Below are 57,329 nucleotides of genomic sequence, written 5' to 3' on the forward strand. Positions count from 1 at the left end.
AAGCTTGTTCAGCCGCCACGTTCCGTCGTAAGGAAAAATGATCGGGTACCGGATCCACGCCGCCCCGCACAAACGGGTGACACCGTAGAATCCGCGCGATACCCATCAAACCGCCCTTGAACGCACCGTGTTGTGCCAACGCCTGCAACATGTAATTGGAACAGGTCGGATAATACCGGCAGGTTGGCGGAAAGAGCGGTGAAATCCACCGTTGGTATCCGCGAACCAGCCAAGTTAAAATGTGGCGCAACGCCAGGCCCCCTTTTTCTAACGCGTCCTAGTTGTTTTCTTTAGCCGTCTTGGTATCCATGTGTTCCAAGAGCACACCAGCACCCTTAGCCACGTTGTCCAGTGGGTCTTCAGAAATGATGACTGGCACCGTCAACCGTTCGGAGAAGAGCTTGTCGATACCATCGAGCAAGGCCCCTCCACCAGTCAGCATGATACCCCGATCAATGATGTCGGCAGCCAATTCTGGTGGTGTCGTTTCCAACACGGCCATGGCTGCGGCAACAATTTGATCCACGGAGTCATGGATAGCAATTTCAACTTCGGCAGCGTTGATGGTCGTCGTGGTTGGCATCCCGCTAACGGAGTCCCGGCCACGAACGTCCATCGTCTTTTCTTCGTTGCCAGGTTCTGGGTAAGCTGTCCCAATCTTAATCTTGATGGTTTCAGCCGTTCGTTCCCCAATAATCAAGTTGTGATTGTGCTTTAGGTAATTAACAATCTCAGCGTTCATCCGGTCACCAGCAACCCGAATAGAACGACTAGAAACAATGTCTCCTAACGAAAGGATGGCAATGTCACTGGTCCCACCACCCATGTCGATAACCATGTTACCGCTAGGCTTAAAGATGTCCATGCCAGCACCCAACGCAGCCACTTTAGGTTCTGCTTCGAGGTAAACCTTGGCACCACCGGATTTTTCGGCAGCCTGAATAATGGCCTTCCGTTCAATCTCGGTGATGTTCGTTGGCGCACAGATCATGATGTTTGGCTTAGATAAGAAGCCCTTCACACTTAATTTGTTGATGAAATAGGAGAGCATGGCTTCGGTAATGTCGAAATCAGAAATGACCCCATCCTTCAACGGACGAATCGCCCGGATATTACCAGGTGTCCGACCCACCATTCGGTAGGCTTCGGAGCCCACTGCTAATACCTTATCAGTCTTTGTGTCGATTGCTACGACTGATGGTTCATTTAATACGATTCCCTTGCCGACAACGTAGATTAAAACGTTCGCCGTACCTAGGTCAATGCCAATATCTTTCGCCATTCTTATGCGTCCTCCTGAATTTAAATGCCAATTTTCAACATTTCATTATAACATAAACTACGTGAACTCTAAATGCTTTCTCCGGCTCTTACCGAATTCGCAAATATTTACGCAGCATCACCCATTCATGCGTAACAAAAAGGCGGCATCACTGCCACCCCGCTAAATACTAATTATTAACGTGTGCGTTTTTCAAAACAACCGCATCGTTATCCGGTACAGAAACCCGTTTCACTTCTGCACCAAGGGCTGCTAACTTCTTGTGGAAGTCGTAGTAACCCCGGTCTAAGTACTTCAAGTTCGTCACTTGGGTGTACCCTTCAGCAACCAATCCCGCCAGAACCAGGGCCGCCGCAGCACGTAAATCAGTTGCAGCAACTTCAGCACCGTTAAAGTCGGTCGGTCCGTGCATCACGACTGTCCGGCCGTTCACTTGGTACTTAGCGTTCATGCGCCGGAGTTCTTCCAGATGCATGAAGCGGTTCTCAAAGACCGTTTCAGTCATAGTGCTGGTTCCCTCTGCGGCTAACTGCAAGATGGTCATTTGTGGTTGCATATCCGTTGGGAACCCAGGATATGGTAACGTTTTCACGTCAGTTGGCTGTAATTTCTCAGGGCCAATCACGCGAATGCCAGCAGGTTCTTCAGTTACCTGAACACCCATTTCTTGTAATTTAGAGATTAAGGGTTTGTTGTGTTCCACGATACCGTCTTGAATTAAGACGTTTCCGTGAGTTAATGCAGCACCAACCATGAAGGTACCAGCTTCGATTCGGTCCTGAACCACACTGTGTTCAGTGCCGTGCATCTTCTCAACACCGTCAATCCGCAAGGTTTCCGTCCCAGCACCGCGAACGTGCGCACCCATTTTGTTCAGGATGTTAGCAAGATCGACAATTTCTGGTTCACGGGCAACGTTATCAATCACGGTTGTCCCCTGAGCCAAGCAGGCGGCCATCAGGATATTCTGAGTTGCACCCACGCTAGGGAAATCTAAGTAGATATGTGCACCCTTCAATTGATCAGCAAAGGCTTCAATGTAGCCATCATGCTGTTCAATTCGGGCACCCAAAGCTTCTAAGCCTTTCAAATGCAGGTCGATTGGCCGCGTCCCAATGGCACAACCACCAGGCAAAGCCACTTTGGCGTGACCTAAGCGGGCTAAGAGTGGCCCCATCACAACAATTGATGCCCGCATCTTGGAGACATATTCAAACGGTGCCTCACTGGATACTTGCTTGGTCGCATCAATTGTCACTTCTCGTTTAGCTTCATCAAAATCGACGCCTAAATTCAAGAAGCGTAAGACTTTATTCATCGTGTATACATCAGACAAAACCGGAACATTTGCTAAGTGAGTGAGTCCGTCTTGCGCAAGAATCGAGGCTGCTAAGATTGGCAGTACGGCATTCTTGGCGCCTTCAATGTGGACCACACCAGTTAAGCGGTTCCCACCATGAACGATAATTTTTTCCATGGGATACCTCCAGAGATTTTTATGGGTCTACCGTAACAGATAGCCCAGGTTACGAACGTTATCGATGAAGTCTAAAAAGAACGAACTACAGCCAAATCCAACGGCCACCGACAGCATCACGATTAAGACGCGCGATTGTCGGGGGTAAAACGTCATTAATCGCTCAATGTGTAACGCGGAAATCGCCCAAAAAGCGAGTCCAATAAAAAACAAGTGACTGATGATCGTTAATATTCCCTGTAGTCCTATGAGTGACATTCCCTCAATCCTTCCTAAACATTCTCACTAACTATAGCATAAAATTTCGTCCTTGTCCTTGAGATTCCCATAAAATCGGCGTTTGTAATATTACATTTCTTCTAATTCACCGGATGAACTGAACAAACCATTTGTTAAATTAATGTTTGAACTACTTAACTGACCAGTCACAACATCATTGAACGGCTACTGTTTGCCCAGCGTTCATACCATAAACGAACTGCACTTTGCGCAAAAAATCACGACCGTATTATTTCGTACTAAGCTAGGTGAATGACCACAACTAAAGCGGAAAAATAGTTGAATCCCATTTTATGCAGGAAAAAGTATCGCGAATTCTACGAAATCTGCTCCAACCGCAGGAAGCTCAAGGTATTGCGGACAAACTCAGAACGATTGCCACTGAATATTTGGGGGTCGTGCCCGCTGATGGTCAGTCACAAGGTAACCACACATTGAAAGTTAAAATACAAACTTCCCCTCTACCCAGCAATCAGTGAGAACACTAAAAGTAGCATTGTCTAAACCGACCGAATTACCGTTCACCAGCTTTAAGCTAGAACGTCGTGGACACGATACAGTACATCTGTGAGACAGTCCTCCCCCCCACGGCTCAGATCAAAATTAACACATACACTACAAGAAGGCCTGCAAACAAACGTTGCCAGTCCAGCGATACTAACATCAATTTCACGTTAAACAATCAATCGTAACCGGAGGAGGGCAGAGATGGAGGCAGCTGTGTCGACGGCCTTACCTGAGCGAACTTCTCAGGTTAAGCCGTGGGATGAGTTTGGAGACTAGCGACTTTTGACAGGCTTCAAACCGAGCCAGGGGACCGCCTCCCAGGCCGCAGGTGGCAACCACCAACTAGTGTTGCGGATTGAATCCTTGTTAGCTGGGCTCTATCTTTTGAATTTTCAGCCTGGAGACAAAAAAACGGCCACCACCCGTAGGTGACAGACCGTTTGAACAAGAATTTGTTTGAGTTTAGTGCTTGGCAACGTTGATCCGGTTAACCGCACGCCGTAACGCAACCTCAGCCCGTGCAAGGGAGTCGGCGTCGTGAGCAGCATGTGCCTTTTCAATCGTTGCTTGGGCACGTTGACGAGCACTTTCAGCCCGATTGACGTCAATATCGTCTTGACGTTCCGCACTGTCTGCAACAATGGTCGCCACGTTGTCGGAGAATTCCAAGAAACCACCATTAACGGCGATTTTATCTTCCTTCTCTCCCAATTTTACTCGGGTCTCATCAACTTCCAGAGAAGCGATGAGCGGCACGTGGTTATACATAATCCCAAGTTCACCAATTGTAGTCTTCACAACTAATAAGTCGCTCGACCCTTCGTAAACTTGGCCATCAGGGGTAACGATACTAACAGATAACACTGATTGATTATCAGCCAATTAGAATCCCTCCCTAATTGTTGGCAACGGCATCATTCATTTGCTTAGCCTTGGCAACAGCGTCTTCGATTGGGCCACAGTTCCGGAAAGCATCTTCTGGTAAGTCATCATACTTACCGTCAAGAATTTCCTTGAAACTCCGGATTGTGTCTTCCAACTTAACGTACTTCCCGTCCATACCCGTAAATTGAGAAGCCACGGAGAATGGTTGTGACAGGAAGAATTGAATCCGCCGAGCACGGTTAACAATGGTTTGCTCTTCATCGGATAATTCATCCATCCCTAAAATAGAGATGATATCTTGCAATTCATGGTACCGTTGCAAGACATGTTGAACTTCCGTCGCCACGTCATAATGTTCTTGACCAATGATTTCTGGGGCCAAAGCCGTCGAAGTCGAAGCCAATGGGTCCACGGCTGGGTAGATCCCTTGTTGGGTCAAAGAACGTTCCAAGTTAGTCGTTGCGTCCAAATGGGCGAAAGTCGTAGCTGGAGCAGGGTCGGTATAGTCATCGGCAGGCACGTAAACGGCTTGGATAGAGGTGATAGACCCCTTCTTCGTCGACGTGATCCGTTCCTGTAACTGACCCATTTCGGTAGCCAGCGTTGGTTGGTAACCAACGGCTGAAGGAATCCGCCCTAACAGAGCAGAAACTTCAGAACCAGCTTGCGTAAACCGGAAGATGTTATCGATGAATAACAGAACGTCTTGGCCCTTAACGTCACGGAAGTATTCCGCAATCGTCAAACCGGTCAAGGCAACCCGCATCCGGGCACCAGGAGGTTCGTTCATTTGACCATAAACCATGGCCGTTTGCTTCAGAACCCCAGACCCCTTCATTTCCCAGTACATATCGTTACCTTCACGAGTCCGTTCACCGACACCGGTGAAGACGGAGATCCCGTTATGGCCTTGGGCAATGTTGTGAATTAATTCTTGAATTAAAACGGTCTTACCAACACCGGCACCACCGAACAACCCAATTTTCCCACCACGAACGTAAGGTTCGAGTAAGTCAATAACTTTAATCCCTGTTTCCAGGATTTCAGTCGTAGGGTTTAATTCGTCATACTTTGGTGCATCACGGTGAATTGGCATCCGTTCTGCGTCTGGTCCAAATTCGGCACCGCCGTCAATTGGATTTCCGAGAACGTTGAATACTCGACCCAGTGTGTCATCGCCAACAGGAACAGAAATAGAAGCACCAGTGTTTTCTACTTCCAGTCCCCGACGAAGACCATCGGTACCGTCCATGGCAATCGTCCGCATAACCCCGTCACCTAATTCCAAGGCAACTTCGGTTACAAGGATACTACCATCATCTTTTTTGATGTTAAGGGCGGTGTTAATGTCAGGTAATTCATCATTCAACGGGAATTCAACGTCGACAACAGGTCCGATAACTTGAACAATTTTACCAGCACTCATTATTCGTTAATTCCTCCCGTCATTAATTATTTAAGGCTTCCTGCCCACCAGTAATTTCGGTGATTTCAGTCGTGATCTGTGCTTGACGTGCACGGTTATAGTGCAGTTGCAAGGTCGCAATTAAATCATCAGCGTTATCAGTGGCAGACTGCATCGCGTTGGTACTTGATGCATGTTCGGCCGTCTTTGCGTCCAGAATCGCACCATAAACTAAGCTTTCCGCGTATTGCGGTAACACAACCTGGAGCACAGCTTCATCAGAAGGCTCCGTGTCATATTCGGCCGTTAATGGCGTGGCTTCGGTATCGTTTGCCGCTTCAGTCGACATCGTTTCCTTGTCAACTGGCAACATCTTCTCAGCTCGGAAACGAGATGAGATTCGGTTCACAAAATGGTTGTAGCACACGAAGAGTTCATCAAAGACCTCATCGTTGAACATCGTGGTAACGGTCTTAACAATTTCCCGAACTTCATTAAATTCAGGAACATCGCTGACCCCACGGTATTCGTACGCCACATTAACACCCCGGTGCTTGTAGAAATCAGCACCGGTACCCCCAACGGCTAACACCATGTAGTCGCTTGGATTGGGTGTCCGTTCTTTAATGAACGCATTGGCATCCCGTAAGACGCTGCTATTGTAGCTTCCCACCATTCCACGATCGGAGGTGATAACTAAATAGGCGGTTTTCTTTACTGGACGGTTCGACTGTAGGCTACTTGAGGAATTATCCAACAGATGAGACTGCGAAAGATGCATGACGACAGCCTTAACTTTAGAAACATAGTCTTGGTAGCCGACTGCTTGTTTCTGAATCTTATTTAACTTCGCGGTCGAGACCATGTGCATCGCCGCCGTAATCTGACGGGTCGCTTTCGTGGAATTAATTCGACGTTGAACGTCATGAATTGATTCAGCCATTATTTCTCACCATCCTTCCTTCAAGTATCTTAATCAGCCGTATTAGCCGCGTCATCGGCCTTGGCAGTTGGTTGGAAAGTTGTGTCGAATTCAGCAATGGCCTTTTCGAGGGAGTCGCCTTCTGGCAAGTTCCCAGTCGTGGTAATCGTGTCTTCGAGATCTTGATGGCTAGCGTCCATGTAATCAAACAGTTCGTTTTGGTAACGTAAAACGTCAGCAACTTCGAGCTTGTCCAAATGGCCATGAGTCAAAGCAAACAAGATGATAACTTCCTTAGCAACGGGAACGGATTCGTGTAAGCCTTGCTTTAAGACTTCAACGGTCCGGGCCCCACGTGCTAACCGCGCTTGGGTGGCAGCATCCAAGTCAGAACCAAATTGGGCGAAGGATTCCAGTTCACGGTAGGCAGATAAGTCCAACCGTAACGTCCCGGCAACCTTCTTCATGGCTTTGATTTGAGCGTCCCCACCAACCCGAGACACAGAAGTCCCGGCATCCATGGCTGGCCGCACACCTGAATAGAAGGAATCGCTGTTCAGGAAGATTTGACCATCGGTAATGGAAATAACGTTGGTTGGAATGTAGGCAGAAACGTCACCGGCTTTAGTTTCAATGATTGGTAAGGCCGTCATTGAACCACCGCCAAGTTCATCATTCAATTTAGCTGCCCGTTCCAATAAACGAGAGTGGGTGTAGAAAATGTCACCAGGATAAGCTTCACGACCTGGCGCACGCCGCAAGATTAAGGAAAGTTCACGGTAAGCATCGGCTTGCTTGGTTAAATCATCATAGACGATCAACACATGCTTGCCATTGTGCATGAACTCTTCACCCATGGCTGCACCGGCATATGGTGCCACGTACAGCATTGGGGCTGGTTCGGAAGGACTGGCGGTAACAACGATCGTGTAGTCCATAGCGCCGAATTTCTCTAGCGTAGAAACTTGTGACCGCACCGTAGAGGCCTTCTGACCAATAGCGACGTAGATACAGATCATATCCTGGCCCTTTTGGTTAATGATTGTATCAATGGCGATTGAGGACTTCCCAGTCTTCCGGTCACCAATGATCAATTCACGTTGGCCACGTCCAATTGGCACTAAGGCATCAATGGCCTTGATCCCAGTTTGTAGAGGTTCACTAACCCCTTGCCGGTCCATAACCCCTGGTGCTTTATGTTCAATTGGTCGCGTTTTGTCCGTGGAAATGTCCCCTTTACCGTCAATTGGTTGACCTAATGGGTTAACAACCCGGCCAATTAATTGATCGCCAACGGGAACTTCCATGATTCGGCCAGTCCGTTTAACCGTATCGCCTTCAGTAATCCCAGTGAAATCACCCAAGATAACGATACCAACGTCACTGGCTTCGAGGTTTTGGACCATCCCATAAACCCCGTTGTCAAATAACAGCAACTCACCGGCTAAAGCGTTGTTCAGGCCGTGGGCCCGAGCGACACCATCACCAACGTAAGTAACCGTACCAGTTTCTTCAACTGAGATTTCATCCTTGTAGCTGTCTAATTGTTGTTTAATTAGAGCACTGATTTCCTCAGCTTTAATGCTCATGAAAGTTTCACCTCTTTATCACCGTATTCGTTATGCTAGCAGTTGCTGCCGTAAACGATTAATTTTAGTTCGTAAGCTACCGTCAAGAACCGTATCAGCGGCCTTAATAATAACGCCACCGATCACAGCAGGATCAATCTTGCTGCTCAAGATAACCTTGTCCGCACCTACGCGCTTGGCGTAGACAGTTTCGATCTGCGCCTTTTGGTCAGCGGTTAATGCCACTGCCGTTGTCACTTCAGCGTAAACCGTGTTGTGGGCTTCATCATACAGCGTTTGGAAAGCATCGATAATATCGACTAAGTTTTCCATCCGACCGTAATCATAGGTCATTTGAATCAGGTTCTTGATATACGGTGATGCTTGCTTCAACATTGGTTGAAGCAGCGCTTCGCGATCAGCAACCTGCAGGCTAGCGTCTGAGAGCATCGTGCTCAACTGTGGGTTGTCCTGGAAGACACGCCGAAGTTCTACTAGCTCTGTGTAGCCTGACTCCAGTTGGTCTTTCTCGGACAACAATTCAAATAATGCTTTGGAGTAGCGCTTTGCTACCGTTGCCCTGTTAAGACTCATGTTGCTTCCCCAACCCTTCGATGTAAGAATCAATCAATGCCTTTTGGTCGTCACCTTTTAATTCTCGTTGAATGATCTTGGAAGCAATCTCAATAGATAAGTCCGCCACATCGTCCCGAGCATTGGATAAAGCGTCTTGGCGCTCCTGCTCGATATCTTTTTGGGCATTTTGCTTCATTGTTTGAACATCCGTTTGTGCTTGCGTCACAATTTGTTCACGTTGTTGTTGACCATTGGTCTTCGCATCGCTAACAATCGTTTGTGCCTCAGAACGAGAATTTGCTAAAGCTGCTTGGCGTTGTTGAACCAAACCAGCTGCATCGGTACGGGACTTTTCCGCTGAATCAATATCATTACTGATCTTATCAGCACGATCCTGCATCATCTTCGTGACTGGACCCCAAGCAAAAATTTTAACAATCCACATCAATAGTAAGAACGTAACGATGTAGAAAAGGGAATCTCCAAAATAAAGCGTCTGACCAATCATTAAATGTGAGAGCATCTATTGACACCTCCTTTTGCTTTTAGATATTTACAATTTTATTAGTGGAAATGTCACTACTTGTTCATAACCATCAAAGCAACAACGAAGGAAATGATAGGCATGGCTTCAACCAACCCAACACCAATGAACATGTTCGTCCGTAATTGACCTGATAATTCTGGCTGACGAACCATACCTTCAAGCATCTTAGAAATAACGATACCGTCACCGATACCACCACCAACGGCGGCACCAAACATAGCAATACCTGCTGCAATAGCTCCCATAATCTGTGTTTCCTCCTTAAATTAGATAAAACTTATTCCTCGACTTCTAGCTTTTGAGAAATATAAACTGATGACAACGTAACGAAAACGAACGCTTGGATTGCCCCTAAGAACAGAGAGAATCCTTGCCAAATCATTTCGATTGGTATAGCAACCACCATCGTTGCAATACCGTGTGAAACTGCCAGATCCCAGATTACCCCTAATAGCATTTCACCAGAGAAGATAACCCCGAAAATACGGAGACCTAACGTCAAGAAGTTCGTGAATTCCTCAAAGATGCTGATTGGAAGCCAGAACACGAAAGGCTTCAGGTAGTTCGTGAAGTGTCGCTTATATCCCAATTTCCAAACACCAGCGAACTGGGCAACCATCATGGTCATTAACGAAAACGTTAACGTCGCAATTGGGTCAGACGTTGGACTACGAACAATTGCCGCACCCCCACGTGTCGCCACTTGGATGAATAATCCCAATTCGTTAGAGATGAAGAGAAACATGAATAAAGTGAAACCCCACAAGCCAAACTTACCGACATCGCCGGCTGAAATCGACCCTTTCAAAATTCCGTTGGTAAAATCAATTAGCCATTCCAGGAAGTTTTGTCCCTTAGTAGGCTTCATGGCCAATTTTCTGGAAGTGAAAAAAACGACTGCCACAATCAGCACAAAAACAACTAGGCCGGATACAACGTTGGCAGTACTAAATGTCAGTCCCAAAAATTGGAAGGTTGAAACTGGATCATCACTCACCGAATATCACCTCTTTTCCACACTATATGAACGCAATCCCCAAGCCAACTCCCACAATAATTTCAGGCTTTTTCTCAAGAATAGCGGAATAGTGAACGAAGCGAGCGCTCCATTCAAACACACTGGAAATGATACCACCAATTCAGATAAAAGACAAAACAATTTTTCACAGTCTAAACATTCATATGAACCAACCGAAAATTCAGGCTAGAAAAGGATTGTTATCGGTTCCAAGGTGTAGTTGCGTGCGCACTCGCTAGCACAAAAGTTTCGCAGTTCACCCAACGTCTAGTAACTATTATCGCTATTGTGTTCAATTTCAACCGGCAAAGGGTCATCCTACCACAGATTGCTCCACTTCAGCAGTTAGTTAATCAACTTTGCAGCTGAACTTTGGCGACTTGAAGTGCTTATTTCGTTGGTTACCTGTTCCGCTTGTTCATTGTTCACTCAAAGATACTGCAATCAAAATCGATTGCATAACCTTATAACTGATGAGCCTAGTGTTCAGAGCAGTTAAGAGTGATTTAAAGGCACTTTTTAGACGTGTTTCTACCATGTTAGTGTTCTTGATGGCAAATGGTCTGGCGAGGCTAAGACGAGCCGCTAGCGGGATTCTTTTAAACGCATTCTGCGAGCTGACTTTAAGTGTTTTACCCTGATTCGGCCGTAGCAAGTCTTTTGACTTAGTTCGTTTGACTTGTCCTCGTCAAAGGCATCCTAATCCTGGCGGCTTCCGAAACGCGCTCCACGAGCCAGGTCCTTGCGCTTAACCCCGGTTCAGCCGTCGCAAGTCTTTAAGCTTAGTTCGTCTGATTGGTCTTCGCGCATAGTATCCCGAGTCTGGCAGCCTTTGAAACGCGCTACGCAGGGCAACTGGTTCCGCTTAACAACAGGAAGAAACTAATCCAAGCCCGGGATTAGTCCCTTCCTGCCGTTAATGCTCGCCAGTTAACCGCCCTGCTCCGCGCTCTTACCCAAATAAAGAAGAGACTCGACCCAAAGGCCGAATCTCTTTAACGTTTATTTCGTTCCGAACAGGCGGTCACCGGCATCCCCGAGGCCTGGGACAATGTAGCCGTCGTCGTTTAAGTGGTCATCCAGTGCTGCGGCGTAAATATCAACGTCTGGGTGAGCTTCGCGTAAGGCTTTGACCCCTTCTGGTGCGGATACCAGGCAAACAAACTTCATGTTCTTTGGATCAGCGCCACGCTTTTCCAAAGCATCGATAGCCATCATGGCTGAACCACCAGTAGCTAACATTGGGTCAACGATGAAAATCTGACGTTGATCAATGTCGGATGGCATCTTCACGAAGTATTCATGAGGCTGCAGGGTTTCTTCGTCACGGTACATCCCAATGTGACCAACCTTTGCAGCTGGAATCAATTCCAGAATCCCATCAACCATACCAATACCGGCACGTAAGATTGGAACAATGGCAACTTTCTTTCCTGAGAGTTCCTTGGCAGTCATCTTGCCCATTGGCGTCTCGATTTCTTTATCCTTCAATGGCATATCGCGTGAAACTTCGTACGCCATCAAAGTCGAGATTTCGTTAACGACCTCCCGAAAACTGCGAGTCCCACAGTCTTTGTTCCGGATAATCGTTAGTTTGTGTTGAATCAACGGGTGGTCAAGTACTTGAAACTTCCCCATGAATGAGCGCTCCTTTATGATTTCTTACAATTGTACCATGAATTTCCGCTACCAAAACGTCTAATTTAAAATGAAAACGTTTTTATTGCGAATTTGTTAATCCAATGCTGATAATGGATGGGCACTAGTTAACTGATGAACACTTTGCCGGACTTCAGCTAGGACCGCTTCGTCGTCCGGATTAAGGATTGTCTTCACGATTAACCGCGCCACTTCGCGACATTCGTCGGCATTAAACCCACGAGTCGTCACGGCTGGCGTCCCCAAACGAATCCCTGACGTCTTGAACGGACTGAGCTTTTCGATGGGAATGGCTTCCTTGTTGGTTGTGATCATCACACTATCTAACAGCTCTTGCGCTTGCTTCCCATTGAGAGTGGTCTCAGACAAGTCGAGAGTCATCAAGTGATTGTCAGTACCACCAGAAACCACACGGACAACGGGTGCCTGATTGAATTCATCGGCCATAGCGTGGGCATTTTCGATGATTTGCTTGCCATAATCGGTAAATTCTGGCTGGAGGTCTTCAAAGAACGCTGCGGCCTTCCCGGCAATCACGTGTTCCAACGGTCCGCCCTGAGTACCAGGGAAGACGGCGGAGTTAATGCGTTTGGCATTTTCAGCTTGGGACAGAATCAAACCGCCCCGTGGCCCGCGTAAGGTCTTGTGCGTCGTTGTTGTGACCACGTCCGCAATTCCAACTGGGCTTGGATGTAATCCAGCGGCCACCAAGCCAGCGATATGAGCCATATCAACCATCAGGTATGCGCCAACTTCATCAGCAATCTTCCGGAAAGCATGCCAGTCGATAATCCGTGAGTAAGCCGAGGCACCCGCAACAATCATCTGCGGTTTCACTTTCAACGCCAGATCCCGAATCATGTCATAGTCCAGGAGTTCGGTATCTGGGTTGAGGGCGTAACTATAAGCGTTGTAAATCTTACCCGAGAAGTTCACCTTGGCACCGTGGGTTAAATGGCCCCCGGCGTCCAGCCCCATCCCCAAAATAGTGTCTCCAGGCTTCAAAAATGCCGCATAAACGGCCTGGTTGGCCTGAGAACCGGAATGAGGCTGCACATTGGCATATTCGGCGTTAAACAGCTTCTTAGCACGGTCAATCGCCAGTTGCTCCACAACATCGATGTACTGGGTGCCCCCGTAGTACCGCTTGCCCGGATAGCCTTCCGCATACTTGTTGGTTAACACGGACCCTTGCGCCGTCCGAACGGCTTCACTAACGATATTTTCGGAAGCAATCAATTCAATAGTGTCTTCTTGGCGTTCTTCTTCCTTAGCAATGGCGCCCCATAATTCTGGATCTTTTTCTTTAAAATTCAATGGCGGTCCCTCCTGAACTGTGATTAGTCCTATTCTACCAAATTTTTCCTGCCAACGGGACTACTTCGCACTATTTATTATTTTATAAATGGCGCATCCTGTCTAACTAGCGCTGTGCCCTAAACTTAACCATAACTTGGCTTCCACAACTACACAACTAAAACACCTTCACAGCTGAAGCTCAATTCGGCTACGTTACCAACTAGCACGTAACCATCCAACATTTTTCCCCAAAAAAATACGCCAGACGGTTAACGCGTCCAGCGTAGATTATGTCACTTATTTCGGATTCGGGACAAAAAACTAGACTCGTTTTGTATCTCTAAAACTATATTGCTGAGACGTGGGACAAAAGACAGCTGGCTCTGCTTAACAATGATGATCAGCTAACCGCCTTTCGTCCCACTTTTTTACTTCTCAAAATGTTGTTGCCCGGCAGACTTGTTCAACCGGTTCATGTATGCTGCACCCAAGCCCTCAGCATCAAAGCCTTGCGCCAAGATACCGGTGACGGGCGACTCCAAATCAAAGTGGCGAAGCCCCGCAAACAGGCGGTGACTGGCACTCGCCATATCGGCACCCAACGAGAACGCCTCGGTGTTAGCTGGTAGCGTTTCGTTTTCGAGTGTGCGGTCTAACGCCATTACCCCAATCGTGCCGTCCTGTTGTGCGGCCCAAGTCAACGCAGCCGGCCAATCTGCCTCGTCATCCACAATGGTGACCTGCGCGTTAGGGGCATAGTGCTTGTATTTCATCCCCGGCGCCTTGGGAATCTCTCCCTTGCCCACCTTGTGGTGATTCGACTGGACGGTGCCAATCACAGCTTCCAATTGTTCTTCCGTCACGCCACCTGGCCGCAAAATGGTCGGGATTGCCGTGGACATGTCTAACACGGTAGATTCAACACCGACTCGAGTTGGGCCATCGTCCAAGATGCCAGCGATTTTGCCATTCAAATCATGATAAACGTGCTTGGCCAGCGTCGGACTCGGCTTCCCAGACGTATTGGCAGAGGGCCCCACCAGTGGTACCCCGGCAGCCTTGATCAAATCTAGGGTTACCTGGTTCGCTGGATTGCGGAAAGCGGCCGTATTCAGACCACCCGTCACGGCCTTCGATAACGCTCCTGGTTGTAAGTTAAAAATCAACGTCAACGGACCCGGCCAAAACGCCTTGATCAACGCCTCCGCCTTAGCAGACAGTGGTTGCGCATAGTGCTTGACGGTGTCTTCACCAGTCACGTGCACAATCAGTGGGTTGTCACTAGGCCGGCCCTTAGCCAGATAAACCTGCTTCACGGCAGCTTCATTCGTGGCGTCGGCACCTAAACCGTAAACAGTTTCCGTTGGGAAGGCCACCAATTGACCGGCCTTAATGGCCGCGGCCGCCTCGTCAATTTCATTTGGTTGAAAAATCTTGGTTTCCATACTGATTCTCTAATCTCCCATCCTAAACTTACAGCTGAACCCGAACCATCCGGTCATGACCATCAATATCAGCCTTAATTGTCACCGTTGCATTAGGCAACGCCGTTTGAAAAATCTCGCGCACGGCTGGCCCTTGGCGGTAGCCAATTTCAGCAAAAAATTGACCGCCCAATACCAAATAGTCCCGGAGTTCCGCCGCAAATCGTTGGTAAAATGCCAATCCGTGATTCGCCGCAAACAGCGCGCCCTGAGGCTCATAGCGTTTGACCGATTCGTCCATCTCGGACAACTCCGTCCGATCGATGTAGGGCGGATTCGATACGATGATGTCAAATCGCTGACCGGTTACTGGTGTAAATAAATCACCCACAGCAAAGGTCACATCGCTATTTAAGCGCTGCGCATTGGTCTGAGCAACCGCCACCGCGTCAACCGAAATATCCGTCGCCGTGAGTTGCCAATTCGGCCGTTCAGCCGCCAAAGTAAGCGCAATGGCGCCACTCCCAGTCCCCACGTCTAAGACCCGTACTGTTGCGTCAGTCGCCGTTTCCATGATCCACTCAACCAATTCTTCCGTCTCCTGGCGCGGAATCAACGTCGCCGGGGTGACGCGAAACTCTCGCCCATAAAACGGTGCGTGGCCTAACACGTACTGAGCAGGCTCACCCGCACACACCCGCGCGACCCGCTTTTCATAAGTAGCTAGTCCCTGCGCTGTCAGTGGTTCGCGGTAATGTTGTACCAATTGGGTAAAGGACCAGCCTTGCCCCTCTTGCATCAAGTACTGGGCAACGCTGGTCTCTAATCCCGCCGCCGACAGCTGTTGCTCGGCAGCCTTTAACGCCATCAAAATGGTGGTTGTTTTAGCCATTGTTCTTTAAGTTTTCGAGCTTAGCCGCCTGATCAGATAGAATCAGAGCATCAATGATGTCATCTAATTCCCCGTTCATCACGCGGTCCAGCTTGTTCAACGTCAAGCCGATACGGTGGTCAGTTACCCGGTTTTGCGGGTAATTGTAGGTCCGAATCCGTTCAGAACGGTCCCCGGTCCCCACGGCTGATTTCCGTTCGGCGTTGTAGGCGTCTTCTTCTTGCGTCTTGTAATAGTCGTAGACCCGTGCCCGTAAAATGGTCATGGCCTTCGCCCGGTTTTGTTGTTGTGACCGTTCGTCTTGCATCGCAACCACGATTCCCGTAGGCAAGTGGGTCATCCGCACAGCAGAGGATGTCTTGTTAATATGTTGGCCACCGGCGCCAGAGGAACGGTAAACGTCGGTCCGAATGTCCTTCGGGTCGATATCAATGTCCACGTCTTCTTCTTCTGGCATGACCCCAACCGTGGCGGTACTGGTATGCACCCGACCGGCTGATTCCGTTGCGGGTACCCGTTGCACTCGGTGAGCCCCGTTTTCATACTTCAGCTTAGAATAAACCTTGTCACCCGTGATCATCAAAACGATTTCCTTGAAGCCACCAACCTCGGTCGCGTTCTCGTCAACAATTTCAATTTTCCAGCCCTGACGTTCGGCATACTTGGAGTACATGCTGAAGAGGTCTGCCGCAAACAAACTGGCTTCGTCACCACCGGCTGCCCCGTGGATTTCCATAATGATGTTCTTGTCATCATTCGGGTCCTTCGGCAAAAGTAGAACTTTAATGTCGTCTTCCAGCTTTTCCTTTTGGGTGGTCAGATCTTTCAATTCATCTTTGACCATTGCGTCCATGTCATCGTCGAGCTTTTCGCGTAACATCTCGTCGTCATCGGCGATTTGCTGCGTGACTTCTTGATATTGGTGGTACTTGTCCACCGTCTCACGAAGTTCCCCCTCTTCTTTAGAGAGCTTCATAAATTTTTGTGTATCGGCAATGACTTCAGGGTCACTGATTAATTCGTTCAGTTCATCGTAGCGATCCGCTACGGCCTGGAGCTTGTCAAACATTTCATCCATCTGATTTAACCTCGTTTCAAATTATCATGCGATTACGTCTGTAGCGAACCAAACTGGTACTTGATTCGCCTCCAGGATAGTGAAAATGGGACCGGAACGCTGTGGGCGGACGCTCGGAGCCAAAGGACGGTCTCCAGCTTACTTTGAACCACTGAGAAACGCGTTTCAAAGATACCAATCTTCTAAGTGGCAAATACCACCGCTAAGAAGATTCCCACGGCTTGGCCCATTTCACTATCCTTGCAGCTGACACAGTTTTTATGGGCAACGCCGTATTCATCGTTGCCATTTCATAAGCGACAATTAAAGCGTGAAACTCAGGCACAGTGTCACATCTTGATGCAATTTTACAGCATCCGTGCGTCTATCAGTCGAATCTATTCAGACCGAACCACCAGTGTACCATAGCTAGCGCCTACTGTAACTGTCAAACACGCTTTACCTACTGTACATTTCCTACTTTGGTCGCGACTTTCCAATCTGGTCCAATGGTGGGTTGAAATAGTGCCGCCGACAAACGGGGTAATAGGCCTCGTTGCCGCCGATTTGGACCTGTTCGCCTTCGTAGACTGGCTTATTGTCGTGGAACCGTAAATTCATGATGGCCTTCTTGGTACAGAACCAACAAATGGTCTTCATTTCCTCGATTTTATCCGCATACAGCAACAGGTATTTAGACCCTTCAAACAGTTCGTTGCGGAAATCATTTTTCAGTCCGAACGTCATGACCGGAATCTTGAGTTCGTCGACCACGCGGGCCAGTTGGAAAACGTGTTCCTTGGTCATAAACTGCGCTTCATCAATCAGCACACAGTTTGCCTTGGCATCGATCCGTTGAATTTCGTCGTACAGGTTTGTATCCTTTTCAATTGGGTGTGCTGTGCGTTTCAACCCAATGCGACTAGCCACTTGCCCTACGCCCTCGCGCGTATCCAAGCCACTGGTCATGATGATGACCCGCTTGCCTTGTTCCTCATAGTTATGGGCGACCTTCAAGATTTCAATGGTCTTCCCGCTATTCATTGCGCCGTACCGAAAAAATAGCTGCGCCACTTTACTCCCACCTTTTTGACAGTTTCTATCTATTATAGCCGATTCCCCTAGAAAATTCGACCGTCACGTAAAAATTAAGCCGGTCGTTGTTGGCGCCTGCCGGGCAGTTGAAAATGGGATTGGAACGCTGTGGGCAGGACGTCCAGAGCCAAAGAACGGTCTCTGAACTTGCTTTGAACCGCTGAAAAACGCGTTTCAAAGTCACCATTTATCGCGAAGTTCACGCGATAAATCCCACGGCTGAACCCATTTTCAACTGTCCTCTCGGCAAACGGCGGTTAATTTACGACGTGGAACATTTTTCAAGGAAACGTGGGCTACCAATCGGTAACTTCCGGTATCAATAAATGTCGACAAGCAAGTGTTACTTGTATAACAACACTGTCAGTGTCCCCATTTTGGTGAAAATGGAACCAGAACGCTGTGGGCGGACACCCAGAGCCACAGGACAGTCTCTGGGATGCTTTGAGCCGGAGCCCCCGTCTCAAAGGCACCAATTCCCTAAGCGGCAAAACCCACCGCTAAGGGAATTCCCACGGCTGGGCCCATTTCACCAGCCTGTGGCTAACGTCTGTTTAATTCGCTAGGTTTGTGTTCTCTTTTTTCCTCAATGTTTCCGTGTTCCTTCAAAGTTAAAGGGTGACCCTTGGGACGATTCATGGTAAGCTGTTCTTGCATCAAGACGAAGACCTCTTTCATTGTTTGTGTAGGAACTCCAATGATACCTGAGATTTACGTCTTGGTGTATTTATTTTGTCCTAAATTCTAAGTGGCTAACTTGCCGCAAAAAATTAGACTGTACACCAACGCCTGCAAAATACGCGATTGAACCTATTTGGAAGCAAACTTCTCTCTCAGCAATCACAGGAGATGACATCCCAATAATTAAAGTTGTCCAGCAAACGCGAAACACCACGCCTAAACCGTGAACACAAGCCCACCTCCCCCGCTAAGTGACCGCCGTGGCCGCTCCCAACAACCTTCCCGGACAACACACCATCAAGAGCCGGAGGAAGCCAGGACGGAGCCAGCTGTGTCGATGGCGTTAGACCGAGCGTTCTTCTCGGCCTTACGCCATGGGACAACCTTTGAGACGCGCGAACTTCGCGGCTTAAAGTTGAGGTGGAAGCCCGCTCTCCAGGCTGGAACCGGCCCCACAGCAGGCGTAGTCCTGGAAGCCGCAGGCGGCCAATCATCCACAAGCTGCTCTCAAATACGTTCTGTTAGAACAGGCCATTCCGGCGGTTTCCTTGCGTTTTTAGAAAGTTCGGGCGTTGTGCTCCCTTTCAAGCGGAAAAAATGCTAAAATTAAGGCTTGAATATTAAGGAAACCGACACTAAAAAATCTTGTCGCGATTAAGGAGCGAAATTGCATGTCATTCAGAAGCGGCGTTGCCACCTTCGCGGGGAAATCCTCTTACTGGTTTCTCCACACGTTTCTACACGGGGGGAGTTCCCTGCCCGGAAAAATCACGTTAAAGCTTGACCCAAATATTTTGCGTACATTGGGTGCCAAGTACGACGTGGTTGTGATTACAGGAACCAACGGTAAAACGTTGACGACGGCCTTGACCGTCTCCGTTTTACATGAAAAATTTCCGACGATTCTGACGAATCCGACTGGCTCCAACATGGAACAAGGGATCGTCACGACTTTTTTAAACGCTAAAAATCCTAAGACCGGCCGACCTTTAGCCGTGTTGGAAGTCGATGAAGCCAACGTGATTAAGGTCACCCAATATATTGAACCGAAAGCATTTGTCTTCACGAACATTTTCCGGGACCAAATGGATCGCTACGGTGAAATTTACACCACCTACCAAAAGATTTTAGATGGCGTAGCACTGGCGCCCAAGGCAACGATTATTGCCAACGGGGACTCCCCCATTTTCCATTCCAAGGAGTTACCAAACCCCATCGAATATTACGGTTTCGATGACCAGCCCGATACCGACATGAAGGCAAAACCCAATACGGACGGCGTGTTGTGCCCCAACTGTGAGCACATCCTGCACTACCATTCACTGACCTACAGCAACCAGGGCAAGTATTTCTGCCCCAACTGTGGCTTCTCGCGGCCAGAATTGACCTACCGGCTGACGAAACTAGGCGCACAAACCCCAACGTCTTCTAAATTTGAAATTGACGGTCACCCCTTCAAAATTCAAGTTGGGGGCACCTACAACATTTATAACGCCTTGGCAGCGTATGCCGTGGGCCGTTTCATGGGTGTCGAGCCGGAACAAATCAGTAACGCCTTCAATGCCAATCAACAGGTCTTCGGGCGCCAAGAAGTCATCGACGTCGACGGCAAGCGGGTCACCATTATTCTGGTCAAGAACCCAGTTGGATTGGATCAAGTGTTGCACATGATTGGTACCGATACCCAGCCCTTCTCTTTGGTTGGCCTGTTAAACGCGAACTACGCCGATGGTATCGACACCAGTTGGATTTGGGACGGCGACTTTGAACAGTTAGCTGACCGCGACATCCCCACGGTGATTACCGGTGGCGAGCGTTACAAGGACATCACGTTCCGGCTAAAAGTGGCTGGAATTCCAGATGACCGCCACATTGTCGAGCCCAATTTGGAAAAAGTGGTCGACGAAATTAAGAAGGTTACCACTGACCACGTCTACGTGCTGGCAACTTACACGGCTATGCTCCAGATGCGCAAAATTTTGGCTGATAAAGGTTACGTCAAGGAGGGACTCGGAATATGAGCTACGAACTAAACGTCGCCCACTTGTACGGCGACCTGATGAACACTTATGGCGACGTTGGAAATATTCTGGCGTTGAACTACTATGCCAAGCAAATGGACGTGACTTTGAACGTCAAGGTGGTTAGTCTGGAAGAAGACTTTACCTCTGCTGCTTACGACCTCGCCTTCTTCGGTGGTGGCCAAGACTTTGAGCAGACCATCGTCTCGCAAGACATCCAAACTAAAAAAGCCGAATTAACTAAATTCATCGAGTCTGGCGGCCCACTTTTAGCCATCTGTGGCGGGTTCCAATTGTTGGGCCACTACTACATTGGGGCTGACGGCGAAAAACTGCCCGGTATTGGCGCTCTGGACCACTACACGTTGGCCCAGGACCACAACCGGTTCATCGGTAACATTGTCATCAAAAACCAGGAAACTGGCGAAACTTACCACGGCTTTGAGAACCACCAAGGCCTCACCTACCTAGGCAAAGATGAGCGGCCACTGGGTAACGTGGTCTCTGGTAAGGGGAACAACGGTGAAGACGGTACGGAGGGCGCTATTTATAAGAACGTTTATTGTTCTTACTTCCACGGCCCCATCCTGACACGGAACGGCGACATTGCGAAGCACCTGCTGATTGCGGCCCTGCAACGCAAGTACCCGGACGTCGACTTCAGCAAGCAGGAAGCTTTACCCATTCCAGCGACCTTCTAATGACTTTGAACAGAACATATTAACGCCAACAGGCACTAGTACATTCCCACTTTGTGAGGATGTGCTAGTGCCTGTTTTATTCTTCCCTATTTGCTAAAATCAGCTTGATTGTACCGGCTCTTTTCCGCCAAATACGTGCCAATCACGGCGTTGCGTTGGTCTAAATACGGTTCGTTAGGCGCCACCGGATGAACCCGATTGGTCAGGAAGACCATGGACTGATGCGCCTGCTGGTCAATCACCAGGTAGGTCCCGGTGAAGCCCGAGTGCCAAATCACGCGGTGGGGCGTCGGCCATTGGGTCGTGGTCAGCGCCCAGCCCAGTGAGCGGCCAGCCGTACCGGTGGGCGTCAAATCCGTTGCCAGCTGTTCAATCAGCACCGGTGGCAAGACTGCCGGCACCTTTTCCGGTTGACAATAGGCCTGGCAAAAGCGTGCTAAGTCATCGACCGTGCTGAACAAGCCCGCCGAACCACACCGCCGCTGGAGGACGTAACCTTTGGGATCGTGGACTTCTCCACGAATCAATCCCCGTTCCGTCGTCTGAGCAGTGGGTACGCAATTTAATGGATTGGTCGGCGTAAACGTACTGTGCACCATGCCTAAGGGGGTTAACACCCGCCGCTGAGCGACCACTTGAATCGGCTCCCCCAACACCTTTTCCACAATCCACCCCAGAAAAATATAGTTCACATCAGCATAAACCATTTGCCGGTTAAACGTCGGCCCCACGTGTAGGTGGGATAACGCGACCGTTAGCTCGGAGGCCGCTAATTGGTTGCGGTTGGGGATGTAGCCCGTAATGCCTGACGTGTGCGTGAGTAAGTGCTGCACCGTCACCCGCGTGTCTGACCACTCGGGTAAGTAATCGCTGAGGGGGTCATCTAACCGTAACCGCCCCTCCGCTAAGAGTTGAAGAACTACACTCAGCGTCGCCACCACCTTGGTCAAGGAAGCCACGTCATACAACATCCCTGGTCGCAAGGGTTCGGGTTGCGGAATCAGTGCCGCTTGCCCGTACTGGCCAGTTTCTACTCGGTCACCGTCAATCAGCGCAAAGCTCACGCCAGGGACTACTTTTTCCGCCACCAGCCGCTGCAGGGCCGCTTTCGTTTGCGTATACGTCATGGATTGCACCTCTCTCTTCTCTACTAGCCCCCATTGTACCCATCCGCCACCTCGGTTGGCAATCCAAGATTGTGTTAAACCTTAGTGGTAGTTTTATTTGGCCTCGCCAGTGCCTCCGGGCTGGTGAAAATGAGACCGGACCGCTGTGGGCGGCCGTCTGGAGCCGAAAAGCGGTCTCCAGACTTACTTTGAGCCGCTAAGAAACGCGTCTCAAAGATACCAATTGCCTAAGCGGCTGACGCCACTAAGGCAATTCCCACGGCTTAGCCCATTTTCACCAGCCCTGCGGCTTACATTGATTGAATCCGTACCACGCGTTTGACGTCTGCGGATTGTCCGGTGTGTTCGCCATCACTGGTTATCCCAATGTTCCAGTACTAAGGTTCGTCTCCGTTGTCACTGGAAACGCAGCGTTCTAACAATCTTCCGCCTCGCTTTACCCAGCCGCACATTTCCAAGGTCGTCCCACGGCCTGACCTGAGAAAATCACTCAGCTAATGCCATCGACACAGCTGGGCACCTTGACTCGCCTCTGGTCACTCACACGGATGCACTAAGTTTCAACAAATGTTAATTGCCGTTGGCTCATTATTGCTGGCTTATTTTCACTAGCCTTTCATATCAAAACGGTTGAACCCGTGCCAAGCATTTAATGTCTGAGCCATATTTCCAGTTTGCCACCATGAATTGAATTCATCACCGGCTAAACTGTCGGGAAGTCGTTCACAAAAGTTAGGCTGGAGCACCGAGGAAGAAATGAGTGTGGCCGTGTTAAGCGAACCCAATTGCCACCTGACGCACGTTTCGGCAATGTAAAGTCGAATGACCAAATCCCACGGCTGAATCTACAGGGACAGTAACCATTTATTATCGCAAATTATTATAGACGAACGTTGCCAGTCCAGCGATAATCACATCAATGTCACGTTAAGAACAACCATAACCGGAGGAGGCCAGAGGTGGAGGTAGCTGTGTCGACGGTGTTAGCTGGGAACCAGCTTACATCGTGGGACGCGTTTGAAGCCTGTCGTTTTTGGACAGGCTTCAAACCGAGCCGGAGGACCGCCCCTCAGGCCGCAGGCGGTCCCCATAGCAGCCGGAATCTCTGACAGCCGCAGGTGGTAATCTCCAACCAACTTTATGGCTAGCATCCCTGTTAGCTGGGCTTTCATTCTTCAATCCAAAAGAAAAGTGCCCCGCCAAGCATCTGGTAGCGCACAAATTTTCCTTTTAACGTCGGACACACACTTAGCCTAAGCCAAGTCGTTGCCCGTGAATTGACTGTTGTAGAGGTCGGCGTAGAAGCCATTGGCCGCTAACAGCGTGTTGTGATTCCCCGTTTCGACAATGTGGCCGTGGTTCATGACCACAATGTTTTCGGCATTTTGAATCGTTGACAACCGGTGAGCGACCACAAAGCTGGTTCGGCCCGCCAAGAGGCGCTTCATGGCCTGTTGAATCAACATTTCTGTCCGTGTATCGACTGAACTCGTGGCTTCATCCAAGATGAGGACATCTGGATCAGCGACGAACGCCCGGGCAATCGTCAACAGTTGCCGTTGCCCTTGCGAAATGTTCGTGGCTGCTTCGTTCAGAACAGTATCATACCCTTCAGGCAGCTGCCGGATAAAGGTGTCCGCGTGGGCCGCTTTAGCAGCCTTGTAAACGTCCTCTTCCGTCGCATCTTCCCGCCCGTATTTGATATTATCAAAAATCGAGCCGGTAAAGAGCCAAGTATCCTGGAGCACCATCGCAAAGTGACGGCGCAAGTCTGTCCGCCCAACGGCGTGGGTGTCCTGACCACGGTACTTGATTTGGCCAGCATCGACGTCGTAGAAGCGTTCCAACAAGTTGATGATGGTCGTCTTCCCGGCACCGGTTGGCCCGACAATCGCGACCATTTCGCCCGGTTTAACCTTCAGATTGAAGTCCTCAATCAACGGGTTATTTCCCACGTACTTGAAGGCCACGTTATCAAATTCAATGACATTGCCCGCTTCGGCCGTGTGTTCTGGCAACTCAGCGGTCTTCGTTTCGGTCATGTTTTCTTCGTCCAGCACGGAGAAAATCCGTTCTGCGGAAGCAATCGTGGCTTGAATCGTGTTGGTCAAATTGGCCATCTGGGTGATTGGCTGTGAAAACTGGTTAGTGTATTGTAGGAAGGCTTGCACGTTCCCCAAGCTAACCGTCCCGTTGGCCACTTGAATCCCACCGATAACGGCGACGGCCAAGTAGTCCAGGTTCTTGACGAAGTTCATCAGGGGAAAAATCAAACTAGAAACAAATTGGGCCTTCCACGCTGATTGGTAGTACTTTTGGTTATGCTCTTCAAATTCTTCTTGGGTGGCATCCTCGCGGTTAAACGTCTTGACCACGGTATGGCCAGCGTAGGTTTCTTCAACCGTATTGTTCAGGAGCCCCAGGTTCTTCTGTTGACTCGCAAAGAACCGCTGTGACTTTGGTGCCACGATTCCGACCACCAGAATACTCAGTGGCACGGAAATCAGGGCAACCAACGTTAACCACCCACTGATGGTCAGCATCATGTACAGAACACCGAAGAACGTTAAGAAACTCGTCACCATTTGCGACAAGGTCTGTTGCAGCGTGCCCCCGATGTTATCCATATCGTTGGCCATCCGAGACATCAGATCCCCGTTGCTATGGGTGTCGTAGTAACTAATTGGCAAGCGTTGCATCTTTTCCTTCAGGTCGCGCCGTAACCGGTAAACGACCTTTTGGGAGATCCAACTCATAATCAGCTGTTGCACAATCCCAAATAAAGCGGCACCGGCATACATGATGCCGACGACCAGGAGAATGTGGCCAATCTTACCAAAGTCAACTGGCAGGCTGTGAATCGCGATTCCGGCCTTAATTTCAGCCGTCCCCTTCATCACGCCTTTAAACAGTTCGGTCGTGGCCTGCCCCAAAATCTTAGGCGTCTTAATTTGTAAGACTACCGAGACGATGGCGAAGACTAAGACGACGAAGATACCGGGAAGCCAGGCTTTCATGTAGCGGAACAACCGGAAAGTCGTTCTCCAAAATTTTTGTGGCCGTTGTTTGGTAGCGGCACCGCGTCCATTACGCATCGACGGTATCCCCCTTCCGCAGTTGTGATTCCAGAATTTCTTGGTAAGTCTTGTTGGTGTCCTTCAATTCATCGTGTGTCCCTTGACCAACAATCTTCCCACCGTCGATGACCAGAATCAAATCGGCATCGGCAACCGTGGAGACCCGTTGGGCAACGATGACCGTCACACCATTTTGCACCTGTTCATCTTTCCGCAAGTCCTGTCTTAACAGGGAGTCCGTCTTGAAGTCCAAGGCAGAGAACGAGTCATCAAAAATGTAGACACTGGCGCGTTTCAAAATCGTCCGTGCAATCACCAACCGTTGGCGTTGACCACCGGAGAAGTTATCTCCGTTCTGTTCAACCACCCCGTCGAGGCCGCCCTCTTCTTTGATGAAGTCACTCGCTTGCGCAACGTCCAGGGCGTGCCAAATCTCAGCGTCCGTCGCCTCTGGCATCCCAAACACCATGTTGCTCCGCACGGTACCAGAGAACAGCACAGCTTGTTGCTGCGTAATGGAAATGGCTGCGTGCAAGGCTTCTTGGCTCATTGCGGTCAACGGCGTGCCGTTCAACTTAATTTGGCCGCTTTCCGGATCAAACAGTCGCGGAATCAGGTTGACCAGCGTGGATTTACCCGAACCGGTCCCCCCAATAATCGCCACCGTCTGCCCGGCCGTCGCCGCAAAGTTCACGTCCGCCAAAGCCAATTTCTCAGCCCCAGTATAGCGGAAGTTCACGTGATCAAAGACTAAGCTGGCAGTGTCGGTCTTCAAATCGACTGGTTGGTCAGCATCATTAATTTTGCTCTTCAAGTCCATGACTTCGTTGATCCGTGCAGCAGAGGCTTGCGCCCGGGGTACAAACACGAACACCATGGAAACCATCATGAAACTGATCAGTAACTGGGTAGCATATGTCATGAAGGCAACCAAATTACCCACTTCCATTGCTTGATGGCCAATCAATTGGCCCCCATACCAGACAATCCCAATGTTAGTCCCACTGACAATCAACGTAATTACGGGGAACATCAGGGAGACAATCATGAAGACTTTAATCCCAGTACTGGTGTAATCCTGGTTGGCACCTTCAAATCGGTCTTGTTCAAATTTATCCTGGTTAAAGGCCCGGATGACCCGGACCCCAGTCAAGCCTTCCCGGAAGACCAAGTTAATCCGGTCAATCTTCTTTTGCAGGCTCTTGAACAATGGCACGGCAAAGTACATGATCAGCCCAGTAAACAGTGCCAAGATTGGCAAAGCAACCAGGAAGACCATGGTCAACCGGGGACTCTTCACGTAGGCCAAGATCCCGGCCCCAACTAACATAATTGGTGCCATCAACATCATCCGCAGCATTTGCACCATGACGTTTTGAATCTGCACCACATCGTTGGTCGTCCGGGTAATCAATGAAGCATTCCCGACCGTTTCAAACTCTTCGGTAGAAGCAAACGTAACTTTCTTAAATAAATTGGTCCGGATTCGTTGGCCCATCTTCTGCGACTGAGTCGACGCAAAATAAACGTTACCAGCGGCACCCAGCACCCCAATGAAGCTCAACAGGAGCATCTGGCCACCAGTCCGCCAGATGTAGCCGATATCGTTGTTGGCAATCCCTTTATCGATGATGTCCGAAGTCAACGTCGGTAAAGAAAGGTCACAGGCAACTTGAATAATCATAAACCCAACAGCAAGGGCTACAGCCCACCAGTCCAAGTGTTTTCGGGCAAGTCGCATCATGAGAAATTTGGCCTTCTTTCTTCTAAGGTTACTCTATAAAACATCAAAACGCATATGCGATAATTATACTCGCCTGAATTGTGTTTGCAATAAAGGATTCTCGCAATTATTTATCTGCACTCAGGGGCTGGCCGACAAACGTCCTAACCCTTTCGATTGGCAGTGAAATACAAGCCATTTTGCCAACAATCCACCGCAATTGTCCCGTTCACCGAAAAAATTATGATTTAAAAATTCAGCAATAATTGTATCCGTTTCCAATCCAGCAACACCAAACTTTAGCAGATTTTCAGGAGCCATCCTTAACCGCCAAATCCGGAAAGAACCCACTAGTATCAAGCCTCTTAAGCTGGTAAACTACAAAAGATTTGTTACAATGGGGTCACCGAAGGGAGCATAAACATGGCGAGTAATTCAGATTCAATCTATAATGTCCTAACCTTTATCCACCGGCACCAAGACAAGGTGCGCTTTATCTCGCAGCGCAATAGCAACGTCATCGCCATCGGCGTCCCCGACACGGTCCCCGTTGCCAATCCGGAACTGTACTTTCCGGTTGGCCACTTGCTGGTTAACCGCATGGATGACGACTTCCTGGCAATGAACGGTGATCTGCTCAACGATTTCTTCGAAAGAACGCAAAGTTCCAAACTAGACTATCGTGAGGTCTGGATCACCACCAGCCACATCCCCGCCGAACAGGCGTACCTGGTAGAGCTGTCATTCGAGTAAGCCACGCAGTGAAATTATTTTTAACTGGGTTAACCAACCTAAAATCATCAATAGTAAAGGCCCGAGACGCGTTGTCTCGGACCTTTTTCGTTAACGCAAAATTAAATTAATTGAGGTAGAAACTATCGATGATGCCATCACCAATACAAGGATTGAACTGAAGGAACAGCCCGCGGAGATATCCGCCGCGTCCAGTGAGTACTGATAATGCAGCTGAACGCGCTCAGCTAGCAGCCAACAGTAGCGTAGCCGGAGGCAGTCAGTAATCGGCAGCTGTGTCGGTGGCGTTGGCTGGGGTTCTTCCCAGCCTACACCACGGGGCGTCTTTGGAAACTCGCCGCACTTTGCGAGCTTTCAAAGCGAGCCGGAAGACCGCTTCCCAGGCTGGAGGCGGTCCCCACAGCAGGTGCGTCCTGAACTGCCGCAGGCGAAGCGAAAGTCAAAGCGGCTAGCTGAAAAGAGCGTGGGAGGCCCAGAGGCCGCCGCCGATGACCAGCACCGCCACGATAAAGAACCGGAACAACGCCGCAAACGCTACCAGGACGATAGCGCCGATAATCAGCGTTCCCACCAGGCCCAACAACCAGCCGGCCATGCCGAAGACCAGTCGTAAGATGGGAAAAAGTAGTAGTAACAATAACAGTAATAAAATCACGATGATCGCTCCATTCTACCCGGGGGTTTCCCGGTTAATTGGTATTCTACACGATTTTGTGCAAGACCGCATGGATTTGATATTTAAATATTTATAAAGCGTCGCTGATTCCGGTAACGGTTAGCGCCCTTACCTACCGCAACAAAAAACGACCACCACTGACTGGGGGCCGTTTCATCGTCGAAATCGTTAACCAATGGTAATTCGGTGACGGCCAGTCTGCTTTGAGTGGTACAGATTGGCATCGACCCGTTTGTAGAAATCTAACGGGTTGTGGTCCCCTTCATTTAACACGGAAACACCGACAGAGATGGTCACCTGTAGGGTCTCCTCATTGTACGGAATTTTCAAGTTCTTTACCGCGTCAAAGGCCGCCTCCGCGACCGGTCGCGTCCGGTTAATGTCGTACCCGGGGAGCAGAATGTTGAATTCCTCGCCACCCGTTCGGTACAGAATAATTTCTGGGTTGATGGCCTTGATCGCATTGGCAACCTCGCTGGCTACCCGTTTCAAGACTTCATCCCCCGCCAAATGGCCGTAGGTATCGTTCACCCGTTTAAAATGGTCGATGTCAAACATCACCATGGCCAGGTCCTTGTTGTGCATGACACTCTCCCGGAAATGATACCCGATGGCGCGGTCATACGCCGCATAGTTCTGAACGTGTGTCAGGGCATCCCAATTTGCTGACTGGAAAAGGCGGTCTTTGATGCGGCGATCCTTGTCCTGGATTTTGAAATAGCCATACATCAAGCTTGCCAGGACCAGATAGTCCCCCATTTCAATCCAGTACGTCGTCCAAGGCAAGTGAAACCGAAATTTCACGAACAACCACAAGGCCAGACCAAAGCACGTCGCCACAGTGATGTAGCGGGTGTATGGTGCGCGCCAGAGATGGGTACTTTGTTGGTAAGAAAACATGTAGAATAGAACGAAGAGCAACGTGTAACCCCACGACAGGATTGCAGAAATGTTGCCGTTCATCAGCATGAACCCAATACCAGCCAGTAGGATCAGCCAGTTGGGAATTTTTAGTTGTAGGAAATACGCCACAAAGATCAACAGTAAGAGTTGAAAATTCGTAAACGTCCAGGACAAATGGCTGTCACGAACAATGAGTTGGAGGGCAAAAACCGAGATGACCGCACAGCTCGTTCCCAAGATAACCTGAACCCGTTTAACGTTATAGGGCTTGCTACTGGATTCGACCTTCGCCGTGACCCAGGTGAAAATTGACCAATAGAGTGTGATGATTCCTAAGACAAAGAAAATACTAGTAATGATCGGCGGCACTAGCCACATACTCCATGACATGGAATCAGTCTCCTTATGACAGTAATGAATTAACTGGTTGAGCCAGTTTACGGCTTAAGAATCAATCTAATCTACAGTATACCGCATAAATTTATTCATAACAGCCACTTGATGTAAGTTTTACATAATTAATCCATATCCTGCTATATACATTAATATATCAGGGGTTGAACGATTAGCCACTTTCGTAATCACCCCCTATTTGAATTTTCTGAGCAACCCCCTATTCTATTCCGTCAAAATAAAGTATGATAGGAGCAGACACTTTGGAAGGAGGACACATTCACCATGTACCGCTATTTTCTACAGCCGCAACTAGACGTTTCCAACAATTCGTTGATTGGGTACGAAATGCTTATTCGCCAACAAGTTGACGACAAGTGGGTCCTCCCACAAGACTTTGAGTCGATTCCCATCGACATTCAAGCCGACCTCATTCAACGGACTGCCCAAAAGTTACGTCTTAAAATTGGCTCCGTTTCGTACAATGTCAATCAAAGCCAGTTTGTTGACCCTACGATTGCCGAAGCCATTATTGCCGCGCAGCAACAGATCTATCCGGTTAACCTGGTACTCGAAGTGACGGAAGAAGAAACCGATAAAGCCGTTTCCAACGAACAGATCATTGAGCAGGTCCACTACTTCGACGATCGTGGTATCCAGCTGAGTCTGGACGACATCAGCACCGGCGTGAATACTTATGACCATTTGAAACCGATTCTGCCCTACGCTTCCGAAATTAAATTCGCTATGCAAAACTTCCGGGCAGAGAATCGGGCAGATGAAATTCCAGAACACCTTATCTTCTGGAAAAAGATTGCCAAGGAATATAAACTCCGGATGATTCTTGAAGGCGTCGAAAATCAGGAAGAAGCCGACATGGCTGACGACCTGGAACTGGACCTCCGTCAGGGATGGTTCTATGGCAAGCCCCACCTGTTTAAGCTATGATTTTATTAGTGATTTTATATTGATGATATTATTTATCTTGAAGGCTATTGAAGGTTGCTATTAGCAGCAATCTTTGATAGTCTTTTTAAATGGTTCACGTTTGAATAGCATTAGATAAATCAGCTAAATATTGGTTATTAGCAAACATTACTTTTGGAGGAAACTACTTTGCACCCATCCCACCAGCGTCATCCACTAAATTGGCTCAAGCCGCTGCGAGTTGGGGTACAGGACGCCTTTCAACTTAACTCTCGCCTAGACCGCGCGAACTTCTGGTGGCTAATCTTAGATCTCGTATTGCTGAACAGTGGCCTGCTTATCACGCTGTTGAATACGATTCTCCAGTACCCTGCATTCCGGTTTCAGCCGGCATACTTCAACCCAGCAAAAGTCCTCCTGTTATTCGTGATTTCGTTACTCACGGGCGGCACAACCATCGTTGGCTTCACGGCTACGGTGCGCCGCCTGCATGACACGAATCGTTCTGGTCATTATCTGTGGTGGCTTTTACTTCCAGGCGTTGGCCCGTGCTTGGTCCTCGTCCGCCTGTTAGCACCCAGTAAGGCTCTCACCAAATTCAGCGAGACCCACGTGTCTGGCAACCACCCCTGGCGGCACCAGGTAGCGGGCTGGCTACTACTCTTCCTAGCTACCGTTGCCTACGCTGGCTTCTTTAACGCTTTTAGCACGGCCGCATTAACCGTTCCCAACCACAATTTCGCTGCAAACGGTCATCGGCAATCAACGACCACGACCGAATACCTAGCCCTGGGCAAACACCAGATTTCCATTGCCAGCCAACAGGCCCACCCCACCACTAACCGGAACATCAGTTGGGGCCCGACTACGTTTACGATTGATCGGCTAACAGTCTATAAAACTTATGGACCATACAGTCTCCTCACCAATGACGGTCGTCGAACCATCAATGGTCTGATCAAAGTCCACATGAAAATTCATGCCGGCCGTGCGCTGACGACCTATCCCGCTCAAGGCACGCTACTGACCAATGATGGTCAACTGTTAAGGGCAGATTTATCGAACAGCGACTGGTTCGCAGGCATGCTCAATAAGGGCATCAACACCGCTGGTAACATTTACTTTTTGGTGCCCCATCTGAATAAGCCAACGGACTTAACCAAGGCCCATTTCAGTTGGACGGCCGCGAACCAGGCAATCAATGGCCAGCAGCCGATGGAAAAGCAGTTCAGTGCTGTACTTGACCTTGCGCATTAGATTCGATCCACAAAATTGCTTATAATCTGCCACCTGTGGCAGTTCTTGAACAGGACGGTACTCTAATCATCGCTGGACTGGCAACGTTGGTAGATAAAGTTATTGCCAATGTTTCATCCGCGACCGCCAACTAAAGACCAAAAAGGCCGTCAATTCAACGTTTTCACGTTTGATTGACGGCTACTATTTTGTTGATTGGATAATTGCCAATATCTCTAACGACAGTTCCCAGCCCACTAAGCCTAAAAGTGGCTGCCATTTTGGCTACGTTTTGACGACATTTCTGTAATTTTTTACGCATACCACAAAAAAACGGAATGTACTAAAAAAGCCGTCATATCAACCCCCGTGAGGTCTAATGACAGCTAATGAAAAACAATAATTGGGTATACTGGGCTCGAACCAGTAACTTACGGATTCAGAGTCCGCTGCCTTACCATTTGGCGAATACCCAATGATGGTTGTCTTGCGTCAACAACTATTTAATCTTAACTTGTTCAGCTTTTGCTGTCAACAGATTTTCAGTAAAAATCCCAACTTTTGCATAAAATCCCAATTCTGTGTAACTTCATGCAAAAAATGTTGACATTTTTTTACGAATAGCGTAAATTAGATATTGCTAGTAAAGATCATTGCCCGCTGGTCAAACTGGTTTAAGACGTCGCCCTCTCAAGGCGGAGCTACGGGTTCGAGCCCCGTGCGGGCTATAAGTGGTCCACAAACGTTGGTCAAGCAGCGTTTGTGGACCTTTTCTTTTGTCCCAAATTTGAGCAACAGAGAATTAGCAAAATTGTCAGGTCTATACCAATTGCCGCTATTAAACGACCCTAACCCGGTTGCGCACCCACTGGCGCCGTCAGCTTATTTAGTTCTTGTTCAAAATCGGCAACGCCGGCGCCGGTCACTGCAGAAAGCTGGTAGATTTGCGCAATGCCCGCCGTATTTAACTGCGCCTGAGCGTAGGCAATCTGATCAGCATTCGCCTCATCAATCTTAGAAATAATCCCAATCGTCTGAACGGGAAACATCGTAGTAAATGCGGGCGGGAACACCGCTCGCTGGTCAATCGCGCTTTGAATCGCAACGATTAGCTTGGCCCCCGTCGCCATGGTCATCAATGAGGGGTATAAGTATCGGTGCTCCACAAATTCCCCCGGCGTGTCGATAATTTCACCGCGAAATTCAACCGCCTGGGTCTTATCATAGCTGATTGGTTCATGGTGTAGGCGCTGAATCAGTGTCGTCTTCCCGCAACCAATCGCCCCCACGAACATCGCTTTTCTCATGTCAATCCAGTCCCCCTCTCACTGACTATTCGCAGTCATACATCGCAATCCCAATTGGTGTCACAAATTGTGGAAACTTGGGCTTAACCGCCGCCGTCCCCAATGCTTTACTGAAGGTGGCAATAAAGTCTTTGAAGTTAATAGCCCCACCAACCACGATGACGGGCTCCTGTGGCTGGCCCTTGGTCGCCGTCTTCGTGATGGCGGCCATTTTTTCGACAACCGGTCGAATGGTGGCGAAGACTTCCAATTCCTGTGACGGATCGCGCTTCACTTGTTCCGCCTGGTCCGTCGTCCAGTGATTGTGTCCTGCTAGAACCATGGTCATGTGTGAGCCACCGGTCGCTTCATCCGTAACGAACACCAATTTCTTTCGTTTAAAGACACTGATGCCAGTCGTGCCACCACCGATGTCAACGACGGTCCCTTCTTTCAAACGCAAGAAGCGTGCGGCCGCCGTCGGTTCATCCACCACTGCTCGACAGGTCAGCCCAACGGATTCAATGACGTTGGCAACGATCTTGGCGCTCCCCTCACCAGTTCCCGGTGGAATTGCCCCACAGGCCGTCGTCAGAGTCGTCCCGAGCACCGTTTCGGCCTGTTGCTTGAGCCGTCCTAAAATGCGTACGGAGTCCAGAAAATTAACCACCAATCCGTCACGAACGGCGTGGGCGTACTCAAACGCGCCGTACAAAATCTCATCGTTTTGATCCAGGACCACCAACACAATGGATGAGGTCCCCAGATCAACGCCCACCCGTAACGTGTCGTCCGCCGTGACCGGTCGCGTTGCCTGGTCGCCATTAACCACTTCGGCAAACGTGCTAAGTTGCTGGTCAGCTTTTTCTAGTCGGTTAATTTTCTTTGTGATCATCATCTACACCTCGTTATTCAGCATTATTTAGAGACACAGGGCCTTTTGAATCGCTGGATGTTCCTTGAAAAACCATTGCGAGTAGGAACAGCCCGCCACAATCCGCAAATGAAATAAGCGCGCCATCATGATGAGTTTGAGCATCAATTGACTGGCAAATCCTTGATGTTGCTGCGCCGGGTCAACGGTGATTGACTGAATCACTAGCAACCCCGTGCTCCACTCAAAAGTTGCCTGTGCCACTGACTGGTTGTCCTCCATGAGACAAAGTTTATCGGCACCAATTTTGAATGTCAGCGCTTCCATTTTATCAGTTGTGATCTGCTCTGCCGCGGCGGATAAGTTCATCATTGCCGACCTTAACAGCGGTAGCACCGTTTCATCCGTCAACAGCGCGTGCTCGTCAAACAACTCTTGCACACAGCTTAAATAGAGCTCTGTGGGCTGGACGGGCTGCATGCCCAGCACCAACGCCAACTGCTTCAACTGCTGACTGGCACTCAAGCCACCCAACTCACCGGTGGAAACGGAAACAATCACGACGGGCTTCTGTGCCCACAGACTGCCAGTATCAGAAACCGATGCCATATCCAACGCATTTTTCAGACATCCCGGAATCCCCCGGTTAATCTCCGGCGTCACCAGGCAGAAGCCGTCCATTCGTTGAATCTGGTCCTTAAAGTCCCGACAAGCCGCCTGCTCCTGTTCGCTTAACCGATCGCTCAATAAGGGTAAGTGATCAATCGAAATGGGCTCTACCAGCACCGTGTTGGGCACCAGTAATCCCAGGTTGCGGACCACTTTGCGGGCATACGATTCTGCACGTAGACTACCCGCTAACAAGCCAATTCGTTTCAAGAAACCCACCTCCTTTGTGCTTTAATCCTAGTGTATCATGAAATGCCGACTTACCGTGCGCCAAATTTAGACGGACGGATAAGGACTAGCCTCAGCAATACCAAAATTCCCAATAATCCAGCGCTAAAACGCCTAATCATCGGGAATTTCACGCTAAATCTGTCGTTAAGTAGAGCCGTTGTAACTGGTGGATCATAGCTTCGGATAAACCTATGTAATCCACTAGGTAGGGCTTTATCCCACCAAACTCGCCGTCAATCAAGGTCAATGCTTGGTCAAAATAATCACCGGAGACCGTCGACAAATCAAGGATCGACGATTGAAAGTTTTGGTTCATGTGGTGTCTTCGTGCATCACGAATTCGCCGCACAACGGCTGGTAGGCAAACCAGATTTGTCGCCAAATAGTCCTGCTTAATCTGTGCGATGGGCACGCCCAACACCCCCAACAATAAGAGGGTACACATACCGGTACGGTCCTTGCCAGATGTACAGTGGTAAAGAATCGTGGTTCCCGCGCCCCGCGTCGCTAACAGCTCAAAGAACCGTTTATACGCCTGCCGTGGCTGTGCACTAAGGACCAATCGCCGGTAAACCCGGAGCATGCGCCGATAACCATTCCGGGGATCATCAGCGTAATACCGATTCAGGCGTTGAATCGTCTGCGTGCTTTCAGTTTCATCGTTGTTAAAGATGGGCACGTGACAAACCTGAATCGACTGTGGCACCTTGTCCGGCGCGGTCACCCATTCAGCGTGTGAGCGCGTATCCACCACCACGGTCACGCCATAAGCCACCAATTTTCGTTGGTCCGCCAGGCTTAACTCGGCGAGATTGTCGGCTCGTAGCAAGGCATGGGTCCGAACACGTTGGCCACTGCGGGTAACGTACCCGCCAAGCTCACGGGTATTGGGGGCACCGGTCAAAGCTAACGTCCGCTGGCTCAGCATTTCGACCACCCCATTACGTCCGTGTGATGTCGGTCACATCAAAGCCCAGCAGGTCGCGGAGGGTCGTCACAACCTGACGTAAGGCCGCTTCAACCTCGGACACTTCACCCACAATGACCACTGACCCGCTGAACCGATCAATAAAGCCCAAATCAACGTTGCTAGCCTTCGTGGCAATATCCCCAGCAATGATTGACGTTTCACTGGGGGTGATGGTTAAAATTCCCAACGCATTTCGCGTCGTTTGAATCCCCAGTTTCACGTAGATATCGGGTGTCGGATTGGCAATAATGTGGGCCAGCGTTACCTGCTTACCAGGAACATACTCTTGAATTGAACGGGCAATGTCTCGAGCCATTTTATTCGCCTTCTCCTAACTGTCCAAAACTTTCTTTGTCTCCCGTGCAATCACTAATTCTTCATTGGTTGGAATGACCAAGACCTTCACGTGACTGTCCGCCGACGAAATATCCAGGTCATTATCCTCATTGGCATCGGCATCAATCTTCACGCCCAAATAGCCCAAGGCGGCACATACCCGCTCACGAATTGGTGCAGAGTGTTCACCCACGCCGGCTGTGAAGACCAAGGTTTGGAGACCGCCCAAATCGGCCGTATAGGCTGCGATGTAGGTTTGAATCTGATGGACGTACACTTGAAGTGCTAATTTAGCCCGTTCGTTGCCGTCAGCTTCTGCCTTAAGCACGTCCCGCACATCATTGGAGACGCCCGAGAGTCCCAACAGGCCCGACTTGTGATTCAATAGTTGCCGCACGTCCGCCGCACTCAAATGCTCCTTCTCTTCCAGAAATGGCAGGATGTTGGGATCGACATCCCCAGAACGCGTGCCCATCACCAACCCAGCCAGCGGCGTGAACCCCATTGACGTGTTCACGGACCGTCCGTCCTTAATGGCACAAACGCTGGCACCGTTACCTAGGTGACAGGAAATAATTTGTCGCGAAAAGTCCTGGTCGTACCGGCGATTGACCTCACTATAAATGTACTGGTGAGACTGACCGTGAAAGCCGTAGCGCCGAATGCCATATTTTTCGTAGTACGCGTATGGCAACGCATACATATAGGCCTTTGCCGGAATCGTACTGTGAAATGACGTGTCGAACACCGCCACTTCCCGGGCATTGGGAATGAGCTTTTCAAACGCCTCAATTCCCAGCAAATTCACCGGATTGTGTAAGGGTGAAACGTCTGCCAGATCGGCAATCTTCTGTTGAACCACCGGCGTAATCTCGGTCGATTGCGTATAGTCACGACCACCATGCGCTACCCGGTGGCCAATACCGACAATCTCGGACTTGTCACCGATTGCGCCACTGTCTAGCAAAGCATCTGTGACCAGTTGCACAGCTGCCGTATGGTCCTGAACATTCTGAACGGTTTGATGATGGCTGCCTTGATAATCATAAGTAAATACGGCGTCCGAATGCCCAATCCGGTCAACCAGGCCGCTGATGATCACGGTCTCGGCTGGCATGGCATACAATTTAAATTTCAGCGAGGAACTCCCCGCATTTACTGATAAAATTTTTGGCATACGTCATCTTTCCTTTATTTCCAAATTAGTTACCGAATCACTTTCTGATATACGGCTTTCAAGTCCTCATCACTTGGCACGACCGGATTTCCCACGAAGGTTGCATCCAGCTTGGCATCATCAATCACGACTTGGGTCTTGGCTTCAGCATCCTTCACTTCAACTCCGAAGGCCCGCAACGTCAGCGGACAATCCATTTGAATCATCATTTGATGAATCCGATTGCGTAAGCGTTGAATCGCTAGCCGGTCGGACAAGCCCCGTGAAGCCAGTCCCGCTTTGCGCGCGGCCTCAGCATATTTATGCATGGCGACCTCGGAGTGTTCGGCGTTATAAGTCACAACATAGGGCAACAGCATCGCGCAGGCCAAGCCGTGGGGCACGTGGAAATTAGCGCCCAATTGATGGGCCATCGCGTGACAGAAACCCAGTCCAGCATTGGTAAAGGCCATCCCGGCTGCACAAGAAATTTCATGAACCGTTTGCCGCTTCGTCACGTCATCTCCATGCTGGTAACAATCTACTAAATCATGGGTGATGACATCAATGCCCTTCTCGGCCAAGGCATCCGTGATCGTATTGGCCCCCTTGGAAACCAACGCTTCCAGCGAGTGGGTCAACACGTCCATGCCAGAATAAGCAGTCACGGCCTTCGGAGCCGTCATGACCAATTGCGGATCAAGCAGGGCCACGTTAGGCGTTAAGTATGGCTCGCTCAACGGAACCTTAGTGTGATTCTGGGTATCCGATACCACCGCAATGTTGGTGACTTCGGAGCCCGTACCACTTGTGGTTGGAATCGCCACGAAGTCTTCTAAGTGCGTGTGATTAATTTTTTCACCGAAGAAGCGAATCGCCTTCCCCGTATCAATCGCCGAACCGCCACCGATACCAATCATGACGGTTGGTTTGACCTGATTGAATTGGGCCACACCAGCCATAATACTGGTCAGTGGTGGGTCCGGCTTCACATCCGAGAACACACTCACTGTGTTGGATTGATCAAGCCGTTGTTGAATCCCGGCGAGCGTAGGTGTGTCGGGTAAAAACGAATCGCAAACCATCAAAATTTGTTTATTCTTCAGTCGCTTTAACCAATCGAGACTATCCACACCGGAAAAAATTTTCGTTGGAATTTGAAATTCTTCCATGGTCTAAGCCTCCCAGTTTCTCAGTGAAAATCCTTCAGGGCTGGTAAACCGACGACGACGCGTAAAGGTCTTGGTCGTCGTGGTCCCTTCGCCAGTTGGCGTAGCAATCGTGAAGGCCGCAGCCCCCGTGAAGTACCCGTCGTCGCCAACCCCGGTTGCGGCAAACGTTGGTCCGTTGGCCACGAAGATTGACGTGTTCATGCGGTGTGCCGCTTGGTTGATATGCGGCATATTTTCGGAGTGAATGGATGCCGTGTGATGATGGCCACCCTCGACTTCGACAGCTGTCTGCAAAACGCTCTTGAAATCTGGGCAACTGACAACTGGCAGAATTGGCATCAACATTTCCGTCGTTACTAGCGGCTGGTCCTTGGCGGCTTCAAAGATAATCACTTTCGGGTCACCGGTATACGGAATCTTCGCAGCCTTGAGAATAACCGCGGCATCCTTGCCAATGTAATCGCGACTTGGCGTTCCGTTCTCTTGAATCGTCATCTGTGTTAACGCAGCAACTTGATCGGCATCCGTGATGAGAAAGGCACCCGCGGCCTGCATTTTTTCAATCAGCGCATCCTTCACGCTAGCCTCAACGACGACTTCCTTTTCGGCCGTGCAGAGAATGTTGTTATCAAATGCACAGGAGGTAACCAAGTCATGCGCAGCGAGGTCCAAGTTCGCCGTCTGATCGACCATGGCTGGTGGATTCCCAGCACCGGCACCCACTGCCTTTTTGCCACTGATCAACGCCTGATGAACCACGTCCGGGCCACCGGTCACAGCAAGCATGGCAATGTCTGGATGTTTCATCATTTCCTGAACGGATTCGATTGAAGGTACGTCCAGGGAGACGACCATGTTTTTCATACCAGTTGCTTTTTCAACATACTTGTTCAGGTGTTCGATCATCCAGCGAGTAATGTTCTTGGCACCAGGATGGGCCCCAAAGAACAAGGTGTTCCCGCCAGAAAGCATCATGATTGAATTGTTGATCACCGTTTCGCCAGGATTGGTGCTTGGACCAACCACACCGATGACCCCAAATGGCGTGTACTCATACATGGTCATGCCACCGTCGCCCGTTTTGACTTCGGGATCCAGCAACTCAACGCCAGGCGTGTTGTACAGGGCATCCTTGAGCTTCGCTTCCTTGGCTGCTACGGTACCCATGTCCGTCTCGTCCTTAATCGCTTGGGCAATTTCCTTGAGGTGCGGACCGAAACCGTCCTTGATGGCCTGAATGACCTTTTTCCGGAAGGCAATCGGCTTATCGGCATAGATTTCCTGTGCTTGCTTTGCCGCAGCCACCGCTTCATCAACGGTTTGATAAATTCCGTTACCCAAGCCCTCGGATTGTGCCGCATCGGCAGCCGGTGCCGCGTCGGTCGTCCCTTGCTTGGCCAATTCCTCTGATAATATTCTCCTAATTGTTTGCTCTAAATCACTCGTCTGCATATCCAAGTCACGCTTCCTCTAAAAATTCCTGAACGGCTACTTCGCAGATTGCCTGGTCTTCCTCGACCAAGCCGCCACTGACACCAATGGCCCCAACGAGTTTGCCGTCAATCATCAACGGTATCCCGCCCGGAAAGGAGACCAATTTACCGTCGAGCATGGTTTCCATTTGATATAAAGGTCCCCCCGGTTGCGTCTCACGGTTAATTTGCTTGGTTGGTTCCTTCATCGCAATCGCCGACCACGCCTTCTTGGGCGCCAGTAACGAGCCGACCAAGTTGCCATTGGGCATGTGGTACAGCATCTGCACGGTCATCGTGAGATCCATGAAGCAGATGGTCACGCCAACGTGCAGGTCATCTGCCTTAGCAACCGCCGCATCAATCACCCGTTCCATCTTTTTTCGGTCAAATAGCTGAGGTGGGCTTTGTTCCGCCATCACGCCGCGGACAATTTGGCTGAGTTGTTTTGCATCCATCATTGATCACCTTCCCTGACGGCCTCAAGGTAGCGTTTGCTGACCTGTGCAACGATTGTCTGCAGGCGTTGTTCGTCGTCTTCTGACCGCGCAATGATATAGAAGAAATCTGACAAGCGGTTCACGTACCGCTCCAGCTCCGGTCGCACGGGATGGTCCTTCATAAAGGCCACCAGCAACCGTTCCGCTCGCCGACAGACTGTCCGACAGACGTGCAACTGCGCACCGGCCGTGCTGGATCCCGGTAAAATAAACTGGTCAATCTTGGGCAACTGGGCCGTCTTGTCATCAATCGCCTGTTCCAAGAACTGGACGTCTTCGGCGGTAATCAACCGGCTGTTCGCTTGAAAGGTGGTTGCGTGCTGCGAAGCCAGTTCGCCTTGGAGAAAGAACATGTGGTATTCGACCCACCGCAGAAGCTTGACGTTTTCTGGATTCTGACAAAATTTATCTGCGAGACTCACGTTGGCATTCAATTCATCAAACGTCCCGTACACGTCGACCTGCAGGGAATCCTTGGAGACCCGTTGGCCATCGTACAAACTGGTCGACCCTTTATCGCCGCCTTTGGTATAAATTGGCAAGACAACCACTCCTTCTCATCAGACATCGACGGTATCAATAATCCCGACGATTGAACAATCATTGACGTCGTTGGCCACGTTGTTGACCGTGGCGTGCCGTGCACCAGCACCACGCGCTAAGAGCACCCGCTCACCGATACCAGCACCCACCATGTCGGCCGCAACTTCCTGGGCACGCATGGCCTTGCCATCTGCATTAATCGGCTGAACAATCATTAACTTTCGTCCGACCAATGAAGAATCCTTTTGCGTTGCAACGACGCTACCAACTACTTTTGCCATATACAATCTTCATCAGTCCTTACCTGTTGCGTGATGTGCTTTTGCGCCATGGTGGTCACCGCGTCGCTCGTCAGCCGTTGCTTGGTCGAAACAATTAGAATGGCTTGATCCGGCAACGCGGCAATCTCAGAGCGGCCAATACTGGTTTGATAAAATGCGCGAATCACCCTAGTCGACCCAACTTCAAAGGTGACTGGCCAGTCCCGCAACATTTTTAACGGGATGAAATTAATCAGATTACCATTCAGCTGAAACGTAAAGTGCACATCGTAACTCATTCCTTTCAGCAACCACTTAACCCAAGGATCCTGCTCATTCACCCGATACAAGTTCACCAGCAACTCAATCGTGACGCCCTGGATGGTGATTTGCCCAAAATCAATCAAACTACGGTCACTAGGTAATGGGCCTTGGCGGGAATACGGAATCGCTTTCATTTTACGTTGCCGTTCAGCAATTCTTTTCAGAACCTCTGCAATAATACGGTCCATTCGTCGTCACCAACTTTCATGATTAAAATGTTGACGGAACCTTCGGAATGATGTGGGCTACCGTGTCGGCCTGAACGTTGGCGGCACTAGCCTCATCCGTATCCAGGTGCATCTCCAACGTAAAGTCCTTCCGCGGCCGCGCAATCACATCGTCAAAGATGGTCCGCCGGCCGTTCGAGTTGATTTCAACCGTCACGGTATCGCCGAGTTTCACGCCAAAGCGTTGCGCATCTTCTAAGCTCATGTGAATGTGGCGCTTGGCCACGATGACACCCTGGACGGTCACTTCGCCATCCTTCGTCCGGAGCTTGACCGATGGCGTGCCATCCAGGTCACCCGAGAGGCGCAGGGGCGCGTTGACTCCAAGCTTAAACGTCTCCGAATTGGCAATTTCAACCTGTGAATGGGACCGACACGGGCCGAGGACCCGCACGTGTTCCAGGCTGCCCCGGGGACCAATCACGTCACAGGTTTGTTCTGCGGCGAACTCGCCCGGTTGCTTCAACTGCTTAAACTTGGTCATTTGTTGGCCAGGAAACAGCTTGTCAAAGTCTTCCTGGGCCAAGTGAATGTGATGATTCGAAATGCCAATCGGAATGGCATTGGGATCCGCCGTCACTTCCGCGCAGGCCACCACAATTTGCCGAATTAACGACCGTAAATCATTTTCAGTTACTGCCATAAGTCATCATCCAATCTCGCTGAATCACTTGTTGCCTGGTAAAATACCTTCAACTTCTGAGTGTGGACGTGGAATGACGTAGGATGAAATAATCTCACCGACATTGCCACCGGCTTGAACACCTGCATCGACGGCGGCTTTGACGGCACCAACATCCCCACGAACCATCACGGTTACCAGTCCACTACCAATCTTTTCTTGACCAATCATTGAAACGTTAGCGGCTTTGACCATTGCATCGGCCGCTTCAATTGAGGCAACTAAGCCTTTGGTTTCAATCATTCCCAGTGCATTATTCATAATCTATTCCTCCTGATTTTTCTCTTCGGCCTCTGCCTGCCTAGCTTTCGGGCTTATCCGTTGGCTTTGGCTTAGGCGTTGCCGCTCTGTTGGTCGGTTTCCGACTGGAGCGTCGTCGACTGGCCGGCTTCTTTGCCGCGGGCTTAGCCTTGGCTGTTGGTGTAGCCTTGGTTTCTGGCTTGGCCTTCGCTGTCGGCGTGGCCTTAGTTTCTGGCTTAACCTTAACTTCCGGCTTAGCCTTCACTGGCGCCGTCTGCTTGGCCTGGACTGTCGGCACCTGAGACTCTCTGGTTGCCGGTTGGCGTTCGGCCTTTTGCGTAGTCGCCGCCTTTGGCTTGGACTGCGTCGCTTCAGCAGGCTCCTTTGCCGCTGGTTCATCCGTGAAAACGTTGGTCCGGCCCAGCTCAGTAATACCTTCAGCTGGATTGGCCAAGACTACGGTACTGACCACGTGCACGCGACTATCGGCTGTGCCGGCTTCGATTGCCGCTTCAACTGCGGCAACATCCCCCGACACGGACACGGTAATCAGACCGCCAGTGGCATTTTCAATGTTCTTGATGCCGACTGAAGCTGCCTTCAGCATGTGGTCACCCACGATAATGGCATCCGCAAGACCAATCACTTCAACGTATCCAATTGACTCCATTTAGCTCACCTGCCCTTGCAACTTAAACGGTACACCCTTGACCAACCGCGCAGCATTGGCGCCAATAATTCTTGTCGCTTCAACGGTCGTGATTGGCTGTTCAAACAACGGCTCCGTGGGTTCCAAATTCTTGTAGTGGACCACAACCTGATTGTGATCGTAGGCAACGCCTACTGAGAGGCGGGACCCCACCGCTGCATCATAAGCCCGACCCACCAGCGTTTGTGGTGAATCTGCCGTGGCTGGTACGAAACGATACGGAATCTGTTCCTCTTCAATGCCTAAGAGCATCGGCTGTAACCGCTCGGGCAGCGTCGTCCCGTCCTCCGGAAGTAAGGCAATCAGAATTGCTGGACTATCTGGGTCTTCACTCATGATTGCTGACGCCTACTTTCATCGGCATACGATAGAATCAAACCGGTGGCGACGGCGTTCCGCGGTCCTTCAATCCCCCGAACGTTCCCGCGACCCGCCACTAAGTCATAGTGGGAAAGTTCATCGGTTACGAGTCCTGGGATTTCGAAGTCAAGCGCTGACCCACCAACGATGACGACAAACGGGATATCCCGGATGTTGCCGGTCGGACTGACGTGGTGCAGTGCCCGCAAGGCGTTGGTAACAAACACCCGCTTCTTAGCCGTCTGCCGAATCAATTTAATTTTCTCGATGCTCAAATTACCTGGAACCGGTTCGTAGCCATTTGGTTTCAGCACAACGACTCTGGCAAACAACTCGGCGGGTAAGGGCTTCTCGAAGAATTGAACGGAGCCATCTTCGTGCCGCAGTTGAAAGAGGTTTTCGACCTTGGCCAGCGGATAACGTTTGATATCCTCTGCTAGGTAGATGTCCTCTAAACCCAATTCTGAGTTGATGATCATTGTGACCATATCGCCAGCACCGGCTAAATGAATCGCCACTTTCTGGTTCTGCTTGTTCACAATTGAGGCATCCGTGGAGCCCGCGCCTAAGTCGAGAATGGCGATTGGCTTAGTCGTCCCGGGCGTCGTCAACGCACCGAGAATGGCGGACTCAGCTTCAGCGCCCCCAATTTCAACGGGGATCCGCAATTCCTTTTTAATTAAATCGGCAATCAATTGCATCTGCAAATGGTCCGATTTAACCATCGCCGCAATCCCTACGGCCTGTTCCATTGAGAATTCACCAGCCAAGCCGCCCCGAACTTTGACGGGAACGGACGTGTTAACCGCCAACAAATCCTGGATGGCGATGTCTTTGTTCGTCTTCCCGGTCAAGTCGGCCATGGTCTGACGCACCTTCTCCAACATGCCCCCGACGTTCGTGCCCGATTCGCCGGCAATGTCATCGATTTGATCAAAGACGTTGATCTTGTCCATGATGCTCTGCGCACCGGTCGCCACGTTGACCTTTTGGTGACCCTTGTTGCCGGCAATGGTGATCGATCCGGCGGGGATGACCCGTGCTTTCACGTCACCCTTGGGCGTCTTGATCACCACGGCGGACCGGTTACCAATCAGGGCCCGTGAGACTGGGACAATGTTCTTCGTCTCATCGGAGGTCAACTTGAACAGCGTCGCAATCCCATAAGGGTTAGACAGCTGTGAAATGACCTGACCTTGTGGCGCAACTTCCACCGCCGCCAGCATATTGCGCGGCACCTTGTCAATCCGTGCCACTTCATCAACGATGGGAATTCTGTTCGCTAACCGATTATCAACTAGCACCCCGTCATCGCTCTGCAAAATAGCCGCCGTAATGTGATAACCACCACTGGTATAGGCGTTAATCAATTGGGCAACGTCCGCAAAGTCCATTTCCTTTGAAACAATCACAATGTACGCGCGTTCCTTGTCGGTCTGGGCACGGAGATCTAGTAAATCCACCGTGTAGCCGGAACCAGTCCCCACACCACCAGGAGTTCCCGGATTATGCCCAATCATCGTTGATTCGGTAATCACCGTTTCCGTAATGGTTTCCATGGCAACGTCGCCAATCACTGGGGTGGCCTCGTTGATCCGAATCAACGAAACGTCCGCTAAATTTGTTTTGGTCGTCTCAATCACACGGTGGATCGCATCCTTGACACCAATCAGGTTCTTCTTCGTCCCCTTGATGCCAGTCGTCGGCGCAATCCCAGAGCCTAGGAAGTGAACCTCACCGGCCGCGGTCACGTCTGCTAAAGCAACTTCAGTCGAGGAATTACCAATGTCTACACCAATTACCCGTGTCATGCTAAAACCCCTAACTTTTCTAGTTGTCGCCCTTCAGTTTCTGATGCTTTTCGTAATTGGTTGCGGCTTCCTTGAACCAGTTGGAGCAAATCGGTGCGTTGTACTTATTTGCCAACTCATCGGCAATGTCCAACAGGTCTTGCTTGGAAGAACGGAATGGCCGCAAAGCCCCGTACATTTCCAGTAACCGATCATCGGGAACACCCGTCAATTCGGCTGCTCGCTGGAAGTTATTTTGAATCTGGGACCGGCCAGCACCAGCAGAAATCTTCCCTTGCATTCTCAACGTTGAAGGCGCAATCCGCAATTCCTTTGAATCAACCTTGCCATCAACGATGTCTTGGAAAGTAATCGTTTTCAATTGCTTGCCAGATGGTGCCTTTACTAAGTCTGGGTGCTTTCTGAATAGTGGGAAGTCTTTCGCCGTTAAATTCGGTTCAGAACTTGCCGTATCCGTTGTGGGTGTCTTGGTTGCTGTCCCACCGTTGCCATTTAACTCTGACATAATTTTGGCAACTAAATCGTCTACTTCACTCATCAATAATGCCTCCAATCACGTAATCGTTAATTAAAGTTAACCTCAATTTCTTCAGCGGGTTTCCCAACGACAACCTGCTTCGTTTCTTTAATGTGCATCAGGGCAGCCAATGCTTGGTACCGTGGCCGTGCCATTTGGTCGTTGACGGTTGGTACGGGGTTGGGAGACATCCCCTTGGCATACTGGGCGGCATTCTTCCCGATGGCCCGGAACGTATCGAGGGTCAAGACAGGTGCTTGTGGGAAGAGTTCCAAGTTATTCAGCGGATCTTGATCCTTCTGGTGAATAATGGTGGTTCCTTTCGATTGAATGGCAATGGCGATGCCTGAACCTGAAAGCTGATCTGCTTCTGCCGAGATAAAGGAAACGTCTGAGGTCCGGTAAACTTTCATGACCCGCGCCTTTAAGCCTTCTTCTTCAACCCCCGCAATCAATTGCCGTAACACATCTTTATGTGACTGTTTGACAATCGTCTGCTTCATGACCGTCGCAAAGGCTGGGCCAACCGCAATGACCACTTCGTTCTTGGACCGGCCTGGCTTCGCAGGACCTACTGGTTTGAACCAGTCGACACTGTCTTCTTGACTAGGACCAGCCGTCGCAACCGCCCCACCGTTAAACGAAACTGGGGTATCAGCGCTCTTCATTTCTCCGAGGACATCACGGATGATGTTCTTGAGTAAAGTTTCATCAATTTCCTGACTCACTGAACTTACCTCCTTACCTGACGCTAGAAGTCAACTTTTTGTGGATCCAAGGCCCAAGGAATATTCTTAATCTTATTCCACTGTGCTTCGTCTTCCCAAACACGATAGCCGGTTCCTGGCCCCATGTAGTCATTGTTATCGTTAATGGCAGAAATACAGTTCCAATCCTTATCAAAGATAGCTGAGGTCTGCAGGTAGTCCCCACAAATCTTCTGTTGGGCTAGCTTGAAGACGGCTTGGGCTGTGTCGTCGATGCCGTGGTCATCCAACGCCTTGATAATGTCGGAGACCGTCACACCACGATCCATCAGGTCTTGTGCAGCCTTGATGTCCTGTGCCATATCCCGTTTTGGCATATCGCCTGAGGTACTGCCGTAGGTTGCCGCTTCAACTTCTTCATCGGTAATCTCTGGCAAGCCGAGGCCATCAAAGACGGCTTGAACGGCCTTGGCAGCTTTCTTACGGATCTTGATTGCTTGATCTTCAGTAATTGGTAAGATACCACCGTTGACGGCCAAGTCACGTTCCATGGATTCATAATCATCGTAGTCTAAGACATCCATGTTAGAGCCCGCGAAGGTGTTGTCAGAGTTTTCTTCACCAGCGTACCCAGATGAAATGTAGTCAGTCCCAGCAATGAATTGGCCCAACATCCGTTCAGTCCGCCGAATATCTGAGTGAGAGAAGGTTTGGTCGTTACTGGAAGCACATTCCAGGTCCATCATCATGCACATCAGGTTTTCACCTAAGACTTCACGCAGACCACTTGGAACCGCACTAGGAACACCGATACAACTAACACTCCCGTTTTGCAGGCCCTGAACACCAGATGCTTTGGTAATGTAAATGCACCGTGATTCCAGGTAGAGCATGGACTTACCTTCGGTGTAGCCCATCAGGACTTCGGAACCAGAACCGGAACTGAACCGCATCTTCAAGCCACGTGAAGCGTAGCAGGAAGCCAAGAAGCCTTTAGACCAAGGCGTATCGTCACCATCAGTGAAGACTTTATCAGTCCCATAAACGGAAATGGTTTCGGCATAGGCGGTGAAGCCCCGCATCCCTAATCCCAGTTCAACCGCTTCTTCAACGGAGCATTGGGTGATCACACCGGGACGACCAGCTTGGGCACCGACCATCAATGAGATGGCGTTCAGTGGTGCGTAACGCGCAACCGCCGTGGTCGTTTCAAGCTCTGGGAAGCCCCGCAAAGCAGCTTCGGCACCATCGGCAGCAATTTCTGCTGGATTATCCAAGGTGTTGGTAATGTGGGCTTGGGTAAATGGTGTCCGCCGTGGCCGCATCTTTTGCACCGCCATGATCATTTCAGCAAAGTTTAATTGGTTGATGACATCTGAGGCCTTCGCTGGCGTCAAGGCAGTCGTGACTTTAACGACTTCAGAACGCGAAACGTTGGGATCAATCAGCATCTTAGCAATGGATTGGGAGGACATGGCGTTGGCCTTTTCAGCGTTGGCAATGTTAATCCCGTACTCAGCAATGTACTGGTCGATTAAGTCAAAGTCTTCCCGCTTCTTACCATCTAATTCAGTAATGACCCCGTTTTCAACTTTGAGACTGGCATCTGGGTCGTTCTTGCTACGCATCGCAACAAGCCCTTCGTCGTCCCATTCCTTAACAAATCCGTCCAAATGTACTGGACGCTTCTCAAGTTTTTCAAAACGTTTTTGCCGTTTCAATTAAAATCCTCCTCCCAACTACTTAATGTATGATGGAAAATCATTAATCGGTTTGTCACCCAACTCAGCCAAGAGTTTCAGTCCAACCTCACGACCGGCCATAACGGCTTGCCGAACGGCGCCTGACTCACCACTGATGTGAACCATCCCTTCGTTTGAGAAGCTGGTTCCATGACCTGGTGACGCGAATGACAAAACATTGACGGAAGCTGTTTTAACGGCGGTATCGGCCATAACGACACCAATACCGGCAGGCGCGCCACAAATCAGGCCGTACGCTTTACCTTCGGGAGCCCCGAAAGCAAAGTTGCAGGCACCAGAAGCCCGCGCCGTAAATTGAAATTCCAGATGACCGGCAGCGGAGTTGTAAACGTCACCGAACGTTCTGCTCAAATTATCCAGCGCCACGTTAATCGCTTGCCGTGCATCTGAAGGATCGTTCCCACCAACAATAATTAAGGAACCATGTCCGGCACCACCCTTAGTATCACGGGGTAATTCGATGTCCACGACTTCAGTGTTGGTTTGCTTAACGGCTTCATCAATGGCCATGATATGTGGCCCGGCACCAGAACGCGCACTGAGAATCCCTAGAACTGGATACTTCTTGGTGACGTGTAACTTCTCAAGCAACAGTGGATCGACGCTTGGAATGACCATACCAATCGTGTCCCCAATTTTACGAGTGCCCACGAATTCTGGAACCACACTCGTTGAATTTAATAGGTCCTTGGTCTCCATTTTCTTGCCTCCCAACGAACTCATAGCTTCCTTAGGATCAATATTGATACCACGTTTCAGCAGTTCTTGCACAACTTTTTGAATCACATCTTTATCTTCAGTCATCTCTATCAACCACTAATCTTTATTTGGCAGAATCAGGTGCTTGCTTGGGCAACAACTTCTCAACATCCGTATGTGGACGTGGAATGACATAGTTTGAAACAACTTCGCCAATGTTTTCTGCAGCTGAAACACCCGCATCTACGGAGGCCTTAACCGCACCAACATCTCCACGAACCATCACCGTAACCAGTCCATGACCAATCTTTTCTTGGCCAACCAGCGAAACGTTGGCTGCTTTAACCATGGCATCGGCCGCTTCGATTGAAGCCACTAACCCTTGGGTTTCAATCATTCCTAATGCTTCTTGTTCCATAATTTGTTACCTCCCATTAATCTAGAATCAAGCCCAGTCAGATTAATTTGATGGGGCCCGTTACCCTTGAAACACCTTTATTATAAAGAAGGTGGGCACGACTATCTTAATGAAAAGATTCACAAGGAAAGCCAAATTCAACCATCAGACTACAAATTTATACCCAAAAGACAAGATTGAGGCAAAAATGAAAGCGCTATCTTGTGTTTTTCCTGGAACTAAACTAGAATGAACAATAGATAAGGTCCTACTAATGATTCTGTCAGGTTTGAATTAACTAGGAAGGAAAATCGCTATGTCTATTAGTACGCCGACCACTATTGACTACTCCGAACTCTCTGATTCATTTCAGTTATTTTCCAAGATTAGTCAAATCAGCACGTCATTTTATGATTTCAGTGATACATTGTTGAAGGATGGAAAAGTTTTCCACGGCTTAAATGATATTCAGCACAATCTCGTTCTGAAGGACTCCGGCATCACGCTTCTGTTCCCGGTGATTGCCAATGACAATATCATTGGTTTCGTCATTTGTGATGACACCGGTGTCTCCCAGGAGCGGGTCAATCTGTCAAAGACTTACATAGCCAGCATCGCCAACGATACGCTGGGCAAGGCGCTGAATACGTCCATTGAGATTCTCAATCCGCTGACGGCGCAAAACATGTCCCAGATGCGCAAGTTCGTGTTGCTCTTTAAGCCGACGCTCAATCAAATTGACCACGGAGCCACGGCCAAAACTGAAAACGTGGACATCAGCCGCAAGCCGTCGAGCATTGACGACATTCTGGCTTACGTGCAAAACAACATTCGCAAGCCAATCTCTTTGGAATCCGTGTCGCAAAACGTCTTCCTCTCCCCGTCCTATCTCAGTCGAATCTTCAAAAAATATCTCCATGTGAATTTTATCGACTACGTGAATTACCAGCGGGTAGCGATTGCCTGCAAATACTTAATGCTCACCGATAACAAGGTCAGTGTCATTTCCAGACAGGTGGGCTGTTCTCAGAATAGCTACTTCTCTAAAATCTTTAAGAAGGCCACGGGGATGTCGCCGCTGGCCTACCGTCGCACACACGCCGCCGTCCAAAAGGTCCTGACGATTCCCCGGGACTTGACTTGGCACGACCAGGACACTATTTACGACATCTCGCGCCGGTACTTCCAGAACTTAACGTATGACTTCTCCATTCAAACCGTTGATGGTTACCCCTACGTCAATCAGATTGGTACCCTGACGGACTCGGGGTCGCGGGGCTGGCTGTACTCGGTTGACTGCCAGCAGCCCACGTCGCCGTCCAGCACCATCGTTACCGCTGACAACGCTGTGATTCAATGGTTCTACACCAGTCAGGTCATGTCGCACTAACGCTTTCTGAACCTCTCAGCAAAAGGTTACGAGTGCAGAACGGTCCAGCTAATAAGGACGTAATTCACAAAATTAGTTGGAAATTGCCACCTGCGGCTGCCAGAGATTCCGGCTGCTGTGGGAACCGCCTGCGGCCTGGGGAACGGTCCTCCGGCTCGGTTTGAAGCCTGGCCAAGACCGCCAAGTCTCCAAACGCATCCCACGCTGTAAGCTGGTTCCCAGCTAACACCGTCGACACAGCTGACTCCATCTCTGGCCTCCTCCGGTTAACGTTGTTTTTCGGCCTGACAGTGATGTGATCATCGCTGGGCTGGCAACGTTTGTCCACAATAGTTGGTCGCTGTCTATATAAGCGTGTGTGAGTCAAATTAATGCCCAGTCTGCTGGGTTAGACAGGGTTGTCAATTTTCCAGCGTTGTTTTCTAACTATGTAGCGGATTATGCTGATATTTCAGCTTTCAAGTTTTAGCTCGCAATTCGATACCATGCCCTTTCATAATAATCACGTTATACATTAAAACTAGCCACCCAGAATTAAGGGATGGCTAGTTTTTTATTCGTCTATGCAGGCGGAGCTGAACACCATTAAACTGCTACCTTAATGGCCGTCGCAATGATCCCACCAACGAGCGGACCACACATTGGGACCCATGCGTACCACCATTCGCCGCTACCGCCATTGGGAACGGGCAAAATCGTGTAGGCCAAACGGGGACCCCAGTCACGGGCTGGGTTAATCGCGAACCCGGTAGTCGTCCCCAAGCCAGTCCCGATAACGAGAATCAAGGTGCCGACGATGAAGGGCTTCAGGCCCTGAGTAAAGTCACCCAGGTTCAACAGGACAAAGACAAACCCAAAGGTCGCGACAACTTCAGAAACGAAATTATACATGGGTGACTTGATGGCTGGCCGGGTCGCGAAGATGCCGACCGTGTTACCAGCCGCCTCATCCTTGCTGGCCTTAAAGTGTGGGGCGAATTGAAAAATCACAATCGCTGCCCCGACGAACGCACCTAAGAATTGACCAGCTAAGTATGGCAAAACCTGAGACCAAGGAAAGAGGCCAAAGATGGCAAACGGAATCGTGACGGCCGGATTTAAATGACCATCGGATCCCAGTGCTCCGGCAACGTAGACTCCCATTGTCACAGCCAATCCCCAGGAAGTACAGACATACAACCAACTTGAACCTTTCGCATAGGACTTATTCAAGTTCAACCCAGCCCCGGTTCCGGCCCCGAGCAGGATTAAAACCATGGTCCCGAAAAACTCGCCGACAAATCCATTCAAAATTGACACCCACCTTTTCTAAGTATTGCCATTTTTATTGGCAATTCTATCTTAGCAAAGACGGGCGGTAGAATTTTATCATGTTCATCTATGAGCAAAGCAAGACGGCTAAATTTTGATATTTTTTAGAATTGTGAGCGAGCTGGCCCTAATCTGTTTTAGTTGCAATTAACGCTTGCATTTCAGAACGCTTGTTCGTATAATATTGGAGAGGTGATTATAGATGGATCAACGCGCAGTCAATGGAAAAATTTTTTCGGAACCGAAAGTCTTGAAGCTGAGTCCCCTGCTAATCTTCGTTAAGGTGTCAGACGAGCGGGGTAACGTACAAAACTGCCTGGTCCATCAACACGGACTGAATTTCCTGTACCAGGCAACGGTCGGCTCACGAGTCGCCCTCTTTGGCCACGACAACCGCCGGAAACAGTTTGTGGTCACCCACTTTACCGTGATGGCCAGTTCTGCTTCAGTGGCTTCTTAACGATGAATTAGACACGTAGCGGTTTCCGCTATTTGGAGACACTAAGAGCCTGGGCATTTGCTTCAGGATCTTTTAAAAAACGCGCCAGATTCCTTACCACCGTGGCAAGAAATCTGACGTGTTTTTTGAGGACACAAATCTGATGAGGAAGAAAAATCAATGTTCATGTCCAAAGGGAAATTGTAGCGATTACAGGATACTTTGTTGTGGAAAGTCTGGATTCGACTACATCCCCTTAGCCGCCAGCACAAACGCTAACGGCCGGCATTGCCACCTTCTCTGGAGGTGAAAGTGGCAATGCCCTTATGACTTATTTCTTTGGCCCAAATAAGGTGTCGTAGTTGTAGCCTTTCGGGTTCGTTTGCTTAGCCAGTTGCTTGCTGGTGTAGTAATACGGGATATCAACGGGTAATGAAGCCAAATGCTTATCATGAAGCACCTTAACCTTCTTGCCGTTCACTTTAGTTGTGACGACCCTGTAACTCGAAAGGGCATACTTAGCCGTCATCATACTCTTAGAGGTGTCCCAGCCACCTACTTTAGTCGATTTACCGGCCTTATAAGCAAAGATTCAGTTGTCTTTGCCCTTTTGCAGTTTTTTAGCTGGATTGTATTCGTGCAGCACCATTTTATCAGTGCTTGCCTTGGTAGTTCCCCACCCTGCCCAATTCTCGGTCATTTTCTTAGCCGTAAAGGTCAGCTTGCTATACGTAAACTTCCCGTTATCATTCTTCTCGTAATGGTACCAGGTACGCCGCAAGGACTTTGGAAAAGTCTTCAACGACTTCTTGGCCTGGGCGTCTGCCGTCATGCCTGGCGTGACAACGGCGAATGCTACTCCCATGGTTGTTGCGACCATGGCTGCACTGACGATTTTCATTAGTTTCATGTGTATTTGCTCCTTTGAGTAGTCATCATTCAAGTTCTGACTGGTACCACGCTCTAGTCTAAGCGACTAACAGCTGTGCTAAGTGCCTGAGCGAAAGTCCCCATACTTGAAGAAACTTCATCTAGGTTATCCGTCATAGGTTCAAGACTGTCAAGTTTCTTAGCCATTGCGTCAAGGTTTGCCCGTTGAGACCCAGAAAAACGATTTTTAAAGACGCCATAAACACTCATCAAAGCATCTTTATCCTTAATGGCAGCTTTTACATCACCAGCACGATCCTTAAATGAATTGCGTTCCCAATTTGAATTAATTGAGTCAGCCAGGTCTTCGTAACTAGGAGTACTTGGAGAATCTTGACTATCAGAACTAGCCTGCATTACTGCCTTCAAATAAGCCGTATAAGTATCATTCAACCGCTTCTGCTTGTTAAACGGTGCCTTCCCCGCCCGTAAATTGCTCTTGTAGATCCAGCCGGCCTTGCTCCCAGACTTGATGTAAGCTAGGGTAGCCTTTTTACCGTTCTTCTTGATGACAGCCTTTTTGGTAGCGGTCCACGTGGTATAACGGTACTTGCTCATCTTGTACTTCCGGTGCGTCAGCTTGGCACTGCTGTAGATGTTGCCGGCACTCCCGTGATACACCTTGCTGGCCACGTTATTCGTTGAAATCACTTTAACCTTACTCTTGGCACTGGCTGGTGTCGTGAGACTTGGTACAACGAGTACCAAACTCAAAGCGGCTAACAGTCCTGTCTTCATCATTTTATTCATCATTAATCAGTCCTTCTTGAACGTATCGTTCTGTATTTGATGGTGCTTGTTACCTTGTTATTAAATTGAATCGCAAACATAAATGAAATCGCAGTCACTCTACACTGTCTTACTTGGTCAGTTCGAACAATTTCGTTTGATATTTCATGTCGGCGTGATTACCCAGCTTACTGATTTGTACCGTATAAGCATGGTTCACTTTGACCTTGCTTGGGGCTGGTAAATAAGAAATGCTCGTCCTATACCAACCATAACCGGCGGTACTATTGTCTACCGTCGTGTGTGAAACCTTTACTTTCTTATGGGTTGTCACATCGGTAATCTTGACCGTTGGCTTTTGCGCCTGCTCACCAGAATCAGCTGAATACGACAGCGACCATACACTCCCGGCAACTGCATTCACTGGAAAGACACCAGCTTTGGGATAGGCAACTTCTTTGGCTTGACTGGCCGCGTCCCCATAGGCTCGACACTTGGCACCACCCTCAAATACTTTGAAATCGCTGTACCCACCAGCTTGGCCAATCCCAATTTCAATCGTATTACCTAGGAGCCATTCCCGGTGTCCTGGGACGTAATCTGATTGCCCAGGATCAATCAAGTAGTTCAAAACATTATCGTACGGCTTGGTTAGTCCCTCACCAAGATTACTGTAGCCAGTCGCATCGACACCCCGTTGCCAATCTGATTTTGAAACGTAAGCCGGTCGCTTAATTCCTACCAATTCGTGTGAAAGTCCCGAGTCAGCAGCAGCCATTGTTGACGCACCGTACTGTGCATCTTCGTTCCACTGTTTGTTGGCCACAATTGTGTTTAAGCCATACATTTTCCGGTAGAAATTAACTGACTTAACTGCGGCGTTAATATATTTCTGACTAAGCTGCCCAGTTCTAAAGGGTTTCTTTAGTGAGGGCTTTTGCACGTACATCCCTTTTGTACTATTAGAAATTCCCTGCACCTGTTGCCGATAATTCTTGATGGTCGTCCGTTCCTTAGACGTGAATGTGACTTTCTCCGTCGGTTCTTTGGCCTTAGTCTTAGCGGTGGCCGATTGCGTGCCAAGAGCGCCACTAATTGAAAGGGCTAAAAGAGCGAGAAAAATACTGCTAACTTTCTTCATGTAAGCAAATCCTCCTGACTACTTGTAAGCGTGCACCTTAAAAGTCTTGTTCGCTGACAAAACAAAGAACACCGACTTCCCTTTGACCTTACCATGATAGCCAGCACGAACGTTAACCTTCTTGGCTGTCGTCTTGACAACCTTACTGAAGGTTAGCTTCTTGGTTACCGGCGCAAACTTAACGTTGGTGTACGTGCTGATTTGAACCTGCTTTGCCGGGGTAAACACGCTCAAGGGAATATTGGTCACGACTAGCTTTCCGGTCACTTTGACCGACTTACCAGACTTGGTCCGTTTGACATGCACATTTGCCAGCTTATAGGTCCAACGATTTTCCTTGGCGTTCACGGCGTTGTCAGAAAGCAATCCCAATTTAACAGCTTGGACCGGTGTATACTGCTGACCATTGTATGTAATCGTCCTTTTACCATTCATCTTAGTTTCGGTCACTTTCACGGTCTGGGCTTTAGCTTGTGCTGTGATGCCCACCGTTCCCACAACAAAGCTAGTACCTAACGTCGTCACCGCTAACAGAGTGCCAACGACATGGCGTAATTTCATTTTCATTTCCTCCTTTTTAACCGGTATAAATATCTCTATTCCGCCCGATTTGAATGATGGCTCAAGTACCACTGCCCTAAGCACTCTTGATGATACACAATCTGCATGTCATAATATGTCGTTCGAAATAATTAAACGGCTAAAACAGTAATTTTTTTACAAAAAAAGTCGTCAGCCTAAAATTCAGGTCAACAACGCCCTTACTAGTCTAGTGTGCGAAGAGTCTTGCTTACAGAAGCATCCACCTGAGGGCCACTAACCAACAAAACTTGGCACACCAGCTCTACCCGGTAAAGATACCGGCCACCTCCCCTAAAGGCTCGCTAAGCGGCTGACAGCCACGTTCACGGGTAAAGAACCACACTCACGGATAGCCGTAATGAATGTGAGTAACCGACTACCGACAAACATGGTACCGACCATAGCAAGACACCCCATCGATACAGTCTCAATTGGTTTCCCAGGCCGTCTCGTTGCCGATTAATCGTTGTGAGCGACCAGAGGCAGCCTTTGCGGACGCAGCTGTGTCGATGGTTTTGGCTGAGTGGACTTCTCAGCCTAGACCAAGGGATAACCTTGGAAATTCGCGAACGCCAGCAAGGTTTCAAGGCAAGCCGGAGGACCGCTTCTCAGGCCGCAGGCGATTCCCACAGCAGCGGGAGCAAGGAGCTGCCGCCGGGAGCGCAAATCAACGACAAAAAAGACACCGCCACGAATGCAGCGATGCCTCAAACAATTATTTTGATTTAGAGCCGAGCGTTCAGTTCCTTACCCAACTTTTCAAATCCAGGCTTGCCCAACAAAGCAAACATG

60 protein-coding genes and 2 tRNA genes (2 of these 62 cut by a window edge) are annotated in these 57,329 nt (G+C 49.5%); 9 read left to right on the plus strand and 53 right to left on the minus strand.

The genetic code is table 11. From position 1 onward, the window contains the following. The 18 genes from yidD to EKM99_RS04480 all read right to left on the minus strand — a co-directional run. Positions 1-250 carry the 5' portion of a membrane protein insertion efficiency factor YidD gene (yidD, locus tag EKM99_RS04390; protein ID WP_125581331.1) on the minus strand. 53 nt of this gene lie to the left of the window's left edge, so 250 of the gene's 303 nt are visible here — the first part of the coding sequence; its start codon is at positions 248-250; its stop codon lies beyond the left edge, outside the window. Positions 251-277: 27 nt separating this feature from the next. After that, positions 278-1,282, minus strand: coding sequence for a rod shape-determining protein (gene mreB / locus EKM99_RS04395; protein WP_125581333.1), 1,005 nt, complete (start codon positions 1,280-1,282; stop codon positions 278-280). Positions 1,283-1,451: 169 nt separating this feature from the next. Beyond that, positions 1,452-2,759 carry a UDP-N-acetylglucosamine 1-carboxyvinyltransferase gene (gene murA / locus EKM99_RS04400; RefSeq protein WP_125581335.1) on the minus strand — a complete coding sequence of 436 codons (1,308 nt, stop codon included), beginning with the start codon at positions 2,757-2,759 and terminating at the stop codon, positions 1,452-1,454. Positions 2,760-2,786: 27 nt separating this feature from the next. Then, positions 2,787-3,017: a DUF1146 family protein gene (locus EKM99_RS04405; protein ID WP_125581337.1), complete on the minus strand. Its 231-nt coding sequence runs from the start codon at positions 3,015-3,017 to the stop codon at positions 2,787-2,789. 990 nt (positions 3,018-4,007) lie between these two features. After that, entirely contained in the window at positions 4,008-4,427 is a 420-nt protein-coding gene (locus EKM99_RS04410; RefSeq protein WP_125581339.1) for a F0F1 ATP synthase subunit epsilon, read from the minus strand. A gap of 13 nt (positions 4,428-4,440) precedes the next feature. After that, complete coding sequence (gene atpD, locus EKM99_RS04415) at positions 4,441-5,856, minus strand: F0F1 ATP synthase subunit beta (protein ID WP_125581341.1); 1,416 nt, start codon at positions 5,854-5,856, stop codon at positions 4,441-4,443. Between the two features lie 22 nt (positions 5,857-5,878). Continuing rightward, positions 5,879-6,778, minus strand: a complete 900-nt coding sequence (locus EKM99_RS04420) for a F0F1 ATP synthase subunit gamma (RefSeq protein WP_125581344.1) — start codon at positions 6,776-6,778, stop codon at positions 5,879-5,881. A gap of 29 nt (positions 6,779-6,807) precedes the next feature. Further along, the gene (gene atpA / locus EKM99_RS04425) at positions 6,808-8,346 is read right to left on the minus strand and encodes a F0F1 ATP synthase subunit alpha (RefSeq protein ID WP_125581346.1); all 1,539 of its coding nucleotides are present in this window, start codon (positions 8,344-8,346) and stop codon (positions 6,808-6,810) included. 30 nt (positions 8,347-8,376) lie between these two features. Beyond that, on the minus strand, positions 8,377-8,919 hold the full coding sequence (atpH, locus tag EKM99_RS04430) for an ATP synthase F1 subunit delta (protein ID WP_125581348.1): 543 nt from the start codon (positions 8,917-8,919) through the stop codon (positions 8,377-8,379). Next, positions 8,909-9,424: a F0F1 ATP synthase subunit B gene (gene atpF / locus EKM99_RS04435; protein WP_125581350.1), complete on the minus strand. Its 516-nt coding sequence runs from the start codon at positions 9,422-9,424 to the stop codon at positions 8,909-8,911. The genes atpH and atpF overlap by 11 nt, the downstream gene beginning before the upstream one ends. A 56-nt stretch (positions 9,425-9,480) precedes the next feature. Next, the gene (gene atpE / locus EKM99_RS04440; RefSeq protein ID WP_125575374.1) at positions 9,481-9,693 is read right to left on the minus strand and encodes a F0F1 ATP synthase subunit C; all 213 of its coding nucleotides are present in this window, start codon (positions 9,691-9,693) and stop codon (positions 9,481-9,483) included. A gap of 32 nt (positions 9,694-9,725) precedes the next feature. Beyond that, positions 9,726-10,445: a F0F1 ATP synthase subunit A gene (atpB, locus tag EKM99_RS04445; RefSeq protein ID WP_125581352.1), complete on the minus strand. Its 720-nt coding sequence runs from the start codon at positions 10,443-10,445 to the stop codon at positions 9,726-9,728. A 1,023-nt stretch (positions 10,446-11,468) separates the two neighbouring features. Then, a complete protein-coding gene (gene upp / locus EKM99_RS04450; protein WP_125581354.1) occupies positions 11,469-12,104 on the minus strand; it encodes a uracil phosphoribosyltransferase in 636 nt (211 codons plus the stop codon). 96 nt (positions 12,105-12,200) lie between these two features. After that, positions 12,201-13,442, minus strand: a complete 1,242-nt coding sequence (gene glyA, locus EKM99_RS04455; RefSeq protein WP_125581356.1) for a serine hydroxymethyltransferase — start codon at positions 13,440-13,442, stop codon at positions 12,201-12,203. A 410-nt stretch (positions 13,443-13,852) separates the two neighbouring features. Beyond that, complete coding sequence (locus tag EKM99_RS04460) at positions 13,853-14,869, minus strand: L-threonylcarbamoyladenylate synthase (protein WP_125581358.1); 1,017 nt, start codon at positions 14,867-14,869, stop codon at positions 13,853-13,855. Between the two features lie 28 nt (positions 14,870-14,897). Beyond that, positions 14,898-15,740 (minus strand): peptide chain release factor N(5)-glutamine methyltransferase, encoded by an 843-nt coding sequence (gene prmC, locus EKM99_RS04465; protein ID WP_125581360.1) that lies wholly within the window; start codon positions 15,738-15,740, stop codon positions 14,898-14,900. Further along, positions 15,733-16,818 (minus strand): peptide chain release factor 1, encoded by a 1,086-nt coding sequence (prfA, locus tag EKM99_RS04470; protein ID WP_125581362.1) that lies wholly within the window; start codon positions 16,816-16,818, stop codon positions 15,733-15,735. Before prfA ends, prmC begins: the two co-directional genes overlap by 8 nt. Positions 16,819-17,274: 456 nt before the next feature. Further along, complete coding sequence (locus EKM99_RS04480; RefSeq protein ID WP_125581366.1) at positions 17,275-17,871, minus strand: thymidine kinase; 597 nt, start codon at positions 17,869-17,871, stop codon at positions 17,275-17,277. A 1,373-nt stretch (positions 17,872-19,244) separates the two neighbouring features. Here EKM99_RS04480 and EKM99_RS04485 point away from each other — a divergent pair. Next, a complete protein-coding gene (locus EKM99_RS04485) occupies positions 19,245-20,594 on the plus strand; it encodes a Mur ligase family protein (protein ID WP_125581368.1) in 1,350 nt (449 codons plus the stop codon). Continuing rightward, the gene (locus EKM99_RS04490; protein WP_125581370.1) at positions 20,591-21,295 is read left to right on the plus strand and encodes a type 1 glutamine amidotransferase; all 705 of its coding nucleotides are present in this window, start codon (positions 20,591-20,593) and stop codon (positions 21,293-21,295) included. The genes EKM99_RS04485 and EKM99_RS04490 overlap by 4 nt, the downstream gene beginning before the upstream one ends. 86 nt (positions 21,296-21,381) lie before the next feature. Here the strand turns inward: EKM99_RS04490 and EKM99_RS04495 are convergent, their stop codons facing one another. From EKM99_RS04495 to EKM99_RS04505, 3 genes are all read right to left on the minus strand, one after another. Beyond that, positions 21,382-22,422 carry a serine hydrolase domain-containing protein gene (locus EKM99_RS04495; RefSeq protein ID WP_125581372.1) on the minus strand — a complete coding sequence of 347 codons (1,041 nt, stop codon included), beginning with the start codon at positions 22,420-22,422 and terminating at the stop codon, positions 21,382-21,384. A 1,253-nt stretch (positions 22,423-23,675) separates the two neighbouring features. After that, positions 23,676-25,517 carry an ABC transporter ATP-binding protein gene (locus EKM99_RS04500; RefSeq protein WP_125581374.1) on the minus strand — a complete coding sequence of 614 codons (1,842 nt, stop codon included), beginning with the start codon at positions 25,515-25,517 and terminating at the stop codon, positions 23,676-23,678. Next, positions 25,510-27,243: an ABC transporter ATP-binding protein gene (locus EKM99_RS04505; protein WP_125581376.1), complete on the minus strand. Its 1,734-nt coding sequence runs from the start codon at positions 27,241-27,243 to the stop codon at positions 25,510-25,512. Before EKM99_RS04505 ends, EKM99_RS04500 begins: the two co-directional genes overlap by 8 nt. Before the next feature lie 402 nt (positions 27,244-27,645). On the opposite strand from EKM99_RS04505, the gene EKM99_RS04510 reads away from it, so the two are divergent. After that, positions 27,646-27,975 carry a hypothetical protein gene (locus EKM99_RS04510; protein WP_125581378.1) on the plus strand — a complete coding sequence of 110 codons (330 nt, stop codon included), beginning with the start codon at positions 27,646-27,648 and terminating at the stop codon, positions 27,973-27,975. A 448-nt stretch (positions 27,976-28,423) separates the two neighbouring features. Here EKM99_RS04510 and EKM99_RS04515 read toward each other — a convergent pair whose 3' ends face one another. Both EKM99_RS04515 and EKM99_RS04520 read right to left on the minus strand, forming a co-directional pair. Beyond that, a complete protein-coding gene (locus EKM99_RS04515) occupies positions 28,424-28,630 on the minus strand; it encodes a hypothetical protein (protein ID WP_125581380.1) in 207 nt (68 codons plus the stop codon). 189 nt (positions 28,631-28,819) lie between these two features. After that, positions 28,820-29,944 (minus strand): GGDEF domain-containing protein, encoded by a 1,125-nt coding sequence (locus EKM99_RS04520; RefSeq protein WP_125581382.1) that lies wholly within the window; start codon positions 29,942-29,944, stop codon positions 28,820-28,822. A 288-nt stretch (positions 29,945-30,232) separates the two neighbouring features. On the opposite strand from EKM99_RS04520, the gene EKM99_RS04525 reads away from it, so the two are divergent. After that, positions 30,233-30,895, plus strand: a complete 663-nt coding sequence (locus EKM99_RS04525) for an EAL domain-containing protein (RefSeq protein WP_125581384.1) — start codon at positions 30,233-30,235, stop codon at positions 30,893-30,895. Positions 30,896-31,063: 168 nt separating this feature from the next. Beyond that, a complete protein-coding gene (locus tag EKM99_RS04530; RefSeq protein ID WP_164511517.1) occupies positions 31,064-32,131 on the plus strand; it encodes a DUF805 domain-containing protein in 1,068 nt (355 codons plus the stop codon). 382 nt (positions 32,132-32,513) lie between these two features. Here the strand turns inward: EKM99_RS04530 and EKM99_RS04535 are convergent. Next, positions 32,514-32,585: transfer RNA gene (locus tag EKM99_RS04535), tRNA-Gln, on the minus strand. 180 nt (positions 32,586-32,765) lie between these two features. Between EKM99_RS04535 and EKM99_RS04540 the strand changes: the two genes are divergently transcribed. After that, a tRNA-Glu gene (locus tag EKM99_RS04540) sits at positions 32,766-32,838 on the plus strand. A gap of 120 nt (positions 32,839-32,958) precedes the next feature. On the opposite strand, the gene EKM99_RS04545 is transcribed toward EKM99_RS04540, so the two are convergent. The 22 genes from EKM99_RS04545 to EKM99_RS04650 form a co-directional block, all read right to left on the minus strand. Continuing rightward, positions 32,959-33,417 (minus strand): EutP/PduV family microcompartment system protein, encoded by a 459-nt coding sequence (locus tag EKM99_RS04545; protein WP_125581388.1) that lies wholly within the window; start codon positions 33,415-33,417, stop codon positions 32,959-32,961. Positions 33,418-33,442: 25 nt separating this feature from the next. Continuing rightward, complete coding sequence (gene eutJ, locus EKM99_RS04550; RefSeq protein WP_125581390.1) at positions 33,443-34,294, minus strand: ethanolamine utilization protein EutJ; 852 nt, start codon at positions 34,292-34,294, stop codon at positions 33,443-33,445. A 24-nt stretch (positions 34,295-34,318) separates the two neighbouring features. Beyond that, a complete protein-coding gene (locus EKM99_RS04555) occupies positions 34,319-35,149 on the minus strand; it encodes an NAD(P)H-dependent oxidoreductase (RefSeq protein WP_164511518.1) in 831 nt (276 codons plus the stop codon). A 148-nt stretch (positions 35,150-35,297) separates the two neighbouring features. Beyond that, a complete protein-coding gene (locus tag EKM99_RS04560; RefSeq protein ID WP_125581394.1) occupies positions 35,298-36,098 on the minus strand; it encodes a tyrosine-protein phosphatase in 801 nt (266 codons plus the stop codon). 13 nt (positions 36,099-36,111) lie between these two features. Further along, positions 36,112-36,456, minus strand: coding sequence for a BMC domain-containing protein (locus EKM99_RS04565; RefSeq protein ID WP_125581396.1), 345 nt, complete (start codon positions 36,454-36,456; stop codon positions 36,112-36,114). A gap of 15 nt (positions 36,457-36,471) precedes the next feature. Beyond that, complete coding sequence (locus EKM99_RS04570; RefSeq protein WP_125581398.1) at positions 36,472-37,653, minus strand: acetate/propionate family kinase; 1,182 nt, start codon at positions 37,651-37,653, stop codon at positions 36,472-36,474. Between the two features lie 29 nt (positions 37,654-37,682). After that, positions 37,683-38,804 carry a 1-propanol dehydrogenase PduQ gene (locus EKM99_RS04575; RefSeq protein WP_125581400.1) on the minus strand — a complete coding sequence of 374 codons (1,122 nt, stop codon included), beginning with the start codon at positions 38,802-38,804 and terminating at the stop codon, positions 37,683-37,685. Between the two features lie 3 nt (positions 38,805-38,807). Next, complete coding sequence (locus EKM99_RS04580) at positions 38,808-40,256, minus strand: aldehyde dehydrogenase family protein (protein ID WP_125581484.1); 1,449 nt, start codon at positions 40,254-40,256, stop codon at positions 38,808-38,810. Between the two features lie 7 nt (positions 40,257-40,263). Then, entirely contained in the window at positions 40,264-40,734 is a 471-nt protein-coding gene (locus tag EKM99_RS04585) for a GlcG/HbpS family heme-binding protein (RefSeq protein ID WP_125581486.1), read from the minus strand. Beyond that, positions 40,734-41,318, minus strand: a complete 585-nt coding sequence (locus EKM99_RS04590) for a cob(I)yrinic acid a,c-diamide adenosyltransferase (RefSeq protein WP_125581402.1) — start codon at positions 41,316-41,318, stop codon at positions 40,734-40,736. Before EKM99_RS04590 ends, EKM99_RS04585 begins: the two co-directional genes overlap by 1 nt. Positions 41,319-41,336: 18 nt before the next feature. After that, entirely contained in the window at positions 41,337-41,600 is a 264-nt protein-coding gene (locus tag EKM99_RS04595; RefSeq protein WP_318531058.1) for a EutN/CcmL family microcompartment protein, read from the minus strand. Beyond that, positions 41,588-42,091: a PduM family microcompartment protein gene (gene pduM / locus EKM99_RS04600; RefSeq protein ID WP_125581406.1), complete on the minus strand. Its 504-nt coding sequence runs from the start codon at positions 42,089-42,091 to the stop codon at positions 41,588-41,590. The genes EKM99_RS04595 and pduM overlap by 13 nt, the downstream gene beginning before the upstream one ends. Before the next feature lie 22 nt (positions 42,092-42,113). Next, complete coding sequence (locus EKM99_RS04605) at positions 42,114-42,773, minus strand: phosphate propanoyltransferase (RefSeq protein ID WP_125581408.1); 660 nt, start codon at positions 42,771-42,773, stop codon at positions 42,114-42,116. Positions 42,774-42,797: 24 nt separating this feature from the next. Next, a complete protein-coding gene (locus tag EKM99_RS04610) occupies positions 42,798-43,073 on the minus strand; it encodes a BMC domain-containing protein (protein ID WP_125581410.1) in 276 nt (91 codons plus the stop codon). Positions 43,074-43,113: 40 nt separating this feature from the next. Continuing rightward, a complete protein-coding gene (locus EKM99_RS04615; protein ID WP_125581412.1) occupies positions 43,114-43,722 on the minus strand; it encodes a BMC domain-containing protein in 609 nt (202 codons plus the stop codon). Continuing rightward, entirely contained in the window at positions 43,723-44,097 is a 375-nt protein-coding gene (locus tag EKM99_RS04620) for a glycerol dehydratase reactivase beta/small subunit family protein (protein ID WP_125581414.1), read from the minus strand. Beyond that, the gene (locus EKM99_RS04625; RefSeq protein WP_125581416.1) at positions 44,094-45,932 is read right to left on the minus strand and encodes a diol dehydratase reactivase subunit alpha; all 1,839 of its coding nucleotides are present in this window, start codon (positions 45,930-45,932) and stop codon (positions 44,094-44,096) included. Before EKM99_RS04625 ends, EKM99_RS04620 begins: the two co-directional genes overlap by 4 nt. A 19-nt stretch (positions 45,933-45,951) precedes the next feature. Next, positions 45,952-46,470 (minus strand): diol dehydratase small subunit, encoded by a 519-nt coding sequence (locus EKM99_RS04630; RefSeq protein WP_125581418.1) that lies wholly within the window; start codon positions 46,468-46,470, stop codon positions 45,952-45,954. A 26-nt stretch (positions 46,471-46,496) separates the two neighbouring features. Continuing rightward, positions 46,497-47,177, minus strand: coding sequence for a propanediol/glycerol family dehydratase medium subunit (locus EKM99_RS04635; RefSeq protein WP_125581420.1), 681 nt, complete (start codon positions 47,175-47,177; stop codon positions 46,497-46,499). 23 nt (positions 47,178-47,200) lie between these two features. Further along, on the minus strand, positions 47,201-48,877 hold the full coding sequence (locus EKM99_RS04640) for a propanediol/glycerol family dehydratase large subunit (protein WP_125581422.1): 1,677 nt from the start codon (positions 48,875-48,877) through the stop codon (positions 47,201-47,203). A gap of 18 nt (positions 48,878-48,895) precedes the next feature. Further along, on the minus strand, positions 48,896-49,723 hold the full coding sequence (pduB, locus tag EKM99_RS04645) for a propanediol utilization microcompartment protein PduB (RefSeq protein ID WP_125581424.1): 828 nt from the start codon (positions 49,721-49,723) through the stop codon (positions 48,896-48,898). Between the two features lie 19 nt (positions 49,724-49,742). Continuing rightward, a complete protein-coding gene (locus tag EKM99_RS04650; RefSeq protein WP_125581426.1) occupies positions 49,743-50,036 on the minus strand; it encodes a BMC domain-containing protein in 294 nt (97 codons plus the stop codon). 295 nt (positions 50,037-50,331) lie between these two features. Between EKM99_RS04650 and EKM99_RS04655 the strand changes: the two genes are divergently transcribed. Next, positions 50,332-51,405 carry a helix-turn-helix domain-containing protein gene (locus EKM99_RS04655; RefSeq protein WP_125581428.1) on the plus strand — a complete coding sequence of 358 codons (1,074 nt, stop codon included), beginning with the start codon at positions 50,332-50,334 and terminating at the stop codon, positions 51,403-51,405. 585 nt (positions 51,406-51,990) lie between these two features. On the opposite strand, the gene EKM99_RS04660 is transcribed toward EKM99_RS04655, so the two are convergent. After that, positions 51,991-52,695: an MIP/aquaporin family protein gene (locus EKM99_RS04660; protein WP_125581430.1), complete on the minus strand. Its 705-nt coding sequence runs from the start codon at positions 52,693-52,695 to the stop codon at positions 51,991-51,993. A 223-nt stretch (positions 52,696-52,918) separates the two neighbouring features. Here EKM99_RS04660 and EKM99_RS04665 point away from each other — a divergent pair, with 223 nt between their 5' ends. Next, on the plus strand, positions 52,919-53,176 hold the full coding sequence (locus tag EKM99_RS04665; protein WP_125581432.1) for a hypothetical protein: 258 nt from the start codon (positions 52,919-52,921) through the stop codon (positions 53,174-53,176). A 310-nt stretch (positions 53,177-53,486) separates the two neighbouring features. Here EKM99_RS04665 and EKM99_RS04670 read toward each other — a convergent pair whose 3' ends face one another. The 5 genes from EKM99_RS04670 to EKM99_RS04690 form a co-directional block, all read right to left on the minus strand. Next, entirely contained in the window at positions 53,487-53,687 is a 201-nt protein-coding gene (locus tag EKM99_RS04670) for a hypothetical protein (RefSeq protein WP_125581434.1), read from the minus strand. A 60-nt stretch (positions 53,688-53,747) separates the two neighbouring features. Further along, on the minus strand, positions 53,748-54,065 hold the full coding sequence (locus tag EKM99_RS04675) for a hypothetical protein (RefSeq protein ID WP_125581436.1): 318 nt from the start codon (positions 54,063-54,065) through the stop codon (positions 53,748-53,750). Between the two features lie 53 nt (positions 54,066-54,118). After that, positions 54,119-54,838: a hypothetical protein gene (locus tag EKM99_RS04680; protein WP_125581438.1), complete on the minus strand. Its 720-nt coding sequence runs from the start codon at positions 54,836-54,838 to the stop codon at positions 54,119-54,121. Positions 54,839-54,944: 106 nt separating this feature from the next. Then, on the minus strand, positions 54,945-55,955 hold the full coding sequence (locus EKM99_RS04685; protein ID WP_125581440.1) for a CAP domain-containing protein: 1,011 nt from the start codon (positions 55,953-55,955) through the stop codon (positions 54,945-54,947). 18 nt (positions 55,956-55,973) lie between these two features. After that, positions 55,974-56,516 (minus strand): hypothetical protein, encoded by a 543-nt coding sequence (locus EKM99_RS04690; protein ID WP_125581442.1) that lies wholly within the window; start codon positions 56,514-56,516, stop codon positions 55,974-55,976. A 576-nt stretch (positions 56,517-57,092) separates the two neighbouring features. On the opposite strand from EKM99_RS04690, the gene EKM99_RS15765 reads away from it, so the two are divergent. Beyond that, positions 57,093-57,266: a hypothetical protein gene (locus EKM99_RS15765; protein ID WP_164511519.1), complete on the plus strand. Its 174-nt coding sequence runs from the start codon at positions 57,093-57,095 to the stop codon at positions 57,264-57,266. On the opposite strand, the gene EKM99_RS04695 is transcribed toward EKM99_RS15765, so the two are convergent. Further along, positions 57,263-57,329: the final stretch of a glucose-6-phosphate isomerase gene (locus EKM99_RS04695; RefSeq protein WP_125581444.1), read on the minus strand. The gene runs 1,280 nt beyond the window's last position; 67 of the gene's 1,347 nt are visible here — the last part of the coding sequence; its start codon lies beyond the right edge, outside the window; the stop codon is at positions 57,263-57,265. The two genes, EKM99_RS15765 and EKM99_RS04695, sit on opposite strands and share 4 nt — an antisense overlap.

This window comes from Levilactobacillus cerevisiae (assembly GCF_003946245.1).
GTDB classification, from domain to species: Bacteria; Bacillota; Bacilli; order Lactobacillales; family Lactobacillaceae; genus Levilactobacillus; species Levilactobacillus cerevisiae.

What these genes read in the sequence shown, in the direction of transcription:
- EKM99_RS04545 (WP_125581388.1), bottom strand. Translation starts at nt 33,417, where the DNA reads ATGAGAAAAGCGATGTTCGTGGGGGCGATTGGTTGCGGGAAGACGACA.
- atpE (WP_125575374.1), bottom strand. Translation starts at nt 9,693, where the DNA reads ATGGGAGCTATTGCAGCAGGTATTGCTATGTTTGGTGCCGCCGTTGGT.
- EKM99_RS04615 (WP_125581412.1), bottom strand. Translation starts at nt 43,722, where the DNA reads ATGGAGTCAATTGGATACGTTGAAGTGATTGGTCTTGCGGATGCCATT.
- murA (WP_125581335.1), bottom strand. Translation starts at nt 2,759, where the DNA reads ATGGAAAAAATTATCGTTCATGGTGGGAACCGCTTAACTGGTGTGGTC.
- EKM99_RS04525 (WP_125581384.1), top strand. Translation starts at nt 30,233, where the DNA reads ATGTACCGCTATTTTCTACAGCCGCAACTAGACGTTTCCAACAATTCG.
- EKM99_RS04605 (WP_125581408.1), bottom strand. Translation starts at nt 42,773, where the DNA reads ATGGCAGTAACTGAAAATGATTTACGGTCGTTAATTCGGCAAATTGTG.
- EKM99_RS04675 (WP_125581436.1), bottom strand. Translation starts at nt 54,065, where the DNA reads ATGAAACTAATGAAAATCGTCAGTGCAGCCATGGTCGCAACAACCATG.
- EKM99_RS04580 (WP_125581484.1), bottom strand. Translation starts at nt 40,256, where the DNA reads ATGCAGACGAGTGATTTAGAGCAAACAATTAGGAGAATATTATCAGAG.
- EKM99_RS04670 (WP_125581434.1), bottom strand. Translation starts at nt 53,687, where the DNA reads ATGATGACGGCTAAGTATGCCCTTTCGAGTTACAGGGTCGTCACAACT.
- EKM99_RS04610 (WP_125581410.1), bottom strand. Translation starts at nt 43,073, where the DNA reads ATGAATAATGCACTGGGAATGATTGAAACCAAAGGCTTAGTTGCCTCA.
- EKM99_RS04460 (WP_125581358.1), bottom strand. Translation starts at nt 14,869, where the DNA reads ATGGAAACCAAGATTTTTCAACCAAATGAAATTGACGAGGCGGCCGCG.
- EKM99_RS04585 (WP_125581486.1), bottom strand. Translation starts at nt 40,734, where the DNA reads ATGGATGCAAAACAACTCAGCCAAATTGTCCGCGGCGTGATGGCGGAA.
- EKM99_RS04665 (WP_125581432.1), top strand. Translation starts at nt 52,919, where the DNA reads ATGGATCAACGCGCAGTCAATGGAAAAATTTTTTCGGAACCGAAAGTC.
- pduB (WP_125581424.1), bottom strand. Translation starts at nt 49,723, where the DNA reads ATGACTGAAGATAAAGATGTGATTCAAAAAGTTGTGCAAGAACTGCTG.
- atpH (WP_125581348.1), bottom strand. Translation starts at nt 8,919, where the DNA reads ATGAGTCTTAACAGGGCAACGGTAGCAAAGCGCTACTCCAAAGCATTA.
- EKM99_RS04650 (WP_125581426.1), bottom strand. Translation starts at nt 50,036, where the DNA reads ATGGAACAAGAAGCATTAGGAATGATTGAAACCCAAGGGTTAGTGGCT.
- EKM99_RS04505 (WP_125581376.1), bottom strand. Translation starts at nt 27,243, where the DNA reads ATGATGCGACTTGCCCGAAAACACTTGGACTGGTGGGCTGTAGCCCTT.
- EKM99_RS04655 (WP_125581428.1), top strand. Translation starts at nt 50,332, where the DNA reads ATGTCTATTAGTACGCCGACCACTATTGACTACTCCGAACTCTCTGAT.
- EKM99_RS04520 (WP_125581382.1), bottom strand. Translation starts at nt 29,944, where the DNA reads ATGTCATGGAGTATGTGGCTAGTGCCGCCGATCATTACTAGTATTTTC.
- prfA (WP_125581362.1), bottom strand. Translation starts at nt 16,818, where the DNA reads ATGGATGAAATGTTTGACAAGCTCCAGGCCGTAGCGGATCGCTACGAT.
- EKM99_RS04405 (WP_125581337.1), bottom strand. Translation starts at nt 3,017, where the DNA reads ATGTCACTCATAGGACTACAGGGAATATTAACGATCATCAGTCACTTG.
- atpA (WP_125581346.1), bottom strand. Translation starts at nt 8,346, where the DNA reads ATGAGCATTAAAGCTGAGGAAATCAGTGCTCTAATTAAACAACAATTA.
- EKM99_RS04510 (WP_125581378.1), top strand. Translation starts at nt 27,646, where the DNA reads ATGGCGAGTAATTCAGATTCAATCTATAATGTCCTAACCTTTATCCAC.
- EKM99_RS04490 (WP_125581370.1), top strand. Translation starts at nt 20,591, where the DNA reads ATGAGCTACGAACTAAACGTCGCCCACTTGTACGGCGACCTGATGAAC.
- EKM99_RS04575 (WP_125581400.1), bottom strand. Translation starts at nt 38,804, where the DNA reads ATGGAAGAATTTCAAATTCCAACGAAAATTTTTTCCGGTGTGGATAGT.
- EKM99_RS04560 (WP_125581394.1), bottom strand. Translation starts at nt 36,098, where the DNA reads ATGCTGAGCCAGCGGACGTTAGCTTTGACCGGTGCCCCCAATACCCGT.
- EKM99_RS04685 (WP_125581440.1), bottom strand. Translation starts at nt 55,955, where the DNA reads ATGAAGAAAGTTAGCAGTATTTTTCTCGCTCTTTTAGCCCTTTCAATT.
- EKM99_RS04485 (WP_125581368.1), top strand. Translation starts at nt 19,245, where the DNA reads ATGTCATTCAGAAGCGGCGTTGCCACCTTCGCGGGGAAATCCTCTTAC.
- EKM99_RS04630 (WP_125581418.1), bottom strand. Translation starts at nt 46,470, where the DNA reads ATGAGTGAAGTAGACGATTTAGTTGCCAAAATTATGTCAGAGTTAAAT.
- EKM99_RS04625 (WP_125581416.1), bottom strand. Translation starts at nt 45,932, where the DNA reads ATGACACGGGTAATTGGTGTAGACATTGGTAATTCCTCGACTGAAGTT.
- EKM99_RS04420 (WP_125581344.1), bottom strand. Translation starts at nt 6,778, where the DNA reads ATGGCTGAATCAATTCATGACGTTCAACGTCGAATTAATTCCACGAAA.
- pduM (WP_125581406.1), bottom strand. Translation starts at nt 42,091, where the DNA reads ATGGACCGTATTATTGCAGAGGTTCTGAAAAGAATTGCTGAACGGCAA.
- mreB (WP_125581333.1), bottom strand. Translation starts at nt 1,282, where the DNA reads ATGGCGAAAGATATTGGCATTGACCTAGGTACGGCGAACGTTTTAATC.
- atpF (WP_125581350.1), bottom strand. Translation starts at nt 9,424, where the DNA reads ATGCTCTCACATTTAATGATTGGTCAGACGCTTTATTTTGGAGATTCC.
- EKM99_RS04620 (WP_125581414.1), bottom strand. Translation starts at nt 44,097, where the DNA reads ATGAGTGAAGACCCAGATAGTCCAGCAATTCTGATTGCCTTACTTCCG.
- EKM99_RS04500 (WP_125581374.1), bottom strand. Translation starts at nt 25,517, where the DNA reads ATGCGTAATGGACGCGGTGCCGCTACCAAACAACGGCCACAAAAATTT.
- EKM99_RS04565 (WP_125581396.1), bottom strand. Translation starts at nt 36,456, where the DNA reads ATGGCTCGAGACATTGCCCGTTCAATTCAAGAGTATGTTCCTGGTAAG.
- EKM99_RS04680 (WP_125581438.1), bottom strand. Translation starts at nt 54,838, where the DNA reads ATGATGAATAAAATGATGAAGACAGGACTGTTAGCCGCTTTGAGTTTG.
- eutJ (WP_125581390.1), bottom strand. Translation starts at nt 34,294, where the DNA reads ATGATGATCACAAAGAAAATTAACCGACTAGAAAAAGCTGACCAGCAA.
- atpD (WP_125581341.1), bottom strand. Translation starts at nt 5,856, where the DNA reads ATGAGTGCTGGTAAAATTGTTCAAGTTATCGGACCTGTTGTCGACGTT.
- EKM99_RS04595 (WP_318531058.1), bottom strand. Translation starts at nt 41,600, where the DNA reads ATGGCAAAAGTAGTTGGTAGCGTCGTTGCAACGCAAAAGGATTCTTCA.
- prmC (WP_125581360.1), bottom strand. Translation starts at nt 15,740, where the DNA reads ATGGCTAAAACAACCACCATTTTGATGGCGTTAAAGGCTGCCGAGCAA.
- EKM99_RS04690 (WP_125581442.1), bottom strand. Translation starts at nt 56,516, where the DNA reads ATGAAATTACGCCATGTCGTTGGCACTCTGTTAGCGGTGACGACGTTA.
- upp (WP_125581354.1), bottom strand. Translation starts at nt 12,104, where the DNA reads ATGGGGAAGTTTCAAGTACTTGACCACCCGTTGATTCAACACAAACTA.
- EKM99_RS04495 (WP_125581372.1), bottom strand. Translation starts at nt 22,422, where the DNA reads ATGACGTATACGCAAACGAAAGCGGCCCTGCAGCGGCTGGTGGCGGAA.
- EKM99_RS04570 (WP_125581398.1), bottom strand. Translation starts at nt 37,653, where the DNA reads ATGCCAAAAATTTTATCAGTAAATGCGGGGAGTTCCTCGCTGAAATTT.